57 protein-coding genes (2 of these 57 cut by a window edge) are annotated in these 54,544 nt (G+C 66.6%); 27 read left to right on the forward strand and 30 right to left on the reverse strand.

Going from position 1 to position 54,544, the window contains the following annotated elements; all coding sequences use genetic code 11:
• Both ACFK0J_RS06330 and ACFK0J_RS06335 read left to right on the forward strand, forming a co-directional pair.
• Positions 1–33, forward strand: partial view of an MFS transporter gene (locus tag ACFK0J_RS06330; protein WP_378742666.1) — the final stretch only. 1,134 nt of this gene lie to the left of the window's left edge; 33 of the gene's 1,167 nt are visible here — the last part of the coding sequence; its start codon lies off the left edge, out of view; its stop codon occupies positions 31–33.
• A 52-nt stretch (positions 34–85) separates the two neighbouring features.
• Complete coding sequence (locus ACFK0J_RS06335; RefSeq protein WP_378737405.1) at positions 86–730, forward strand: TetR/AcrR family transcriptional regulator; 645 nt, start codon at positions 86–88, stop codon at positions 728–730.
• Between the two features lie 8 nt (positions 731–738).
• Here the strand turns inward: ACFK0J_RS06335 and ACFK0J_RS06340 are convergent, their stop codons facing one another.
• The gene (locus tag ACFK0J_RS06340) at positions 739–1,914 is read right to left on the reverse strand and encodes a serine hydrolase domain-containing protein (RefSeq protein WP_378737407.1); all 1,176 of its coding nucleotides are present in this window, start codon (positions 1,912–1,914) and stop codon (positions 739–741) included.
• Positions 1,915–2,038: 124 nt separating this feature from the next.
• Positions 2,039–3,691, reverse strand: coding sequence for a purine-cytosine permease family protein (locus ACFK0J_RS06345; RefSeq protein ID WP_378737409.1), 1,653 nt, complete (start codon positions 3,689–3,691; stop codon positions 2,039–2,041).
• Between the two features lie 396 nt (positions 3,692–4,087).
• On the opposite strand from ACFK0J_RS06345, the gene ACFK0J_RS06350 reads away from it, so the two are divergent.
• The 6 genes from ACFK0J_RS06350 to ACFK0J_RS06375 all read left to right on the forward strand — a co-directional run bounded on the left by ACFK0J_RS06350 (position 4,088) and on the right by ACFK0J_RS06375 (position 10,006).
• Positions 4,088–5,293, forward strand: a complete 1,206-nt coding sequence (locus ACFK0J_RS06350) for a lipid-transfer protein (RefSeq protein ID WP_378737411.1) — start codon at positions 4,088–4,090, stop codon at positions 5,291–5,293.
• Positions 5,294–5,389: 96 nt separating this feature from the next.
• Positions 5,390–5,827 (forward strand): SRPBCC family protein, encoded by a 438-nt coding sequence (locus ACFK0J_RS06355; RefSeq protein ID WP_107654289.1) that lies wholly within the window; start codon positions 5,390–5,392, stop codon positions 5,825–5,827.
• Positions 5,828–5,897: 70 nt separating this feature from the next.
• Positions 5,898–6,776: a MaoC/PaaZ C-terminal domain-containing protein gene (locus ACFK0J_RS06360; protein ID WP_378737413.1), complete on the forward strand. Its 879-nt coding sequence runs from the start codon at positions 5,898–5,900 to the stop codon at positions 6,774–6,776.
• A gap of 79 nt (positions 6,777–6,855) precedes the next feature.
• Positions 6,856–7,734 carry an SDR family oxidoreductase gene (locus ACFK0J_RS06365; RefSeq protein WP_378737415.1) on the forward strand — a complete coding sequence of 293 codons (879 nt, stop codon included), beginning with the start codon at positions 6,856–6,858 and terminating at the stop codon, positions 7,732–7,734.
• Between the two features lie 26 nt (positions 7,735–7,760).
• On the forward strand, positions 7,761–9,023 hold the full coding sequence (locus ACFK0J_RS06370; RefSeq protein WP_378737417.1) for an acyl-CoA dehydrogenase family protein: 1,263 nt from the start codon (positions 7,761–7,763) through the stop codon (positions 9,021–9,023).
• Positions 9,024–9,145: 122 nt separating this feature from the next.
• Positions 9,146–10,006, forward strand: a complete 861-nt coding sequence (locus ACFK0J_RS06375; RefSeq protein ID WP_378737419.1) for an alpha/beta fold hydrolase — start codon at positions 9,146–9,148, stop codon at positions 10,004–10,006.
• Between the two features lie 7 nt (positions 10,007–10,013).
• On the opposite strand, the gene ACFK0J_RS06380 is transcribed toward ACFK0J_RS06375, so the two are convergent.
• Positions 10,014–10,697: a hypothetical protein gene (locus tag ACFK0J_RS06380; protein WP_378737421.1), complete on the reverse strand. Its 684-nt coding sequence runs from the start codon at positions 10,695–10,697 to the stop codon at positions 10,014–10,016.
• Between the two features lie 88 nt (positions 10,698–10,785).
• Complete coding sequence (locus ACFK0J_RS06385) at positions 10,786–11,694, reverse strand: alpha/beta fold hydrolase (RefSeq protein ID WP_378737423.1); 909 nt, start codon at positions 11,692–11,694, stop codon at positions 10,786–10,788.
• Positions 11,695–11,816: 122 nt separating this feature from the next.
• On the opposite strand from ACFK0J_RS06385, the gene ACFK0J_RS06390 reads away from it, so the two are divergent.
• The 3 genes from ACFK0J_RS06390 to ACFK0J_RS06400 are packed head-to-tail and all read left to right on the forward strand — an operon-like array spanning position 11,817 to position 13,503.
• Complete coding sequence (locus tag ACFK0J_RS06390) at positions 11,817–12,536, forward strand: exodeoxyribonuclease III (protein ID WP_378742668.1); 720 nt, start codon at positions 11,817–11,819, stop codon at positions 12,534–12,536.
• Positions 12,533–13,015, forward strand: a complete 483-nt coding sequence (locus tag ACFK0J_RS06395) for a ribonuclease domain-containing protein (protein ID WP_378737425.1) — start codon at positions 12,533–12,535, stop codon at positions 13,013–13,015. Before ACFK0J_RS06390 ends, ACFK0J_RS06395 begins: the two co-directional genes overlap by 4 nt.
• Positions 13,015–13,503 carry a barstar family protein gene (locus ACFK0J_RS06400; RefSeq protein WP_378737426.1) on the forward strand — a complete coding sequence of 163 codons (489 nt, stop codon included), beginning with the start codon at positions 13,015–13,017 and terminating at the stop codon, positions 13,501–13,503. Before ACFK0J_RS06395 ends, ACFK0J_RS06400 begins: the two co-directional genes overlap by 1 nt.
• A gap of 10 nt (positions 13,504–13,513) precedes the next feature.
• Here the strand turns inward: ACFK0J_RS06400 and ACFK0J_RS06405 are convergent, their stop codons facing one another.
• The gene (locus tag ACFK0J_RS06405; protein ID WP_378737428.1) at positions 13,514–14,080 is read right to left on the reverse strand and encodes a TetR/AcrR family transcriptional regulator; all 567 of its coding nucleotides are present in this window, start codon (positions 14,078–14,080) and stop codon (positions 13,514–13,516) included.
• A gap of 305 nt (positions 14,081–14,385) precedes the next feature.
• Here ACFK0J_RS06405 and ACFK0J_RS06410 point away from each other — a divergent pair, with 305 nt between their 5' ends.
• The 3 genes from ACFK0J_RS06410 to yhjD all read left to right on the forward strand — a co-directional run bounded on the left by ACFK0J_RS06410 (position 14,386) and on the right by yhjD (position 17,490).
• Positions 14,386–15,318, forward strand: a complete 933-nt coding sequence (locus ACFK0J_RS06410) for an oxygenase MpaB family protein (RefSeq protein WP_378737430.1) — start codon at positions 14,386–14,388, stop codon at positions 15,316–15,318.
• 73 nt (positions 15,319–15,391) lie between these two features.
• Positions 15,392–16,423, forward strand: a complete 1,032-nt coding sequence (gene trpS / locus ACFK0J_RS06415; protein WP_378737432.1) for a tryptophan--tRNA ligase — start codon at positions 15,392–15,394, stop codon at positions 16,421–16,423.
• A gap of 41 nt (positions 16,424–16,464) precedes the next feature.
• Positions 16,465–17,490 (forward strand): inner membrane protein YhjD, encoded by a 1,026-nt coding sequence (gene yhjD, locus ACFK0J_RS06420; RefSeq protein WP_378737434.1) that lies wholly within the window; start codon positions 16,465–16,467, stop codon positions 17,488–17,490.
• Here the strand turns inward: yhjD and ACFK0J_RS06425 are convergent.
• From ACFK0J_RS06425 to ACFK0J_RS06445, 5 genes are all read right to left on the reverse strand, one after another.
• Positions 17,446–18,660: an RDD family protein gene (locus tag ACFK0J_RS06425; RefSeq protein ID WP_378737436.1), complete on the reverse strand. Its 1,215-nt coding sequence runs from the start codon at positions 18,658–18,660 to the stop codon at positions 17,446–17,448. The two genes, yhjD and ACFK0J_RS06425, sit on opposite strands and share 45 nt — an antisense overlap.
• Before the next feature lie 4 nt (positions 18,661–18,664).
• Positions 18,665–19,321 carry a hypothetical protein gene (locus ACFK0J_RS06430; RefSeq protein WP_378737438.1) on the reverse strand — a complete coding sequence of 219 codons (657 nt, stop codon included), beginning with the start codon at positions 19,319–19,321 and terminating at the stop codon, positions 18,665–18,667.
• 1 nt (position 19,322) lies between these two features.
• Complete coding sequence (locus ACFK0J_RS06435; protein ID WP_378737440.1) at positions 19,323–20,609, reverse strand: hypothetical protein; 1,287 nt, start codon at positions 20,607–20,609, stop codon at positions 19,323–19,325.
• Positions 20,606–20,902, reverse strand: a complete 297-nt coding sequence (locus tag ACFK0J_RS06440) for a hypothetical protein (protein ID WP_378737442.1) — start codon at positions 20,900–20,902, stop codon at positions 20,606–20,608. The genes ACFK0J_RS06435 and ACFK0J_RS06440 overlap by 4 nt, the downstream gene beginning before the upstream one ends.
• A gap of 111 nt (positions 20,903–21,013) precedes the next feature.
• Entirely contained in the window at positions 21,014–22,303 is a 1,290-nt protein-coding gene (locus ACFK0J_RS06445) for a D-alanyl-D-alanine carboxypeptidase family protein (RefSeq protein WP_378737444.1), read from the reverse strand.
• A 161-nt stretch (positions 22,304–22,464) separates the two neighbouring features.
• Between ACFK0J_RS06445 and ACFK0J_RS06450 the strand changes: the two genes are divergently transcribed.
• Both ACFK0J_RS06450 and ACFK0J_RS06455 read left to right on the forward strand, forming a co-directional pair.
• Positions 22,465–24,015: an MFS transporter gene (locus ACFK0J_RS06450; protein ID WP_378737446.1), complete on the forward strand. Its 1,551-nt coding sequence runs from the start codon at positions 22,465–22,467 to the stop codon at positions 24,013–24,015.
• Complete coding sequence (locus tag ACFK0J_RS06455) at positions 24,005–24,628, forward strand: TetR family transcriptional regulator (RefSeq protein WP_378737448.1); 624 nt, start codon at positions 24,005–24,007, stop codon at positions 24,626–24,628. Before ACFK0J_RS06450 ends, ACFK0J_RS06455 begins: the two co-directional genes overlap by 11 nt.
• Positions 24,629–24,675: 47 nt before the next feature.
• Here ACFK0J_RS06455 and ACFK0J_RS06460 read toward each other — a convergent pair whose 3' ends face one another.
• The gene (locus ACFK0J_RS06460) at positions 24,676–25,575 is read right to left on the reverse strand and encodes a phenylalanine 4-monooxygenase (RefSeq protein ID WP_378737450.1); all 900 of its coding nucleotides are present in this window, start codon (positions 25,573–25,575) and stop codon (positions 24,676–24,678) included.
• Between the two features lie 380 nt (positions 25,576–25,955).
• Here ACFK0J_RS06460 and ACFK0J_RS06465 point away from each other — a divergent pair, with 380 nt between their 5' ends.
• The gene (locus tag ACFK0J_RS06465) at positions 25,956–26,159 is read left to right on the forward strand and encodes a type II toxin-antitoxin system VapB family antitoxin (RefSeq protein WP_218474155.1); all 204 of its coding nucleotides are present in this window, start codon (positions 25,956–25,958) and stop codon (positions 26,157–26,159) included.
• Between the two features lie 8 nt (positions 26,160–26,167).
• Here ACFK0J_RS06465 and ACFK0J_RS06470 read toward each other — a convergent pair whose 3' ends face one another.
• Positions 26,168–27,694, reverse strand: coding sequence for an alpha/beta hydrolase (locus ACFK0J_RS06470; protein WP_378737452.1), 1,527 nt, complete (start codon positions 27,692–27,694; stop codon positions 26,168–26,170).
• Positions 27,695–27,856: 162 nt separating this feature from the next.
• Between ACFK0J_RS06470 and ACFK0J_RS06475 the strand changes: the two genes are divergently transcribed.
• A complete protein-coding gene (locus ACFK0J_RS06475; protein WP_378737454.1) occupies positions 27,857–28,537 on the forward strand; it encodes a RadC family protein in 681 nt (226 codons plus the stop codon).
• Between the two features lie 195 nt (positions 28,538–28,732).
• On the forward strand, positions 28,733–29,491 hold the full coding sequence (locus ACFK0J_RS06480; protein WP_378737456.1) for a DUF6008 family protein: 759 nt from the start codon (positions 28,733–28,735) through the stop codon (positions 29,489–29,491).
• 8 nt (positions 29,492–29,499) lie between these two features.
• Here the strand turns inward: ACFK0J_RS06480 and ACFK0J_RS06485 are convergent, their stop codons facing one another.
• Complete coding sequence (locus tag ACFK0J_RS06485; protein WP_378737458.1) at positions 29,500–30,195, reverse strand: TetR/AcrR family transcriptional regulator; 696 nt, start codon at positions 30,193–30,195, stop codon at positions 29,500–29,502.
• Between the two features lie 108 nt (positions 30,196–30,303).
• Here ACFK0J_RS06485 and ACFK0J_RS06490 point away from each other — a divergent pair, with 108 nt between their 5' ends.
• Complete coding sequence (locus ACFK0J_RS06490) at positions 30,304–30,987, forward strand: DUF4386 domain-containing protein (protein WP_378737460.1); 684 nt, start codon at positions 30,304–30,306, stop codon at positions 30,985–30,987.
• An 82-nt stretch (positions 30,988–31,069) separates the two neighbouring features.
• Here ACFK0J_RS06490 and ACFK0J_RS06495 read toward each other — a convergent pair whose 3' ends face one another.
• Positions 31,070–32,725: an alkaline phosphatase D family protein gene (locus ACFK0J_RS06495; protein ID WP_378737462.1), complete on the reverse strand. Its 1,656-nt coding sequence runs from the start codon at positions 32,723–32,725 to the stop codon at positions 31,070–31,072.
• Between the two features lie 34 nt (positions 32,726–32,759).
• On the reverse strand, positions 32,760–33,542 hold the full coding sequence (locus ACFK0J_RS06500) for a hypothetical protein (RefSeq protein ID WP_378737464.1): 783 nt from the start codon (positions 33,540–33,542) through the stop codon (positions 32,760–32,762).
• Between the two features lie 178 nt (positions 33,543–33,720).
• On the opposite strand from ACFK0J_RS06500, the gene ACFK0J_RS06505 reads away from it, so the two are divergent.
• On the forward strand, positions 33,721–34,116 hold the full coding sequence (locus ACFK0J_RS06505) for a PPOX class F420-dependent oxidoreductase (protein ID WP_378737466.1): 396 nt from the start codon (positions 33,721–33,723) through the stop codon (positions 34,114–34,116).
• A 98-nt stretch (positions 34,117–34,214) separates the two neighbouring features.
• Complete coding sequence (locus ACFK0J_RS06510; protein WP_378737468.1) at positions 34,215–36,098, forward strand: hypothetical protein; 1,884 nt, start codon at positions 34,215–34,217, stop codon at positions 36,096–36,098.
• Between the two features lie 17 nt (positions 36,099–36,115).
• Here ACFK0J_RS06510 and ACFK0J_RS06515 read toward each other — a convergent pair whose 3' ends face one another.
• The 7 genes from ACFK0J_RS06515 to sdhC form a co-directional block, all read right to left on the reverse strand.
• Positions 36,116–37,618 (reverse strand): alpha/beta hydrolase, encoded by a 1,503-nt coding sequence (locus ACFK0J_RS06515; protein WP_378737470.1) that lies wholly within the window; start codon positions 37,616–37,618, stop codon positions 36,116–36,118.
• Between the two features lie 217 nt (positions 37,619–37,835).
• The gene (locus ACFK0J_RS06520) at positions 37,836–38,939 is read right to left on the reverse strand and encodes an alkaline phosphatase PhoX (protein ID WP_378737472.1); all 1,104 of its coding nucleotides are present in this window, start codon (positions 38,937–38,939) and stop codon (positions 37,836–37,838) included.
• A 218-nt stretch (positions 38,940–39,157) separates the two neighbouring features.
• On the reverse strand, positions 39,158–40,027 hold the full coding sequence (locus ACFK0J_RS06525) for a hypothetical protein (protein ID WP_378737474.1): 870 nt from the start codon (positions 40,025–40,027) through the stop codon (positions 39,158–39,160).
• A 348-nt stretch (positions 40,028–40,375) separates the two neighbouring features.
• Positions 40,376–41,086, reverse strand: a complete 711-nt coding sequence (locus tag ACFK0J_RS06530) for a succinate dehydrogenase iron-sulfur subunit (RefSeq protein WP_246634694.1) — start codon at positions 41,084–41,086, stop codon at positions 40,376–40,378.
• A gap of 104 nt (positions 41,087–41,190) precedes the next feature.
• Positions 41,191–42,942, reverse strand: a complete 1,752-nt coding sequence (gene sdhA, locus ACFK0J_RS06535) for a succinate dehydrogenase flavoprotein subunit (RefSeq protein ID WP_218478205.1) — start codon at positions 42,940–42,942, stop codon at positions 41,191–41,193.
• Positions 42,943–42,972: 30 nt separating this feature from the next.
• On the reverse strand, positions 42,973–43,404 hold the full coding sequence (locus ACFK0J_RS06540; protein ID WP_378737476.1) for a succinate dehydrogenase hydrophobic membrane anchor subunit: 432 nt from the start codon (positions 43,402–43,404) through the stop codon (positions 42,973–42,975).
• Between the two features lies 1 nt (position 43,405).
• Complete coding sequence (gene sdhC / locus ACFK0J_RS06545) at positions 43,406–43,804, reverse strand: succinate dehydrogenase, cytochrome b556 subunit (RefSeq protein ID WP_378737478.1); 399 nt, start codon at positions 43,802–43,804, stop codon at positions 43,406–43,408.
• A gap of 278 nt (positions 43,805–44,082) precedes the next feature.
• On the opposite strand from sdhC, the gene ACFK0J_RS06550 reads away from it, so the two are divergent.
• Complete coding sequence (locus ACFK0J_RS06550) at positions 44,083–44,484, forward strand: cytidine deaminase (protein ID WP_378737480.1); 402 nt, start codon at positions 44,083–44,085, stop codon at positions 44,482–44,484.
• Here the strand turns inward: ACFK0J_RS06550 and ACFK0J_RS06555 are convergent.
• A complete protein-coding gene (locus ACFK0J_RS06555; RefSeq protein WP_378743415.1) occupies positions 44,403–44,762 on the reverse strand; it encodes a hypothetical protein in 360 nt (119 codons plus the stop codon). The genes ACFK0J_RS06550 and ACFK0J_RS06555 overlap by 82 nt on opposite strands.
• Before the next feature lie 99 nt (positions 44,763–44,861).
• Here ACFK0J_RS06555 and ACFK0J_RS06560 point away from each other — a divergent pair, with 99 nt between their 5' ends.
• From ACFK0J_RS06560 to ACFK0J_RS06570, 3 genes are all read left to right on the forward strand, one after another.
• Positions 44,862–46,151 (forward strand): thymidine phosphorylase, encoded by a 1,290-nt coding sequence (locus ACFK0J_RS06560; RefSeq protein WP_378737482.1) that lies wholly within the window; start codon positions 44,862–44,864, stop codon positions 46,149–46,151.
• 328 nt (positions 46,152–46,479) lie between these two features.
• A complete protein-coding gene (locus ACFK0J_RS06565; RefSeq protein WP_378737484.1) occupies positions 46,480–47,577 on the forward strand; it encodes an adenosine deaminase in 1,098 nt (365 codons plus the stop codon).
• A 354-nt stretch (positions 47,578–47,931) separates the two neighbouring features.
• The gene (locus tag ACFK0J_RS06570) at positions 47,932–48,588 is read left to right on the forward strand and encodes a hypothetical protein (RefSeq protein ID WP_378737486.1); all 657 of its coding nucleotides are present in this window, start codon (positions 47,932–47,934) and stop codon (positions 48,586–48,588) included.
• A gap of 118 nt (positions 48,589–48,706) precedes the next feature.
• Here ACFK0J_RS06570 and ACFK0J_RS06575 read toward each other — a convergent pair whose 3' ends face one another.
• Genes ACFK0J_RS06575 through ACFK0J_RS06595 form a run of 5 tightly spaced genes read right to left on the reverse strand, consistent with a single transcriptional unit; the run spans position 48,707 to position 52,158 of the window.
• Positions 48,707–49,957 (reverse strand): primosomal protein, encoded by a 1,251-nt coding sequence (locus ACFK0J_RS06575; protein WP_378737488.1) that lies wholly within the window; start codon positions 49,955–49,957, stop codon positions 48,707–48,709.
• 26 nt (positions 49,958–49,983) lie between these two features.
• Positions 49,984–50,331: a YbaB/EbfC family nucleoid-associated protein gene (locus tag ACFK0J_RS06580; protein ID WP_378737490.1), complete on the reverse strand. Its 348-nt coding sequence runs from the start codon at positions 50,329–50,331 to the stop codon at positions 49,984–49,986.
• 22 nt (positions 50,332–50,353) lie between these two features.
• Positions 50,354–50,707 (reverse strand): hypothetical protein, encoded by a 354-nt coding sequence (locus ACFK0J_RS06585; protein WP_218474187.1) that lies wholly within the window; start codon positions 50,705–50,707, stop codon positions 50,354–50,356.
• On the reverse strand, positions 50,704–51,831 hold the full coding sequence (locus ACFK0J_RS06590) for a C40 family peptidase (protein ID WP_378737492.1): 1,128 nt from the start codon (positions 51,829–51,831) through the stop codon (positions 50,704–50,706). The genes ACFK0J_RS06585 and ACFK0J_RS06590 overlap by 4 nt, the downstream gene beginning before the upstream one ends.
• 3 nt (positions 51,832–51,834) lie before the next feature.
• Positions 51,835–52,158 carry a DUF2563 family protein gene (locus ACFK0J_RS06595; protein WP_218474189.1) on the reverse strand — a complete coding sequence of 108 codons (324 nt, stop codon included), beginning with the start codon at positions 52,156–52,158 and terminating at the stop codon, positions 51,835–51,837.
• Positions 52,159–52,303: 145 nt separating this feature from the next.
• Here ACFK0J_RS06595 and upp point away from each other — a divergent pair, with 145 nt between their 5' ends.
• Positions 52,304–52,927 (forward strand): uracil phosphoribosyltransferase, encoded by a 624-nt coding sequence (upp, locus tag ACFK0J_RS06600; protein WP_378737494.1) that lies wholly within the window; start codon positions 52,304–52,306, stop codon positions 52,925–52,927.
• 7 nt (positions 52,928–52,934) lie between these two features.
• Here upp and ACFK0J_RS06605 read toward each other — a convergent pair whose 3' ends face one another.
• Positions 52,935–53,159 carry a hypothetical protein gene (locus tag ACFK0J_RS06605; RefSeq protein WP_378737496.1) on the reverse strand — a complete coding sequence of 75 codons (225 nt, stop codon included), beginning with the start codon at positions 53,157–53,159 and terminating at the stop codon, positions 52,935–52,937.
• Between the two features lie 21 nt (positions 53,160–53,180).
• Positions 53,181–54,544: the 3' portion of a phospho-sugar mutase gene (locus tag ACFK0J_RS06610; protein ID WP_378737498.1), read on the reverse strand. The gene runs 133 nt beyond the window's last position; 1,364 of the gene's 1,497 nt are visible here — the last part of the coding sequence; its start codon lies off the right edge, out of view; the stop codon is at positions 53,181–53,183.

The following is a 54,544-nucleotide window of genomic DNA, read 5'->3' on the forward strand; positions in this document are numbered from 1 at the left end:
CGCCTCGTCGCGGCCGCGGCGCTCATCGCCTGATGCCACGGTTCGCCTGAACATACAGAACTGTATGTAAGTGTAGAATCGCCGGATGGCCAGGATCGAAGTCGCGAAACCGCAGCGCCGCACCCAGGAACAGCGCAGCACCGAGATGCGCACCCGACTGCTCGACGCGACCATCGATTGTCTGGTCGAGTACGGGTACGCGGGGACGACGACGCCGCGGGTCGCCGAACGAGCCGGGGTCACCCGTGGCGCGCAGGTGCACCACTTCGGATCCAAGACCGACCTGGTGGTTGCCGCAATCAGTCACCTGGCGCAACTGCGCGCCGAGACCGCCATGCGGGAAATGGCCAAGGTCGAACGTGGCAACGATCCGGTCGCCGCGGCGCTGGATTTCCTGTGGGAGCTGCACCAGGGTCCGCTGTTCATCGCGACCGTCGAGCTGTGGGTGGCCGGGCGGACCGATCCGGTGCTGGCCGCGGCGATGGAGAAGGTCGAGCCGTTCGTGAACAACGCCGTCCTGATGGCCGTCGCCCGGTTCGTGCCGGACGAGATCCGCCGCAAGGAAGCCCGCGACTTCATCTACACCGCGATGGACGCGCTGCGCGGCATCTTGGTCTCCAACTTCATCGACCCGGACAACGAACGGGCGCAACGTCGTTGGCGTCGGGCGACCGCGCACTTGCGCAACATCGCCGAGGCCGCGCTCGCCGACGTGCGCGCGGCGGAGTGAGCGGGCGGCTATTCGCCGCACAGGCCTTGGGTGACGACGGCGTTCGCTTTCGCGAAAAGCTCGGCGAAGCCCTCGAAATCGTCCCAGCGTAGGACGGTTCCCGTGGTCACCGACATCTCGAAGCGTCTGGTGCCATCGGTCGTGCTGTACGCCTCCGAGTAATAGCCCGGGACGTTTCCGTTGTGACCGATACCGACGCAGTCCGGGCCGAACTCCTGTTGCAGCAATCCGAGACCGTAGTCCATACCGGGTGCCATCGGCCGGGTCGTCCGCATCTCGGCGAGCAGTGGCGGCGCGAGGAGTCGGCCGCCGAACAGGGCGCTGACGAAGGTGTCGAGATCTCGCGTGGAGGAGATCATTTCGCCCGCGGCCCCTGCCCACGAGGGATTTTGGCGGGTCAGGTCGGCAGTGAGCTGCGCGCCGTTCTCCTCGTACACCAGGTAGCCGTGTGCGTGCGGTCCGATGATCTCCGGCCAAGTCCCTGGCACGAGGGTCTCCCACAGGCCGAGCGGCGCCACGATGCGGCTGTAGATCTGCAAGGCGTACGGCAATCCGGTGAGCCTTTCGATCAGCATCCCGGCAAGTTGATAGTTCGTGTTGGAGTACGACCAGTCGGTGCCCGGCTCGAACCGCGCCGGCTTGGTCAGTGCGAACCGAATCAGTTCGTCTGGGCGGTAGTCACGATAGAAGGCGTCCACGGATGCCCTGCCCGACTCCGGCAGAATCCCGGTTTCGATGGTCCCGTCGGGCCTAAATTCGCCGGTGTACGAGAACAGGCCGCTGGTGTGTTGCAACACCATTCGCACGGTGATGCGCGGGTCCAGGCCGAATTGAGGCAAGTGCCGGGCCACCGGATCTTCCAGCCCGAGCCGACCCTCGCCGACCAACTGCAAAAGCACCGTAGCCACAAAGGTTTTGGTGATGCTGCCGATCCGGAACCGCCCGTCCACCGGCACCGGCTCCGGACGGCCCAACTCCGCCACCCCGGCGCTACCCGTCCACTCACCGTGCTGGTCGTGCACCCGTACTTGGACCCCGGCCGCACCGGCCGCGATCAGCTCGTCCATGGCCCGCTGCAACCCGACACGCTCCGCAACCGCCGGAGCCGCCACGGCACTCGCCCCTGCCGACCCGACCAGCACGACGGCCGAAACGAACGCAATCCCCAACCGCCGCAACAACATCAAACCCCCCGCGTGAGATCCGTCCCCCGACTTTAACCGATCCCCCCCACCAAGGTCGACGAAAGGGACATGACCGAGGCAAACGTCGAGTGACGCCTCGGTCATGTCCCTTTCGCCCGCGAGATCAGTGCTGTCGGGGGAGGAGGTGATGGCCGGGTTTGTCGGTGGAGAGGGCGAGGGAGCTGATGTATTGGATTTCGCCCGCTGGGCCGGGGACGGCCGAGGCGATCATGTCCGGGCGTTCGAATTCCAGGCCGGTGACGTGGCAGGTCAGCGTCTCGCCGGAGGGGTTGCCGTGCTCGTCGAACATCGGCAGGTCGATGCCGTCGTCGCTGCGGCGCAGGTAGTACTTGCCCTTGGTGGCGATGGCGGTGAGCGGGGTGGCGACGAACGCGACCACCAGCGCGACGATCGGGGAGTACGGCTTCAGCAGATCACCGAAGATGCCGAAGAAGGTCATGATCGACAGCACCGCCGAGAGACCGAAGCCGACCAGGCCGACGGGATTGAAGTCGTAGAGCATGCCGCGGCGGAACTCCGGCTGCTTCGGCGAGATCTTCAGCAGGTACTTGTTGACCGCGATATCCGTTGCCACGGTGACGATCCAGGCGATGCCGCAGTTGGCGTAGAAGCCCAGGATGTTGTTGAGGAAGTCGAACATGTTGGCTTCCATCAGGATCAGCGCGATCACCAGGTTCACGGCCAGGAAGATCAGCCGACCGGGGTACGACTTGGTAACCCGGGTGTAGGAATTCGTCCAGGCGAGCGACCCCGAGTACGCATTGGTGACATTGATCTTGATCTGGCTGATCACGACGAGCACCACGGCCAGCGTCATGGCCAGCCAGCCCGGCACCATATCGCGGTAGATCTCCAGGAACTGGTGCACCGGCTGGTTGGCGATGCCCTGCGCGGCAGGCAGATTCGCGATCAGATACACCGCGAGGAACAGGCCGACCACCTGCTTGAGCGCGCCGAAGACCACCCAGCCGGGACCGGCGAGCAGCATCCAGGTCCACCACTTGCGCGCGTTCTCCGGCGTGCGCGGCGGCATGAAGCGCAGGTAGTCGATCTGCTCGGCGATCTGCGCGATCAACGACAGGCACACGCCAGCGGCCAGTAGCGTACCGGAAACGCTTACGCCGGAACCATTTTCGCCGCCGTAGGCGAAGAACGAGGACACCGAATCCGGGTGGCGCACCAGCAGGAACCCGAACGGCAGCACCATCAGCAGCAGCCACAGCGGCGTCGTCCATACCTGCAACTTGGCCAGCGTGTTCATGCCGTAGATGACCAGCGGGAAGATGATCAGCGTCGAAGCGAGATAGCCGAGCCACAGGGGTATGTTCAGCCCCAATTCCAGCCCCTGGGCCATGATCGACCCTTCCAGCGCGAAGAAGATGAACGTGAACGACGCGAACACCACATTGGTGAGCACCGAGCCGTAGTAACCGAAACCGCTACCGCGCGTGATCAAGTCGAGGTCGAGGTTGTAGCGCGCCGCGTAGTAGGCGAGCGGAAATCCGGTCAGCATGACGACGATCGCGAAGAACCCGATGCCCAGCAAGGCGTTTCCGGTGCCGTGCGCGATGCCGATATTCGCGCCGATGGCGAAGTCGGCCAGGTACGCGATGCCGCCGAGGGCGGAGATCCCGACGACCGCCGGGCTCCACTTCCGGTAACTCCGTGGCGCGAACCGCAGCGTGTAGTCCTCGAGTGTTTCTTTGGCTGCGGCGATCCCGTCGGAATTCGACGATCGGGTCTCTAGCTCGACCACGTTTTACTCCTCATCCCCGCCTGAACAACAACAACTGTTCGACGGTCGTACACGGTTGTGGACGGGCAATTTCCGGACGATTACGCGGCTGTTACGTCCTTACCGGGGGTGAGTCACGTCACAGCAAAGGATTCCGTTGCGCTCGGGCGTCTCGGCAACCCGCTGCCTACCAGCGTGAACTGGCGATACATACCCCCTCGTCGGTATGTCTTCGGCAGCGGGCGACGAGCTGGCTATTCGATAGGCGCAACCCCGGGTAACGGTGACAACCTTGCGTACTTACATACATCTCTGTATGTTTGTTTTCAGGTCGATCCGGACGGATCAGCCACCGCTGCCCGCGCTGCGGACAGCACCGGCGCGGCGCGCCGGAGCAGGCACTATCTGAGGAGTTCGATGGCGAACAAGGTCTACGTCGTCGGCGTCGGCATGACGAAGTTCGAGAAGCCGGGCCGCCGCAAGAACGAAGACGGCACCGATTGGGACTACCCGGACATGGCTCGGGAGTCGGGGACCAAGGCGCTCGCCGACGCGGGCATCGCCTACGACCTGGTGGAGCAGGCCTATGTCGGTTACGTCTACGGCGAATCCACCTCCGGCCAGCGCGCGGTCTACGAGCTCGGCATGACCGGCATCCCGGTGGTCAACGTCAACAACAACTGTTCGACCGGGTCCACCGCGCTGTACCTTGCGGCACAGTCGATTCGGGGCGGATTGGCCGACTGCACACTGGCGCTCGGCTTCGAGAAGATGCAGCCGGGCTCGCTCGGTTCCACCTGGGACGACCGTGAGCAGCCGATGGCCAAGCACATCATGGCGCTCGCCGAGATCTCCGAGGTGCTGTTCCCGGTGGCACCGTGGATGTTCGGCGCCGCCGGCCGCGAGCACATGAAGCTGTACGGCACCACCGCGGAGCACTTTGCCAAGATCGGCTACAAGAACCACAAGCACTCGGTGAACAACCCGTATTCGCAGTTCCAGGACGAGTATTCGATGGACGACATCCTCGGCTCGCGGATGATCTACGACCCGCTCACCAAGCTGCAGTGCTCGCCGACCTCCGATGGCTCCGGCGCGGTCATCCTGGCCAGCGAGGCGTTCGTGGACAAGCACGATTTGGCCGCGCAGGCGGTGGAGATCGTCGGACAGGCAATGACCACCGACTTCCAGTCCACCTTCGACAACACCGCCAAGAACCTCGTCGGCTACGACATGACAGTTCAAGCGGCGCAGCAGGTTTACCGGCAGTCCGGCCTCGGCCCGGAGGACTTCCAGGCCATCGAACTGCACGACTGCTTCTCGGCCAACGAACTGCTGACCTACGAGGCGCTCGGCCTCTGCGGCGAGGGTGAAGCCGGAAAGCTGGTGGACGACAACCTGACCACCTACGGCGGCAAGTGGGTGGTGAATCCCTCCGGCGGCCTGATCTCCAAGGGTCATCCGCTGGGCGCGACGGGTCTGGCGCAGTGCTCCGAACTCACCTGGCAGCTGCGTGGCGCCGCCGACAAGCGGCAGGTCGACAACGTCACCGCCTGCCTGCAGCACAACATCGGGCTCGGCGGCGCCGCCGTCGTGACCGCCTACCAGCGCGCGGAACGCTGAGCTTGCGCAGCGTCATCCCACCCAGCGCTGAGCTCGCGAAGCGTCATCCAGCGCAGCGCTGAACTTGCACAACGAAACTCGACGAGGAGTCATCTCATGGGACACATCGAAGCCACCAAGGACGTCAACGCCACCCCCGAGGCGCTGTGGACGGTCGTCTCCGACCCCAACACCTGGGACAAGTGGTTCACCATCCACGAGCGCTTCATGGAGGAGCCGCCCGCCGTGCTGACCGAGGGCTCGAAGCTGGTCGCCAAGATCGTCATGCTCGGCATGGCGAACAAGCTGGAGTGGACCGTCGTTTCGGTGCAGCAGCCGACCAAGCTCACCCTCGGCGGCACCGGCATGGCCGGAGTGAAGACCGAATTCACCTTCGACATCCAGCCCAAGGGCGACGGTGGCAGCACCATCCTGGTGTCCGGTGACTTCGAGGGCGCGCTGATCAAGGGTGCGCTCGGCAAAGCGGTCGAGAAGGACGGTCTCAAGCAGCTGGACAAGTCCCTCGAGCAGCTCGACGCGCTGGCCTCGGCATGAGAGCCGGGCCCGGAGGCGGCAGCCCGCGTAACCACGGCGGGCTCGGTGCGCAGGCCGGAGAGGACACCGCATGACGTCGGAGACAACTACGGCACGGCTGGTCGAATTCGACGACGCCGGTCTCGAAATCTGGTGTGACGACGAGCGTTTCGAGGTCACCGGCGAGCGGATCGCCGAATACGCCGCGGCGACCAATGATCCGATCGAGGCGCACCTCGCGGGCAAGGTGGCCTCGCCGGTCTTCGCCATCGTCCCGGTCTTCGAGGCCATGATGATGCCGGTGATCGATGTCGCGCCGATGGACATCTTCGGCCGAGTCGTGCACGGCGAGCAGGACTTCCACTTCCACCGGGCGATCCGACCCGGCGACAAGCTGGTCTCGCGGGCCAAGGCGATCGGCTACACCAGCCGGTCCAACGGCACGACCATCACCATCCTCATCGAATGCAAGACCGAGGAAGGGGAGCTGGTCAACGAGCAGTACCTGACCGCGTTCTTCCGCAATATCGATGCGGGCAAGTCGGTCGGCAGCGCAGCGCCCGCGCACAAGTTCGACGAGAGCCTGCGGACGCAGGACCCGGTCGCCGTCGTGCCGCAGCACGTCGACGACGACCAAACCTTCCGTTACGCACCGGCTTCCGGTGACCCGGTGCCGCTGCACCTGGACGACCAGGTCGCCAAGGATGCCGGGCTGCCCGGCATCATCGCGCACGGGCTGTGCACCATGGCGTTCGCGTCCTGGGCCGTGCTCACCGAGGTCGCCGGGTCGGATGTCAACCGGCTCAGGCGATTCGCGGTGCGCTTCGCCAAGATGGTCTTCCCCGGTGACGATCTGGAGACGCGCATCTGGCGGGTCGGCTCGGCCGACGGTGTCACGACCTATGCCTTCGAAACCGTGCGCGGCGAGGACGTGGTCCTCAGCGACGGACTCGCCGAGATCGCCGATTGAGCTCGGCCGGGACGACGTAGCGCGTCGTCCCGGCCCCGCTCGCAATATTCAGCACAAACGTCAGGAAGAGGAGACATCGATGGGTGCACTCGAAGGCCGGGTAGCCGTCATCACCGGCGCCGGTCGCGGCATCGGCCGCGAGCACGCCTTGCTGTTCGCGCGGGAGGGCGCGGCCGTGGTCGTCAATGACCTCGGCGGCAGCAACGAGGGCGAGGGTACCGACACCACCCCCGCGCAAGAAGTTGTCAACGAGATCATCGCGGCGGGCGGTAAGGCGGTCGCCAACACCGCGAACATCGCCACCTGGGACGGCGCGAAGAACGTGATCGACCAGGCGATCGCCGAGCTCGGCGGGCTCGACATCGTGGTCAACAACGCGGGCATCCTGCGCGATGCCTTCATCGCGGGCATGGACGAGGCGCAGTGGGACGCGGTGATCGCCGTGCACCTCAAGGGCCACGCCGCCGTGCTGCACCACGCCGCCGCCTACTGGAAAGACCAGAGCAAGGCGGGCAACCAGCCGAACGCCGCGGTGATCAACACCGCGTCCGCCTCGGGAACCACGGTGCCGAACGCCGGCCAGGCCAACTACGGCGCGGCCAAGGCGGGGATTGCCGCGCTCACCCTGGTCGCCGCCGACGAGCTGGCCCGCTACGGCGTGCGGGTCAACGCCATCGCGCCGATCGCGCGCACCCGGCTCACCCTGGCCACGCCGGGCATGGGCGCCATGATGGCGGCCGAAGCCGACGAGGTCGCCGAGGGCGAATTCGACGCGTTCAGCCCGGCCAATATCTCGCCGCTGGTGGCCTACCTCGCCTCGGACAAGTGCCCGATCACCGGCAAGGTGTTCGCGGTGCAGGGCGGGGCCATCTCCGAACTGGCCGGTTGGCACGATGTGAAGACGATCGAGACCGAGGGACCGTGGTTGATCGACGACATCTCCGCACGGTTGCCCTGAGCTCGCGGAACTGAAGGAGAACAACGATGTTCGAATGGTCCGAGACCGATGTGCTGATCCGCGATGCCGTGCGGACCTTCATCGACAAGGAAATCCGGCCCAACCTGGACGCACTGGACAGCGGTGAACTGTCGCCGTACCCGATCATCCGGAAGCTGTTCAGCGAGTTCGGGATCGACGCCATGGGCGGCGAAGCGGTGCAGAAACTGCTCGCCAAGGAGCGGGCGAAGGCTGAGTCCATCGCCGCAGGCGAGCCGCTGCCGGAGAAGAAGAAGGAAAAGTCTTCCGGCGGTAGCCCGTTCGCCGGGCAGGAATCGCTGATGGCGGTGCTGATCGGCGAATTGTCCGGCGTCTGCATGGGTTTGGTCACCGCGATGGGTGTCAGCATCGGACTCGGCGCCACGACCATCATGTCGCGCGGCACGTTGGCGCAGAAGGAGCGTTGGCTCGCCGACATCGTGACGATGCAGAAGGTCGCGGCGTGGGCGATCACCGAGCCCGACTCGGGATCCGACGCGTTCGGCGGCATGAAGACCTATGTTCGGCGGGATGGCGACGACTACCTGTTGAACGGTCAGAAGACCTTCATCACCAACGGGCCGTTCGCCGATGTGATGATCGTCTACGCCAAGCTGGACGAGGGTGACGGCGGCGACAAGCGCGAGCGCAAGGTGCTCACCTTCGTCCTCGACAAGGGCATGGAGGGGCTCACCCAGGGCAAGCCGTTCAAGAAGATGGGGCTGCACGCCTCGCCCACCGGTGAACTGTTCTTCGACAATGTCCGCCTCGGCAAGGACCGGCTGCTCGGCGAGACCGAGGAGCACAAGGGCGGCGACGGCAGGGAGAGCGCCCGCTCCAGCTTCACCGCCGAACGCGTCGGCGTGGCCTTCATGGCGCTGGGCATCATCAATGAATGTCACCGGCTCTGCCTGGATTACGCCAAGAATCGCAAGCTGTGGGGCCAGGAGATCGGCCGCTTCCAACTCGTCCAGCTCAAGCTGGCCAAGATGGAGATCGCGCGGATCAACGTGCAGAACATGGTGTTCAACACGCTGGAACGCGGGCGCGCGGGCAAGCCGCCGACGCTCGCCGAGGCGTCGGCGATGAAGTTGTACGCGTCCGAGGCGGCCACCGAGGTCGCCATGGAGGCGGTGCAGCTGTTCGGCGGTAACGGGTACATGACCGAGTACCGGGTGGAACAGCTTGCGCGCGATGCCAAGTCGTTGATGATCTACGCGGGCAGCAACGAGATCCAGGTGACTCACATCGCCAAGGGGCTGCTGGCTTAACCGCATACGGAGCCCGGGTGCGCTACAACGGCGTGCGCATCCGGGATCTCCTGTCCCGCACTCGGAAACGCCGATAGTCCTGCGCACCTGTCACGGTGCCGCTCGCGAAGGGCCACCGGCCGATGATCACCGAAACCACCGCGCGCTACCACGACTTCAATACCCGGGTGCTCTCCGTCTCGGGGTCCGGCGTCCCGATTCTGCTACTGCACGGCTACGCCGACAGTGCCGATACCTGGCGCGGGGTCCTCACCGCGCTCGCGGCCGCGGGCCGCACCGCCTTCGCCGTCGACCTCCCCGGCTTCGGCTTGGCCGACCGGCGCGGGTCCGGCCCGATGACGCCGCAGTTCGACGCGTTCGTCGATGCGATCATCGCCGAGCACGGCCCGCTGATCCTCGTCGGCAACTCCCTCGGCGCGGCCACCGCACTGCATGCCGCAGCCAGGCATTCGGCAGGTGAGGTCACCGCAGTGGTCGCCCTCGACGAGCCGCTGTTGGCGCGGCATTGGCTGGCCCGCATCGGACGCCTGCGGGAATACCGATTCTTCTTCCGCCTGGTCGGCCTCCTACCCATTCCGACTTCGCTGGTGCGCTGGGGTGTACGGCGCGCGGCCGCCCGGCTCGTCTACGGTCCCGGCATCGTCGCCGACCCTGAATTCCTCAGCACCGCAGTCCGTTCCATTCCAGACATGCGTGCCGTCGCGGCACGCGGCCGCGACGCCGTCCGCTACGCCCGCGAACACCCTTCCGGCCACATCGATCTCACCATCACCTGCCCCGTTCTCATCGTGCACGGCACCAACGACCGCATCATCCCTGTCTCCGCCGCCCGAACCCTGCACGCTCTGCTCCCGGACAGCGAATTGGTCATACTCCCCGGCGTCGGCCACTGCCCTCAACTAGATGTTCCAGACAAGGTCTGCGAACTACTCCTGCAATTTCCCAACCGAACCGCCGACAAGCATTCCGACGTCGCCTCCTGAACACCGGCTAGCCCGCATCCCCTTGGGAAACAGACTGCTGCTTCCGCAGCAGTTCGACCACCACATCGAGGGTCCTCGTGTTCTGGTGCACGGCAGCTTCCAGCAGAGTCATGCGGCCTTCGAGCTGACCGACCCGCGCTTCGAGCTGGTCGAATCGTCCTTCGAGATGGTCGAACCGTGTTTCGAGCCGATCGAACCGTGTTTCGAGCTGATTCATCCGTGTTTCGAGCTGGTTGAACTGTGCTGGCAGTGACGCGAGTTCGTTCACCTTGGCTTCGAGTTGGTTGAACTGTGCTGGCAGTGACGCGAGTTCGTTCACCTTGGCTTCGAGTTGGTTGAACTGTGCTGGCAGCGAGGTGAGTTCGTTCACCTTGGCTTCGAGTTGGTTGAACTGTGCCGGTAGCGGTGCCAGATCGTTCATCTGGGCGCTCAGCCGATTCACCTGTACCGCAACGGTTTCCAGGATGGATTCCACGCGGTCCAAGCGGTGGCCGTGTTGTCGCTGGGTGGCGAGCAGTAGACCGAACTGCCGTCCGGACGTCTTTTCCAACCGGCGGAGCCGTAGGTCGATGTCGCGAACTACGCTGTCCGTTTTCTTGGCCTCCCGGTTCATTCTGCTGGTCAGTTCGTAGAGCCCGTCGACATCGCTGCGAAGTTGGTGCACTGCGCGGTCTACTTGTGTACTCCCCATGCCTCGAAACAGTAGGCGTCCGCGAGACCGCGTTGGAGGCCTCGCGCGGATCTGGGGATAACTTTCTGACCTGTGGATATCCGGTGCCTCACACTGCCCGGAGGCGGTTGCGGCTGGCGTAGACGTGTTCGGCGATGAGGGTGGCTATCCGGTCGGGTGCCTCGAGCATCGGGACGTGTCCGACGCCGTGGACGACGATGCGGTCGGCCGAGTCGGGGAGCTCCTTCAGGTAGCGGCGGGCGTAGACACGGTTGGGAATGACGCGGTCGTATTCGGACAGCAGCAAGCGGACCGGCGTCTGCAAGGTGGACAGGTCTTCTTGTTCGGGGCCGCGGATGCTGCCGACGATGAACGGGAGCATGGACGGGCAGTGCAGCGCGGCCATGATGGCGGCGGCGGTGTCACGGCGGGACACCGCGGACGCGTTCTTGCTCAGCGCGAGCAGCGCGAACCGCTGGGCGATCGGATTGTGGACCGCGAAACCGCCCAGCCGCTTGCCGATTTCGAGGACCGGAATCAGGGACAGGAACTTCAGACTGACGCGCAGCTGGGTGAGCGAGGGAATGTGCCAGCCGCCCGCCGGGGCGATCAGCGTGAGCGTGCGGGCCCGGCCACGCCGGGCGAGTTCGACACCGACCCATCCGCCGAGCGAGTTGCCCGCGATGTGGCAGGTGCGCCAGCCGAGATCGTCGAGCTGATCCTCGATGCGGTCGGCCAGCGAGTGCACGTCGACCGACCAGCCGTCGGCGAGTTCACCGCCCCAGTGGCCGGCGAAGGCGGGCGCGTACACCTCGCACTGACTCGCCAGCCGCGTCGCGGTCTGCTCCCAGCAGTGCGGCGACATCATGAAGCCGTGCAACAGCAGCAGCGGGTCGCCCGAGCCCATGTGCAGTGCCTTGACGGCCTTGGGCATGGCGGGCTTGGGCTTGGCGGTGACTGGCGGGCGGGCGGCGCTCGCGGCGGCCGGGGACTTGGAGGTGTCAGACGACATCGTCATCACCCCTTCCTGGACGGCAGTGTCCGAAGGAATTCATCTGACCAGCATTGTACGGTCGTCCGGTGGCCTACATCATTTCGACTGTGAACGTAAACGGCGTCCGCGCGGCTACGGGCAAAGGCATGCTGGCCTGGCTCGCCGCCACCGAGGCCGACATCGTCTGCGTCCAGGAGACGCGGGCCACCGACGAGCAGACCAGAGCGGCGCTGGCACCGGCCCTGGCCGACGGGTGGTGGCTGGCGCACGCCGAGCCGGAATCCAAGGGCCGGGCCGGTGTCGCGATCCTGTCCAGGCGGGAGCCGAGCGCGGTGCGAATCGGCTTCGGCAGCAGCGAGTTCGGCGCGTCCGGCCGCTATCTCGAGGCCGACTTCGACGAGGTCACCGTGGCCAGCGTCTACGTGCACTCCGGCGACGCGGGCACCCCGCGCCAGGACGAAAAGTACCGCTACCTGGCCGAACTCGGCGCTTATCTCACCGCCCACACCGGTGATTTCGTGGTGAGCGGTGACTGGAACATCGCGCACACCGAGCGTGACCTGAAGAACTGGAAGGGCAACCTGAAGTCGGCCGGATTCCTGCCGGACGAGCGAGCCTGGATCGATCAACTGCTCGCCGCGGGTTATGTAGACGTGGTGCGCAAGCTGCACCCGGGCGTCGACGGCCCGTACAGCTGGTGGTCCTACCGCGGCCGCGCCTTCGACAACGACACCGGCTGGCGCATCGACTACCAGCTGGCCCGCGGCGATCTCGCGGCGCGCGCCAAGCAGGCCGTCGTGGAACGGGCCGCCGCCTACGACCAGCGCTGGTCCGACCACGCCCCGGTCACGGTCCAGTACCGATGAACCTGCCGCCGAAGGCAATTCGCACGCTCGCCGTGGTCGGTGCGGCGGCGCTGGCGCTGGTCGCGGCCGTTGTCCTCGGATTGCGTAGCGAGGGCAACGACACCGGTACGGCCCCGGCCACCCGCACCACCAACAGCGCGCCCGCCGCAACCCAGCTACCGCCGCCGGACGCCGCCGCGCCGACCGGTCGCGCGCCGGGCGTTCCGGACCGCGCCTACACCACTTTGCGCGAAATAGATGCGGGGCGCTGGCCCGATTCGGCGAACGCCCCCGGCACCAAGGGCGGCGATCGCTGGATGAATCGCGAAGCCACGCTGCCCGCCAAAGATGCCGCGGGCAAGCCGATCACCTACCAGGAGTGGGACGTGAATCCCAAGCTACGCGGCCGATCTCGCGATGCCGAGCGCATCGTCACCGGCAGCGACGGAACCGCCTGGTACACCGGGGACCACTACGAGACCTTCACGAGGATGCGCTGATGACCGAGTCCGTCACGTTGTCACAGTTTCTTGCTCGCCCTGCCGAATCCGATTCCAGCGCACAGCGGCTCGCCGCCGCCCCGACAGTTGGTGCGGCCACCGTCGATGCGGCCGAGTTGAGCGGCTTGCGTTACCGCGCGCCGTCCGGCTACCTGGTGCGCGAATTGCGCGGCGCGAAGATGCGGACGGTCAAGCGGGTGTTCGATGAAGTCGCCGCCGCGCTGCAGTTTCCGTACTACTTCGGCGAGAACAAGGACGCCTTCGACGAATGCCTGCGTGATCTGGACGATTTCGTCGGCGACGGCACCGGATACGTCCTCGTGGTCCGCGATTCGGCCCGCCTGCTGGTTGACGAGCCGACCGAACGGGAGTGGTTCGCCGCGGCAATGCGCGACTGCGCCGAGTACTGGTCACGCAAGGGCATCCCGTTCCGTGTTGTCCTGCAAGGCGAATCGACCGGCTTGCAGGATGTTTCACTGGAACTCTGAGTGAACCGGCTTACGCCAACCGGCGCGCCAAATCCTCACCGAGCAAGACGAATACGTCGGTGGTGTGCTCGATCAACTCGTCGCGGGTGAGCGGAAGCTCGCCCTGTAGCCAGGCCGTCAGCGTCTGCACCAGCCCGCCGACCAGATAGTTGGCCCGGAAGTCGATCGCCGGATCCGATTGCGGGTCATCGATCCCGTAGAAGTCGATGCCCTCGGCCGCGACCATCCGCGCGAACACCCGGACCGTTTCGGTGGTGCGGGCCCGCAACTCCGGCGTGGCCATGCCCGCGACCAATGCGACCTTGGCCTTGCGCGGGTCATCGGTGAGCAGATGGATGCCCGCGGCGATCGCGGCCCGCGCCGTGCCTCGCGAGTCCTTCGGGGCGGTGCCGACCGCCGCGACGATCGCGATCGCGAGTTCCTCGGCGATCGTGTCGATGAGCGCCGTCAGCACGGCATCGCGACTGTCGAAGCTCTCGTAGTAGTACCGCTCGTTGAGTCCGGCCTGGGCGCACAAACCGGAGACGGTCAGTTTGGCGAGCCCCTGGGTGCCGATGATCTCCAGCGCGGCCTCCAACAGCGCCGCGCGCCGCTGCGCCCGGCGCTCGTCCGCGGAAATGCCGCCATAGGTCCGCGACGCAGCCCCACTACGCGATGCAGGCCCACTACGCGATGCAGGCCCACCCGTCGCCCGGCCGCCACCCCCCACGGAATCGCTACGCGATGCAGGCCCACCCGTCACCCGGCCGCCACCCCCCACAGAATCGCTACGCGATGCAGTCACAGTTTGATTCTGGCACGGCTCAATTCAGGCAGAGAGTGTTGCCAGAATTGCGAATCTGGCGGATGCTGTTGCCAGATGCTCTCGATGAGGAGGCAGAAATGTCGCAGCCCGGTTACTTCAGCGACCACTCGATGGCCCGGCGGGTAATGAGCAAGCGTGCGGTCGGCCTGACCTACGGCCAGCGGGCCCTGGTCGTCGGGGCGGTGCACCCGCTGCTCTACGTCGGCACCGCGGAGAACACCGAACATCGGATGACGCCCTACACGCGGCTCGCGCTCACCGGCCACCTGTTCGAGGCCGTCTTCCTCGGCAGCAAGGACGAGGCGGACCGCGCGCTCGCGTTCACCACGAAGAAGCACGCGAAGGTGCGCGGCGCACTGCCCGAAGATGCGGGCGCACACCATCCGGCGGGCACCGGCTATTCCGCGCTCGACCCGCAGCTGATGTACATGACGATGGCGTTCACCTTCGACTCCGCCGAGGTGATGTACGACCTGCTGGTCCGCACCATGACCGACGGCGAACGCGAGGGCCTCTACCAGGATTACGTGCGTTGGGCCGAGCTCTTCGGCATGCCCAGAGCGGCGGCGCCGGACAGCTACTCGGATTTCCGCGCGTCCTTCGCCGCCTACCTGGCCTCCGATGAGCTGTTCCTCACCGACGAGGCGCGGCTGGTCGGCTCGTACCTGGCGGGGCAGCGGGTGCCGTATCCGCAGCGGATGCCGTTGCAGCAGGTCACCTCCGCGTTCTTCCTGCTGGTGCAGGGCAGCCTGCCGCCGCGGATCCGGCAGATGTACGGGATGCGCTGGGGGAGGGCCGAACAGGTGGCCTACCGGGCGCTGGCTCAGGCGGTGCGGACCGCGCATGTCGCGCCGCCGCTGGTGCCGCCGGTGTTGCGCGGCACCCTGGCCGGACCTAGCGCCCCGGTCTACAAGCTCGTTTCCCAGCGGGAACGCCAACTCGTCGGTACCGGGCGGCCGAGCATGCCGGGGGTCGACCCGCGGAACTGGGTGCAGCGAAATTCAATTTGAGCAGCGTCGCGTGGCGACTCGTTGAGGGGTGGTGGCCGGGCGACGGGTGGGCGAGCATGGAAAGATCGGGGGTATGTCCGTTCCTGCAGAAACCCCGGCCGCTGAACGCAAGCAGCGGGTCCTGTCCGGGATCCAGCCCACCGGTACCTCGTTCCACCTCGGTAACTACCTTGGGGCGCTGCAGTACTGGGTGACCATGCAGGACGACTACGACTCGCTGTATTTCATCCCGAACCTGCACGCGATCACCGTGCCGCAGGACCCGAAAGAGCTGCGGGCCAAGACCAAGGCCGCCGCCGCCCAGCTGCTCGCGCTCGGCATCGACCCGAAGAAGTCGACGCTGTTCGTGCAGAGCCAGGTACCCGAGCATGCCGAGTTGGCCTGGGTGCTCAGCAGCATCACCGGGTTCGGCGAGGCCAGCCGGATGACCCAGTTCAAGGACAAGTCGGTCAAGCAGGGCGCGGAGAACGCCTCCGTCGGCCTGTTCACCTACCCCGTCCTGATGGCGGCCGACATCCTGCTCTACCGCGCCCACCAGGTGCCGGTCGGCGAGGACCAGCGTCAGCATCTGGAGCTGACCCGAAACCTGGCGCAGCGCTTCAACACCCGGTTCAAGAAGACGTTCGTGGTGCCGGAGGCGCACATCGTCAAGGGCACCGCCAAGATCTACGACCTGCAGGATCCGACCTCGAAGATGAGCAAGTCGGCGTCCACCGACGCGGGCCTGATCAACCTGCTCGACGATCCGAAGGTGACCGCCAAGAAGATCCGCTCGGCAGTTACCGATACCGAGCGGGAGATCCGCTACGACCCGGAGCAGAAGCCGGGGGTGAGCAATCTGCTGGTGATCCTGAGCTCGCTGTCCGGCAACCCGATCGTGACGCTCGAACAGGATTACGCGGGCAAGGGCTACGGCGACCTGAAATCCGATGTGGCCGACGCGCTGGTCGAATTTGTCACGCCACTGCAGGCGAAGGTGCAAGAGTATTTGTCGGATCAGGGCGAACTCGACCGTATCCTCGCCGCCGGTGCCGAGCGCGCGCGAGAGATCGCCGGCAACACCCTCGCACAGGTATACGACCGAATGGGCCTGCTGGCCCGCTAACGGGCGGAACCTGCGAGATCTCTCCTGAAGGGGGCGAACTGGTGCAGGTGATCGACAACATCAAGGCCGGGATCGAACGACGGATCCAGGCGCTGCCGTGGCTGGACCACCTGGTGCGCGCGGGCGGGCGGTATCAACGTCAGCGCGGCGACTACTACGCGGCGGGCATCACGTATTTCACGGTGCTTTCGCTGTTTCCGCTGCTGATGGTCGCCTTCGCGGTCGCGGGTTTCGTGCTGTCGAGCAACCCGGAGCTGCTCGGCGAGGTGCAGACCAAGATCGTCGAAAACATTCCTGGCTCGCTGGGTGAGCAACTGAACGAGCTGGTGGACAAGGCCGTCGAGTCGCGCGGCACGGTCGGCGTGCTCGGTCTGCTGACCGGGTTCTATACCGGGCTCGGCTGGATGGCCAACCTGCGCGCGGCATTGACCGAGCAGTGGGAGCAGAAGACGCAGGAACAGAACTGGTTTCTGGCCAAGCTGTCCGATCTCGGCGCGCTGCTCGGCCTCGGCCTGGCCTTCGTTGTCTCGCTCGGGCTTTCCGCGTTGGCATCGAGCACGCTCGGCGCGCGGCTGCTGATCAGCCTCGGCCTTTCGGACCTGCCCGGTGCCCGGTTCTTGCTGGCGCTGGTATCGATCTTTCTCGGCTTCCTCGCCTCCTGGGCGGTGTTCGCCTGGATCATCGCGCGGCTGCCGCGTGAACCGGTCACCCTGGCCAGTGCGGCCAAGGCCGCGGCACTGGCCGCCGTGGTCTTCGAGGTGTTCAAGTTCGTCGCATCGATCTACCTGCAGACCGTGCTGTCCAGCCCCGCCGGCGCCGCGTTCGGCTCGATCATCGGTCTGATGGTTTTCAGCTACATCACCTATCGCATCATCCTGTTCGCCACCGCATGGGCCGCCACCGCCTCGGACAACGAGCGCGAAGCAGATGTTCCGCCGCCCCCGGCCGCGGTCATCGCGCCGCGCGTTTCCGCCCGCGAACTCTCCGTCGGCGCGGGCGCCACCTTCTTCGGTGCGGGCGCTTTAGCCGCCCTTGCCCTTTCGGGTCTGCGCCGCCCCCGCCGCTGACCCGCGACCACCGGCAAGCCCCGACAACGATGTCTCGCCTGTCCGCCTGTGCGCCACGTCTCGCCGCCGTACGGCGGGCAGGAAGTAGTCGCCGAGCTCGTCCGGACCGGTTCCACCTCCGACGACGCCGATCGGCAGGTACAGATCGCAGAGCCATACCGCCAGCAGGCGACCGAATGAGGGGTATGTGCCGTCTTGCGGACGAATGACCACCAAACCGAACAGCGCTTTGCCCACGGTGGTGTGGAAGATGGCCTGAAAGACAACCCGGTCGAACGCGGACGCGGCCAGGAAGAAACCGATCACGGCAACCGGATTCACGCCGAGGTGTTGCCAATCGTGTCGGGCGATGGCAGCTGGCGAGAACCCGGGGCCTACGGCGAGCGCCGCACCGACTCCACATCCCACATGGAGGACCCAATCGACGATGAAGGCGAGGGCGCGGCGAAGCATGCGTGGTGACGGGTATCGGTCGTCGTCTTTCGCGCCATGTCGTTTCGGCTTGCCCCGCGGTTCGCCTACCGGCTGCACCGAGGTGTGTCCGCGCTCCCGTATCAGTTGGTACTGCGGCCGCGAGGACGCATTCGAATCCGGCTCGGCGCTCGAATCTGTTGCCCGGAAGGTGAATCGGGGAGGAGTTCTGGACCTGGAGCGGTAGGCGTAACGCAGATCGCCGCCCCCGGGTCGGGAGACAACGCCGTACTTCATCGGGTCACCGGCGAACCAGATTTCGGAAGTCTTGTGGTTCACCAGCTTTCCGATATGTCTGGGCCAGGTGCTCAAGGTGAGCGTAGACACCGGTCGGCGATGCTGATCGAGGAGTTGTACCCATTCATAGCGGCCGGTGGCGAGGTAATTCACCGGCCAGGGCGACCAGGGGTACCGCTGCAGCGCTTTCCGTCTCCGCCGGTTGATCCATAGGAGCACGCCACCCAGGATCAGTCCTACCGTCATGGCGGCGGCGGCAAGATTGATACCGAGCGAAACGAGCGTTGCCAGGTTCGAATCGACCCGATCTTCGATATCGATCAACACCACGGTGAGCGGGAAGCACGCCAGGCCGATCAGGAAGAGCAGCCAGCGGACGAAAATGCCTTTCCGCATAGCGAGCCTCGTTGCCGGGCAGGATTGGGCGGGCAACGGCGCGACGACATCATCGGCCATGGTCATCGGCTCACAGATCCAGCGAGGACCGCGGATCGGACCGGCGGGCCGAGGTCGTGATGTCCACCGATGCCGCCATCGCGATGATCATCGGCAGAAAGTCCTCCCCGTACTCGACGAACGGTGTAGAGAATTCGATGACAGCGATCGCGGAACCATCCGATGCGGGAACAACGGCCTCGAGCTGATAGACCTGCTGATCGAGCTCGGGCGTTCGACCGGGAAGTTCGGGCGTCGGGAGAGTTCGCACTCTGTCCAGCATCAGCACAGGTTTGCCTGCTACTTCGATCAGCTCGACATTGTTGAAAGTCTCGCCGCCGCCGCATCTTCCGGTCAGCACCTCCGCCAGGGTCAAGCGGGGATTCCCGCGTCCGCCGTACTCGTTCAACGAGACGATCAGATTCGATGAAATCAACCGACCATCCGAAGCCGAATGTCGGCCGAGACCGCAATACGCCGCGTTCAGCCGCGCGATCCGGGTGAGAAGCACCCGCAACGCCTGGAGCACCGTGGGCGCCGCCGAACTCACGGTGCCAGGCCCGATCTGGGCGAAGATGGATTCCGTTCGTGCTATCGCACGATCGATATCGTCGAGCGGGAGCCCGACGTATCCATCCGGAATATCGATCGCGAGCGACAAGGATGCCGGTACTCCAGCTGTCGTCATGTCAGTGGTCCGATACCTGCGACGCAACGGGATTCAGCATCGAAAGAATCACTTTGCCGGAACGGGCGAAAAGGTCGACAGCCTCGGCGGTGGCGACCTCGGCGTTCCGCCCGGCCAGCCCGGTCAACTGAAATACGTTGCGAGTGGCATTGTCCAAGCTCAGCGCATCGACAACGTTCGAAACTCCGGGGATTTTTTCGGCTATCTTGGAAGTCAGCAAGGGCTCATGGGTGACCGCGTTGTAGGCGGACGCCCCGATTCGTTCGACCGCACCCACCGATCGGGCGGCATGAGCGCCATCCGCCAAAGCCTCACCACCGCGCAGCAGACCTCCGCCGACTTTCCCCGCCGCGACTCCGGCGCCGCCGACGGGAGCGAATCCTAATGAGTCCAGCCCCACCGTCTTCCAAGCATCCAGCTCCCCATTCCGTAGACCCGCGCGTATCGCCGGATCGGACAGGTCGAGTGCCAAGAGTCCGGCGGTAGCGGCCGCCGCGAAGGTGAAGCCGATGATGTCGAAGGGCGGCGGCGTCACGAGAGCGACGAGGCTGCCGACCGCGGCAATGATCGAGAGCGCCTGGTGGACCCCTTCGCGGTGCTCATCGATCCACTTACCCACGGCCTCGACCGCGTCCGCAATACGATCCCAAATGCTCTTGTCCGGCGGACTGGGCGCGAAATCTTTTGCGGCGGCGTCTAATTCGGCCGCGATCCGGCGCGCTGTGCTGTTGTGCTGGCTCGCCAGGTCGCGGGCGCGCTGAAGGACGGAATCGATCTTCGCTTGCCAGTCGTCGACCGCGGTGCTTGCTGATCGGACCTGGGCGGTCGCTGCGTCGAGGCGGGATTGCGCGGCCTGTAGTTCACCGTGGTCGGTGAACATCGCGTTCGCCAGGCCGAGGTCCGGGTTGGCCTGGGCCCGTTGTAAAGCCGCGACGGCCTGGCTGTGTCGTCCTTTCGCGTCCGCGGCCTCGGCTTCGAGTCCGCTGGCGATGTCCTGGTAGCCGACGAGGTCGGTGTGCCACTCATCGAGCAGGGCGACAGCGCGTTCGAGCGATCGCTGCGCGTAGCCGAGATCTTGGGCCAGCGTGGCGTCGAAGTCGGCGCGGAAGGCATCGCCCGCGTCGCCCATCCACCCGGTGTCGTTGCTGTTGCGCAGCCGGGACAGCAGTTCGTTGGTCTCCCGGACCGCGTCCGCCGCGGTGTCGATCCGCGCGCGCAGCCCGCTCACATCGGTGGGCGCGCCGGGGACCGGGTTGAAACCCAAGTTGGGGTAGGGGTTCTCGCTCATGTCTCGGCCTGCTTCAGCGCTGTGGCAAGCGCGTTGTCGACGTTTTGGTAGGCGTCATGGCACCTGGCCACACCGTCCGCGGTGACCTTGGCCGCTTCGCCGATCCGCTCGATCCCGGAACGCCACCGGCGTTGGAAGCTGTCGGCCGCGTCGTTGAGTGCCTGCGTACCGATATCGCCGTGGCCTGCTCTGGTCATCGCCCGCATCGCGTCGTTCAGCACCTGCTCGGCGCTTCGCAATGACCGGACCGTCTTGCCCAACATCTCGATGTCCACGCCAAGAATCCCGGCCACGCCAATGCACCCCTTCGCACGCAATCGAGCCCGGTCGACAGAACCTCCTGATACCTCCATAGACGCAGTGGCGCAGGCATCGGTTCCATCCCCGCGGATATTCCGCGAGAGCTACCGTCGCCGGTTGATCCGGCGGGCGCCGAGGAGGAGAGCGAGGATCAGGATCGCGCCGCCGACGATCCAGACGGTCCGGTTGTCGTCGTGGTTGTCGTCGGCGAGTGGCTGGGATTGCTGGTCGGCGTCCCTGGGCGGTGGGGCGGCAAGGGCGGCACCGTTTTTGGGTTGCTTCCGGTCGGTGTCGGGGAGTCGGCCGACCGAGGTGCCGCGGGGGAGGGCGAAGCCGTAGTCGAGTAGGCGCGCCGCCTGGTCGGTGGGGCGCAGTGGGCGCACGTCGGCTTTGAGGAGGGTGACGACGAGACGGCGGCCGTCGCGTTCGGCGGCGGCGACGAAGGTCTGCCTGGCGTCGTCGGTGAACCCGGTCTTGCCGCCGATGGCGCCCTCGTAGTCGTAGAGCAGATGGTTGTCGTTGCCGATGGGGAAGCCGGGATGGTCCTTGTCGCCCGGAATCTCCGGGTTCGCGGGATAACCGGGGAAGTCCACCTGCTCGGTGTGGATGAGCTCGGCGAACAGCGGAATCGTCATGGCCTCCCGGAACAGGACCGACAGGTCATAAGCCGAGCTGCTCATGCCGGGACCATCCAGCCCGGACGGGGTAGCCGTGCGAGTGTCCAAGGCGCCCAACGACTTCGCGAGCTCGTTCATCTTCGCGACGGTGGCCGCTTCACCACCGAGTTGGGTGGCGATGGCGTGCGCCGCATCGTTGCCGGACGCCATGATCAGGCCCCGCATCAGTTGACGGTTGGTGTAGCGGCCGCCGGGACCGATACCGACCCGGGTGCCGTCGGCATTCGCGTCGTCCTGCGTGCCGACGATCACCTTGTTCAGATCCAGGGTGCGCAGCGCGATCGTGGCGAGCAGCACCTTGATGGTGCTGGCGGGCCGGTAGCGGCCGTGCGGATCCTTGGCCGCGAGCACCTCTCCGGTGTCCAGGTCCGAGACTTGCCACGAGGTCGCCGAAATGTCCTGCGGCACGGCAGGTGCCCCCTTGGGCAGCACCAAGCCGCATTCGCCGAGCCGACTGCCGCCGACGGGTGGCGTGGGAATGGGCAGCGCGTTGGGTGTCGGCTGGCCCGGTGCGGGCACCTCGGACAGGTCGATCGGCGCGGGCGGGCGCGTCTTCTGCGGGCAGGTGTCGGTGTTCGGCGTGGTGAACGGCGTCGGTGTCGTGCTGGGCGGCGCGGCGAACGACGGAACGGCGGTCGAGCCCGCGAGCACGGCCAGGGTGGCCAGCGCGGAACCGAGGCGAAGCGTGGCGCGGCGGCGCGAGTCCCGGATCTTCATCGTTCGCGAGCTTAAAGGGTTCCGGCGGATGAGGTCCGGCGCCAGACCGCGCAGGGCTCGTAAGCGCGTCGTGACTCGACCCACCTGCTATCGAGTATTGACAGGGCCTACTAAATGAGAGCTACTATCAAAAAGGAGTATCTATCATTTCTGGAGGGACCATGAAGGCGGACTCGACTCGTCGCTGGCTTGCGCTCGGCGCGCTGTCGGTCGCGATGCTGACCATCGGGCTCGACGTCACGGTGCTCACCGTGGCGCTGCCCACGCTGGCCGTCGATCTGAATGCGAATACCGCTGCGCTGCAATGGTTCAGTAGCGCGTACACGCTGGCCCTGGCCGCCGTGATGCTGCCCGCCGGTGCGCTCGGCGACCGATACGGCCGCAAGAAGTTCCTGCTCGCCGCGCTACTCGTGTTCGGTGGCGCGTCCGTTGCCTGCGCCTTTGCCGCCTCGGCGGGTCAGCTGATCGCCGCGCGGGTGGTGCTCGGCGTCGCGGCCGCGGCGATGATGCCGCTGTCCATGTCGGTGCTGCCGTCACTGTTTCCGGAGCCGGATGCGCGGCAGCGCGCGCTCACCATTTGGATCACCTCGACGGCGATCGGTCTGCCGCTCGGGCCCATCGTCGGCGGCTGGCTGCTGCGGAACTTCTGGTGGGGGTCGGTGTTCCTGATCAATGTGCCGATGGTGATCATCGGTGCGCTGGCCGTGCTCGCCCTGGTCCCGGAATCGCGCAGTGAGAACCGATTTCGCGTGGACGTGCCGGGTGTGCTGTTGTCGGTCGTCGGCATGCTCGGTCTCACCTACGGATTCATCCGGATCGGCGAGCATGGTTGGGGCAACGGGCCGGCTTGGTCGGCGGTCGCGGCCGGGGTGCTGCTGCTCGGCGTGTTCGTGCTCTGGCAGCGCAGGACGGCGCATCCGCTCGTCGACCTCGCGCTGTTCGAGACCACCGGATTCCGCTGGGGCACCGCCCTTTCCATTGTCGTCAACTTCGCGATGTTCGGCATGTTCTTCACCGTGCCGCAGTATTTCCAGGCCGTTCTCGGCGTGGACGCGCTCGGCAGCGGGCTGCGGCTGCTGCCGCTGATCGGCGGGCTGATCGTCGGCAGCAGGCTGGTCGACCTGGCACTGCCGAATCTCGGCACCCGGGCAATGCTCGGTGTGGGATTCGCGCTGCTGGCGGGTGCGCTCGCGCTCGGCGCGATGACCACGGTGGACAGCGGCTACGGTTTCACCGCGCTGTGGACGACCCTGCTCGGCGCCGGCATGGGGCTGGCCATGCCAACGGCCATGGGACTGGCAATGGGCGAGCTCACCGCGGAACGTTCCGGTTCCGGCTCCGCGTTGATCCAAGCGTTGCGGCAGGCGGGCGGCACCATCGGTGTCGCGATCCTGGGCACGGTGTTGTCCACCCGCTACCGCTCGGAGCTCGGCTCGTTGAACCGCGAACCGGTCTCCGACGGGGTGAACGCCGGGGTGGCGGTGGCGCACGAACTCGGCGACTCGACGGTCCTGCACCAGGTGCAGAACGCGTTCGTCGGCGGCATGGCCGCGATGCTCTTGGTCTGCGCGATCCTGTGCGCGTTGTCGGCCGCGGTCGCCGTCGCCTTCGTCCGATCGAAGCAACCGGTCGAGGTCGTTGCGGTTGAAGCTCGGGAGCGGCTGGATGTCGGACCTGGCACCGATACGTCAGAATCGACACATGTCAGTTGAATTGTCCGGCGAAGAGCCAGCGGTGCGTGGCCTGCGGGAGCGGAAGAAGGAGCGGACTCGCCGGACGATTCGACTGGAAGCGTTCCGGCTGTTCCGCGAGCAGGGCTACAGCGAGACCACCGTCGAGCAGATCGCGGCGGCCGCCGACGTATCGCCGAGCACCTTCTTTCGCTACTTCCCGACCAAGGAACAGCTGGTGCTCGCCGATGACCTCGACCCGGTACTGATCGAGGCCGTCCGAGCGCAGCCGCCCGAGGTTCAGCCGCTGGCCGCTTTCCGCAATGCGATGGCGGAGGTTTTCGCGAAGCTGCCCGCGTCGGCGCTGGCCTTCGAGCAGGAACGGCAGGCGCTGATCTATCACGTGCCCGAATTACGGTCGGCCATCGGACTGGAAATGGAACGCAACATCGACATGGTGTCCGCCATGATGGCCGAACGAGTCCAGGGCACCGCCGACGATTTCGATATCCGGGTACTGGCCGGCGCGTTGACGGGCGCGGCGCTCGCTATCGCGAGAATCACGCCGTTGAATGTCGAAAACGTCGGCCGGATGCTGGAACTGCTGGAATCGGGGCTGCCGATCGGGCAGGACAAGCCCGGCGAGGGAGCCTGAAGCGTTCAGGCGGCGTCCCTCGCCGGGCGTTCCGGATCGACGGAAACCTACTGGGCCCCAGCCGCACTCGAATGGCGGAGCCGTTCCGGAGTGTCGTCGTCCATGGTCGAGAAGAATCCGCCGATCACGTCCTCGATCTCGGCGACCGACTCGGCGCAGTACAAAATCGGCTGATAGTGGGTGATGTCGTAGACCGCCGTGCCCATCGCGGCGACGTCGAGCGGTCGTAGGTCGGCCTGCCGGAATTCCTCGATCTCACCGTAGGACGACAGTAATCCGGCACCGTAACAGCGCACTTCGCCGTCTTCCCGGACCACCCCGAACTCCATCGAGAACCAGAAGACATTCGCGAGGAATTTCAACGCGGATTCGGTCTCCAGACGCCCGACGGCCGCACCGACCGCCTCGTAGATGGCGGCGAAGCGCGGGCTCGCGATCTGGTTGGCGTGGCCGATGATCTCGTGGATGGCGTCGGGCTCCGGGGTGTACAGCGGCGCGGAATGATGCCGAATGTACTGGGTGGAGTGGAAGGTGCGCTCCGCGAACGAGCCGAAGAACTCTCGCAACGGCACCAGCCCGGCGGCGGGGACGTAGCGGAATCCGCTGAGCGGCACCAGTGCGGCCGAGACCTCGTCCAACTGGGGGATGTGGTCCTTGGGCAGCGCGAGCCGTTCCGAGGCCGCCAGCACTTCGGCGCAGGCGTAGGTGCGGTGTTTGCGGGCGAGTTCGGCCGACGCGATCCGCCACACCTCCTGTTCCTCGTCGGTGTAGGCGATCTGCGGAACGGGTTTGCCTGGGGCGTAATCGAGCGCCAGCGCGGCGATGGCATTGCGGCGGGCCCGGTAATCCGAGTCGTGCACGCCGGGGTGCTCGTCGCTCAGGTGGACGGTGACATCGCCATCGCCGGACCGGGTCACCGGCGAGTACAGCTGAGCTTCGGTGAACATACCTCGATGCAAGCACCGCTCGGGCCGTCCGACAACAAAAGCCCGCACAGCTTGGCAAACTGTCTAGCTGGTCGCGCTTCGGTGCGTAATTACCGGCATCGTACGGCGTATTCCGGCGACGAGCTGACCAGTGGCTGTTAAGGGCCGGTGCGGTCTGCGCGCGAGCCGCCCTTTCGTCCGAGACGACACGATGCCGAGTGTGTGCGGAGAGTCCAGACGGCGCCCGGTATGCGCTGCAGCGTGGCGCGCGTCCGGCGGCCGAACCTGGTGCAGCCGTGAAATTCTCGGGGCTCGCACCACGAGTTTCGGCGACTGTGCTTGATTTGCCAGACATGAGCGGGCCGGACAGCGCAAAATGGCGAATGTACGAAGGAGGACGCATGAAATCCGTGCGGATCGATCTCGACCAGAAGTTGCTCGCCGCCGCGGCCGCCATCATGGGCACCTCGACGAGCAATGCCACCATCAACGAGGCACTGCGCCGGATCGTCGTGCATGAACGCCAGCTGCATCATCTCGAAAAGCTGGCCGCCACCGCATTGTTCAGTCTCCCGGCCGCCGAGGTCGTGGTCGTCGACGGGTAGTCAGCGGCTCACGGTTTCGAACACCGCAGGCCGTCGGCCGGTGGCGTCAGATCGATCAGGTACTTCAGTACGGGCTCATCGACGCAGGCGATGCCCTCCAGCGCGGCGCCGTGCTGCGTGCCCTCGTAGGTGATCAACGCGGCGCCAAGGGCTTTGGCGAGGTTGACACCACCGGCGTAGGGCGTCGCCGGATCGCCGGTCACCGCGACGACCACCAGTTCGGGCAGGCCCACCGGCGTGGGCACATGCGGTTGCGCGGTCGGCGGGACCGGCCAGAACGCGCAGGTGCCGAGGGGCGCCTCGGCATTGCTCAGGCCATCGTCGAAAGCTGGTGCGGCGGCGCGGGATCGGTGATCGATATCGGCCGCCACGGCGCGGTCGGTCACCCGGACCTCCTCCAGACACAGCACCGCGCGGTGTACGTCGTCGGAGGAGACCGACTGATAAGCGCCCGCCTCGCCGAGCAGCGCTTCGCCGTTTCCCTTGGCGAGTTCGGTCAAACCCTTGGTGAGCGCGGGCCAGGAATCAGGATGGTAGAGCGCGGAAATGGTCGCGGTGATCGCGGCGTTGTAGTCCAGCCCGCGGCCATCGGGCGTGCTGATCGGATGTTCGATGAGGGGGAGCACCAGCGCGCGGTAGACCTCGTTCGCCTTCTTCGGGTCGGTGCCCAGCGGGCAGTCCGGTGCCTTGGCACAGTCGGCGGCGTAGGCGTCGAACGCCTGCTGGAAACCGGCCGCGGTGATCACCTCGTCGCCCATATTCGTCGCCGGATCGACGGGAGCGTCCAGGACCATCGCGCGCACTCGATCCGGAAACAGCTCGGCATAGGTCGAACCGAGGCGCGTGCCGTAGGACCCACCGAAGTACGTCAGCTTCTGCTCACCCAGCGCGGCCCGGATGACGTCCATGTCGCGGGCGACGTCACCGGTGCCCACGTGCCCGAGCAGTGTGAGTCCGGTCCGCTGCGCGCATGAATTGGCGTAATCCTCATTGTCCTGCTCGATCTGGTCGATCTCCGCGAGCGGATCGGTCCGGCCGAGTACGAAGCGATCCGTCTCGAATTCGGTGGCGGTGCGGCAGGTGACGCGTGGAGTCGAGGCGCCGAGCCCGCGCACGTCCATCCCGATCACGTCGAAACGTTCGGCCACCGGCGTTTTCGCTAGCCCGAGCGGCATGGTCAACCCCGGCACACCCGGTCCGCCCGGGTTCGTCAGCAGCGCCGCCACCCGCGCGCCCTGCGCGCGCAGCCGAGAGATCGCGATCCGAGCGGTGTCGCCGTCGGGGTTGCCGTAGTCGATCGGCACCGTCACCCGCGCACATTCGATTCCGGCCGCGGTGAGCTCACCACCACCCTGGTAGCCCTCGCACGAACCCCAGCTCAGCTTTTGCTGGTAGTACCGATCGAGGTTCGGGACCGGTGGCGGGAGAGGCTCCTCGGCCTTGTCGCATGCCGTCACCAGCAGGCCCGCGGCGATCACCGCGGCCAACAGAACGGCATGCCCGATTGCCGCGGTTCCCTTGCGCGGTTTGACCATTCATGTGCCCCTGTACTCGATCGACGCACTCAGTGTGCCCGACGGCCGCCGATCCGCGATCGGCAGGATCGGACAACTCGGGCGGCCCCGCGTTCGCGGGCAACATGTCGGTAGGGCCTGGCACACTCCGTGACACTGTCGCCGTGACCAAGGGGTGGAACGATGCCGGTCTCTCTTATCGATGTACCCGTCGAGCAACGGCCGCGCGAGCGCCTGCTCGCCCTCGGTGCACACGCGCTCAGCGATGTCGAACTGCTGGCCTTGCTGCTACGCCACGGCAGGCGCGGCGCGAGCGCGCTGGACCTGGCGGTGGAACTGCTCGTCGAACACGGCGGGCTGGCTGGGCTGGCGGCGGCGCGCCCCGAGGAACTGTCCCGCCGGGCCGGCGTCGGGGTGGCGAAGGCCGCTGCCCTCATCGCCGCGTTCCACCTCGGCGCGCGGGCCCGCGGCGACACCGCCACCCCGATCCGCCTCGGCGGTGCGGCCGATGTCGCCGCCGCCGCTCGCCCACTGTTCACCGGCGACCGCGTCGAGCGACTGCTCGTCCTGGTTTGCGACGCGCAGAACCAGTTGCGGCAGAAGGTATTCGTCGCCGAGGGCGCGGTGGACCAGGTGGCGGTACCGGTCCGGGAAATCCTGAACACCGTCCTGCGCCACGACGGCCGCGCCTTCGCCGTCGTGCACAATCACCCCTCCGGCGACCCGACCCCCAGCTTCGACGACCGTCGCGCCACCACCCTGCTCGCCGCAGCCGCCCGCACGGTCGGGCTCCGCTTCCTCGACCACGTGGTGATCGCGGGCGAGGCCTGGTCCAGCGCCCCGGCCACCGCCGTCAACCACTGACCGAACGCTCGGGGCGGTGCCGTCGGCCGGGCCCGCCCTGTGGCGTGGACGAAGTCGGCACCGTGCCGATTGTGATACGTCACAACGACTTGCGCCGTACGGTCGGCGAATAACCGGATAGCGCAACATGATTCGTGACGTTGAATTATCATTCATCGAACCCCAGTTGAATGGGTGACGTGACGGGCGGTTCACATGGAAAATATGCATCACGGCGCGGGCGCCGCCGGCTGGGAGATCGCGGGCGCGGTCCTGATGGTGGCCTGGATGGTGGTGATGTGGGCCGCGGTAGCGGTTTTGGCCTTCGCCATCCGGGGGCAGGTGCGGCCATGGATGTACCGGACCAGTCTCGGTGTCATCGCCTTGGGGGTGGTCGCGCAGATCGGCCATTTCCAAGAGCACATCGCGCAAGCCGGTTACTGGATAGCGCATTCGAACGCGCCGGCCTGGATGACCCCGTGGGGCACCGGTCTGGCCAACGGGTTCGGCCAGGTCGATACCTCGAAGCCGACACTGGGCATGGAGATCCTGCACCTGGTCGGCAATTTTCACTTCCTCGCCGGTTTGGTCGGTGTCGCGCTGATCACCCATCGCGCTCTGGAGAGCAAGGCGCGCAAGTGGGGGCGGATGGGTGTGTTGATGCAGGGCATCCACGGCATCGAACACATCGCCCTGACCGTCTCGGTGGTGTTGGGCGCGAAGGCATTCGGGTTGTCCACTTGGTTCGGACTGCTCGACCCCGGCCCGGGCCTATGGACCTATCGGGTTTGGTGGCACTTCTTCGCCAACGTGATCGGCACAACGATCTTCGCCATGGCGCTGTTTCATTTGTGGCGTGAGCGGGCCACCATCGAAGCGACCTTCGGAACTCCGGCGACCGGCTCGGCCGGACAACCGGAATCGGTGCCGGCAGCGGAGGCGGGGCCCGCTGGGACGCCGGTGCCCGTCGGCTGATTCGCCGTTCAGTGGTGGCCGGGATCAGTGGAACTCCAGCCCTGCCGCCACCGGCGTTCGATCCCGTCCAAGAGGAGATCGAGGGCGAATTCGAACTCGAACTGATCGTCGCAGCCCGCGCCGACGACCGACTGTTCGTCGTGATCGGCTCGGACGGCGATCTCCGCGATGTGCGGGTATTCGACTGAAAGGTATTGCAGCGCCGCCGCTTGCGCCTGCGGGTCCGGGTTGGGGGAGTTGTCGAACAGCTCCTGGGTGAAGCCGAATATGCGGCTGCCCAGCGCGTGCATCACATGATGCGTGAGGTCGACCGAGAAGCCGCCTGCTCGGAACATCCCGATCATCGAATTCAGGTATGCCAGTACCGCGGGCGTCGGCGCGGGGCGTGTTTCGATCACGCGGGCGGCCCACGGGTGTTGCTGAAGGGTTCGTCGCGCAGCGAGGATGCGTTGCCGCACCGCCGGTTTCCAGTCGAGGTCTGACTCCGGCGGGCCGATCTCCGCGACGAGGACGTCCACGATGCCGTCGAGTAGTTCGTCCTTGTTCGCCACGTGCTTATACAGAGCCATCGGAACGACGCCGAGTTGCTGGGCGAGGTTGCGCATGCTGAGCGAGTCGATACCGGCCTCGTCGGCGAGGGTGATGGCCGCGCGCAGTACCCGGTCTCTGTTCAGCGGGGTGCGGGTTCTGTCCCGGTCGGCCATCGATCCCCTTCTGCTCTGCTTCCCCTTGACTGGTGTACAGCGTACACCCTAGTATTCCGGCCGGTGGGGTGTACGACGTACACCTCGGTGCGATGAGGAGGACTCACCATGAGCTCAACGAGGACGACGGCAGTGGTCGCAGGTGTGCTCTTCCTGCTCACGGAGGTCACCGCGGTGGCGGGGTTGGCGCTGTACCGGCCCGCCCTGGTCGACTCGAGCTACATCGTCGGCACCGGGTCCGACGGACGCGTGCTGACGGGCGGTGTCTTCGAGCTCATCCTGGTTGTTGCCGTCGTCGGTACAGCGACCACGCTGTATCCCGTTCTCGAACGGCACGGCAAGAATTTGGCGCTCGGCTACCTGTGCGGTCGGTTGCTGGAAGCGGCCGTCATTGCTGTCGGCATTGTCAGTGTGCTGTCGATAGTGACATTGCGACAGGACCTGGCGGGTACCGACAACCCGGCATTGCTCACCGTGGGCAGATCCCTTGTCGCCATGCACGACTGGACGTTCCTGCTAGGACCCAATTTCATCCTGGGTGCCAACAGTCTGTTGCTCGCCATCTTGATGTACCGCTCCCAGCTGGTGCCGCGGCTCATTGCCGTCCTCGGCCTCATCGGCGGTCCGCTGATCTGCGTGTCGGCGACCGCGGTCCTTTTCGGGCGTTACGAGCAGCTTTCGACGTGGGGCTCGATTGCTGCGCTACCGGTGTTCGCATGGGAGGTCAGCCTCGCGCTGTACCTGATCATCAAAGGTTTCAAGCAGTCGCCCGCCCAGGCCATCGCGCAATGACGGGGAAGCCATGATCAACGACACATGACGGTGCCGCTACCCGCGAGATGCCGCCATAGCGGGCCGTTGCCCATGGAACCCGTTACCGGGGGCCATTGTTCGGCGAGTCCGCGGTGGTGGCGGGGGCGGGGAGTTGGCTTGTCGGAGGGTCCGGGGGTGAGGCCTCTGCGACGCCGGGAACTCGGTCCTGGACGACGAAGCTGGCGCGGGTGTGGATGGGGGCGCCGGGCGTCCGGATATAGGGCACGACGCGGAAGTCGTTGCGCCACAGGTTGTGATCGAGTTCGACGCGGACGTAGCCGCGTTGGGCATTGAAGAATTTGAGGTCGGGGTTGGCGGCGAGGAGGTTGCGGCCGGAGTCGTGCATGTCGACTCCGTCGCCGCCGCTGGAGATCGATGTGCCGATGAATTCCGATGCCACGATGGGCGATTCGGGATCGGCGTAGTCGCGGCGCAGGTCGGCGGCCTGGTTCTGGTGCCGGTCGCCGGTGATCACGACGAGGTTGCGCACGCCGCGGTCGGCGGCCGCGCCGAGCACCGCGTTGCGGTCCGCCACGTATCCGTCCCAGGAATCCGTGCCCACCGCGGTGACCGGACCGGCGTCCTGGTCGGCCTGCGCCATCGAGACCTGGTTACCGATGATCTGCCAACGGGCGGGGGAGTCGGCGAACCCGTCGATCAGCCAATCACGTTGCTGCGCACCGAGTATCGTGCGATCAGTCGCGAATCGGTCGGTGCAGTCGATGACCGTGTTGCCGTCGCCGCACGCCTGCTTGCTGCGGTACTGGCGGGTGTCGATCATCGTGATCTCCGCGAGGTCGCCGTACCCATAGCGGCGGTGCAAGTGCATTGCCGACCCGGTCGGCATCTGAGCTATGCGCAGCGGTTGGTGTTCGTACATCGCCTGAAAGGCGGCGGCCCTGCGGCGGCGAAACACCGCCGGAATGCGATAGATATCGAACCCGAGCCCCGGTGAGTCGCCTGCCCAGTTGTTGTCGATCTCGTGATCGTCCATGGTGACCAGCCAGGGAAATGCGGCATGCGCGGCCCGCAGCGGCTGCTCGGCTTTGGCCTGCGCATAACGCAGCCGATACCCGGCCAGATCCATCGCCTCGGCCTGGAACTGCGGCTCCGGCGCCATCCCCACGCGCCCCCGATTCCAGCCGCGCTCATAGATGTAGTCACCCAAATGCACAACCAGATCGAGGTCTTCGGCACTCATGTGCGCATAGGCGGTGTAGTAACCGGAATTCCACGACTGGCACGAAGCGAAAGCGAACCGCATCCGTGCGGTCGGCTGCCCCGGCAGCGGAGCCGTCCGCGTCCGCCCCACCGGTGAAATCACCGACCCCGCCCGAAACCGATAGAAATACCACCGATCCGGCGCCAACCCACCGACCTCCGGATGCACGCTATGCGCCAATTCCCTTGTCGCGACCGCGCTCCCGCGCGCCACGACCTGTCGAAAGCCCTCGTCATGCGCGACTTCGTACTCCACGCTCGCCGGCCGCAACGGCATCCCACCGAGCCCATCCGGCGCGAACGGATCCGGCGCCAACCGCGTCCACAACACCACCCCGTCCGCAGTCGGATCCCCGGAAGCCACCCCCAAGCTGAACGGATCCTCGGACCACCGCGGCACCCGGAACAGCCCACTACTCGCCGCCGAAGCCCCCACCAGCACCGCAGCCGACCCGGCGCCCGCGAATCTCAACAGCTGTCGACGAGACAGATCCATACGTCAGGGTATATCGACAACAGGGTCCGGCTGGTCAGCTCGCGGGGCCCAGGTTCAGGGGTTGGTATTCCGGCCTGGTCGGATCGGCGGCGGTGTCGCCCGCGACCGGGGACGCGGCGCTGAGGGAAGCGGCCGCGGCGCTGCCGGTGGCGATGCCTGCCGCGACTCCGGCGCCTAGGGCGACGCCGAAGGGGGCGGCGGCGACGCTGCCGGAGCCGAGCATGGCGCTGCCGGTGCCCGCCATTGCGGCGAAGGGTGCGGCCGCGGCGCCTGCGCCTGCGAGGCTCGCGCTGCCGGAGCCGAGTGCGGCGCTACCCGCGCCGAGCGCGGCGAGTGGGGTGCCGAGTCCGCCGGTGGCGACGCTGCCCGAAGCGCCGGCGGCGGCACTGCCCGCACCGAGTAATGAGGCGGCGGTGCCGAGGGCGACCCCGAGGGGTGCGAGGGTGGCGCTGCCGGTGCCCGCGGCCGCACTGCCGGTGCCGAGCAGCGCTGCCCAGGGGGCGGCCGCGGTGCTGCCGGTGCCGAGCGCCGCGCTGCCGGTGACGATAAGGCCGGCCAGGCCGAGGCCGAGTGCCGCGCCGCCGGTGCCGAGCGGTCCCGCGACGTTGACGGCGGCCGGGTACAGCAGGGTGCCGAGGACGGCGCGACTGGAGTTGGTAGCTGCGCCATAAGTATTCGCGGCGGCCGAGGCCGCATGCTGTGCGGTAGGGCCGGTGTGCGGCGTGGTGCCTGTCGGGGCACTCGACATCGCGGCCGCGGCGACCAAGGTGGGGCAGGTCAGCATGGTCGCGGCGATCGCCGTTCGGAGCACGTACATGAGAGCGCCTTCCTCACGGGCCACGCCCGACGGATTGTCGTGGCGTGGCTGACGATATGTCCGGCAACCTGGCGAGCACGTTCAAGATCAACTTACCGGCTACTTCTCGCTGTTGATGGCAAATCGCTATCGAGACGGTGCCGAGCTGGGTGTCTGTCGCGTCGCTACTGTCCAAGACATGGGAATTACGCTCAGCGAAGGCAGCATTGCCCTGCTCGACGGCAAGAACTATGCGGTGCTGGCCACGATCAATGCCGACGGCAGCCCGCAGACCTCGGCGATGTGGGTCCTCCGGGACGGTGACGACCTGCTGTTCTCCACCCTGGAGGGCAGGCTGAAGCATCGCAATATGCTGCGCGACGCCCGAGTGAGCGTCACCGTCATCGACGCCGCCGACGGCGAGAACTACGTCGAGCTTCGTGGCAGGGCAACGATTACTCGTGACATCGACCTTCGTGTCGCCCACCGGCTGTCGTGGAAGTACAACGGCAAGGACCACCCGGAACCCGAGCCGGGGCAGATCCGGGTCGCGGTTCGGGTCACGGTCGACAAGGCGACCGGATACGCGGCCTGACACCGGCGACGCGCGGTATCGGCGTCGCACCTAGCCCGGACGGCCCGTCACTAGGGTGGGTCGGCATGGACACCGCTTCGGTTGCACGGTCGACGTGTGTGCCCATTCCTCGGCTCGGCGGGGGAGTTCGGCGCCGCTTCGGGAGTGCGTCGCCCGTCGTCGTCGCGGCGGTGTGTTTGATCCTGCTGCAATGGGCGCTCCGAGGCTGGGTAGCGGGCAGCGGTTACTTCTACTGGGACGACCTCATCCTGGTCGGCCGGGCGGGCAGGTATCCGCTGTTCTCCGCGGACCTGCTGTTGCACGACCACGACGGGCATTTCATGCCGCTCGCCTTTGTCACCGCATGGGTGGTGACCGAGCTGGCTCCGCTCGCGTGGGCGGGCCCGGTGCTCACGCTGCTGGTTGGGCAACTCGCGGTGTCGTTGTCGGTGCTGCGCGTGTTGTTCGTGCTGCTCGGCGCCCGGTGGACGCTGCTCGTCCCGCTCACCTTCTTTCTGTTCTCGCCGGTGACGCTTCCGGCGTTCGCGTGGTGGTCGGCGGCGTTGAACACGCTGCCACTGCAATTCGCGCTTGCCTGGGTCATCGGGGACGCCCTGCTCTTGGTTCGCGGCGGGCGGCGTCGGTATGCCGTGTCCGGGATCGTCGTGCTCGTGGTCGCGCTGTTGTTCTTCGAGAAGTCGGTGATCATCCCGTTCGTCGCGTTCGCCGTCGCGGTGCTTGTGCATCATGTCGACGGGCGACAGCATCATGTCGACGGGCGACAGCATCATGTCGACGGGCGACAGCATCACGTCGACGGGCGACAGCATCACGTCGACGGTCGGCAATCCGCCATTCGTGTGGTGGCGCGGCGCGGGGCGCGGCTGTGGGTGGGCTCGGGGCTGGTGCTGCTGTGCTGGTTCGCGGCGTATCTCGCGGTGGTCGGCGTCTCCGGAGTGCACAACAACCCGCTGGGTATGCGCGACTGGCTGCCCAACGCGACATCGCTCGGCGTGGTGCCCGCGCTGGTCGGCGGGCCGTGGCGGTGGGAGCGGTGGCTGCCTGCCGCGCCGTGGGCCGATCCGCCCGGTGCGGCGGTGGCTGCGGCGTGGATCATCCTGATTTCGGTTGTGGCACTGTCGGTTTACGCGCGGCGCAGAGTCTGGCCGGTTTGGGTGTTCGCCGCTGTCTATGCGCTGCTGACGCAGGTGCCCGTGGCGTTGGTGCGTGGTGGGCCGAACACCGCGGCCGAACTCATGCAGTCGCTGCGTTACTTCGCCGATTTCGGAGTGACGTTGTCCGTCGTGGGTGCGTTGATACTGCGGGCGAGCCCGCGCGATCGGACGCATCGCCTGCTGCTCGGTCCGCGCGCCGCAGTACCGCTGATGGTGCTGTTCGTCGTGAGCAGCCTGTGCTCCACCTACACGTTCGTCCGTTCCTGGAGTCCGAGTCCGACCAAAACCTACGTCGCGAACGTGCGGTCGGCGCTCGCACACTGGGACGGTGTGCCATTGCTGGAACAGGAGGTTCCGTGGGACGTCTTGAATCCGCTGGCTTACCCGCAAAACCTCGCCAGCCGAGTCCTTTCACCCATTGCCGCGCCGGGCACGTTCGCCGACTCGACCCCGCACCTGCGCATGATCACCGACACCGGTGCCATCGTCGAGGCGCAAGTCTGGTGGAACCGCCGCATCATTCCCGCCCCGGATCCGCACTGCGGCTACCGAATCCACGGCGGCGACCCGGTTCCCATCGATCTCGACGGGCCCATGTTCGAGCATGAATGGACCGCCCAGCTGAACTACCTCGCCAACCGAGACGGCCAGCTGGCAGTCGCTTTCGAGCATGGCAAAACGGTGACCGCTCCGGTCCGGCAAGGACTCAACACGGTCTTCGTTCGGTTGGTAGGTAGTGGCTCGACGCTCCGAATCGCCTCGCGCACCGAAGGACTCGTCGTCTGCGTCGGCTCCGGCCCGGTCGGCGTGGCCTCCTATGACAACTAGTTGAGCACCGGTGTGCGCTACCCGCAGGTGATGTCCGCGGGCGGCTCCAGATCGATCAGATACTTCAGTATCGGACCGTCGATACACGACACACCTTGCAACGCCGCACCATGCTGGAACCCTTTGTAGGTGATCAGCGTGGCGTCCAGGAATCGGGCCAGGTTGCGCCCGCCCGTATACGGGGTGGCCGGATCGCCGGTCGTCGCAACGACCACGGTCTTCGGCAGGCCGGGTACGACGGGCACATGTGGCTGCGAGGTCGGCGGTACCGGCCAGAAGGCGCAGACCCCCAGCGGTGCCAGGCCGGTGGCGCGGCCGTCGTCGAAAGCCGGTGCCGCCTCGCGGACTCGGCGGTCGGTCTCGGCGGCGGCGGCACGATCGGTGGACCGCACCCCGTCGAGGCAGAGCACTGCCTGGTGCAGATCCCGATCGACGGCTCCGTTCACCTTGTCCGCGACGGTCAGGAAGGTGTCGCCCCGTCCCCGCGCCAGCTCGACCAACCCCTGGGTGAGCACGGGCCAAAGTTCCGCGCTGTACAGCAAAGTGGTCACCGCGCTGAGTGCGTCGGGATATCCGAGTCCGCGTGGATCATTCGTCGCGGCCGGATGGTCCATCAACGGATTGATCAGCTTCCGCAGTCCCGCATTGGCGTCCGCGCCGAGCGGGCAGCTGCTGTCCTTGGCACAGTCCACGGCGTAGGCGTCGAATGCCTGCTGGAAACCCACCGCGGCGCGCATCGGATCGAGGACATCCGCCGTAGGATCCAAGGCCGCGTCGAGGACCATCGCGCGCACTCGGTCCGGGAACGTTTCCGCAATGGCCGCACCAAGTTTGCTGCCATAGGAACCGCCGAAATAGGTCAGCTTCTCGTCACCGAGCACGGCCCGGATCACATCGAAATCGCGTACGACCTCTCTGGTTCCGACATGGCCGAGCAGTTCGAGGCCGGTGCGTTGCACACACTTCGCTGCGTAGTTCGCGAACTCCAGCTCGGTTTGTGCGATGCCAGCGGGTGACATGTCGACATCGAGGTCCTGCCGTTCTGCCTGAAATTCCTCCTCGGTCAGGCACTCGACCTTCGGGGTCGACGCGCCGAGCCCGCGCACGTCGATGCCGATGACATCGAATCGTTCGGCCAAGGCGGACTTTTCGGCCAGCTGGCGAGGTAGGCCCAGCCCGGGTCCGCCCGGCCCGCCCGGGTTGGTGAGCACCGAGGCGACCCGATCACCGGTTGCCCGCAGCCGCGAGATCGCGATCCGGGCGGTAGCTCCGTCGGGCCTGTCGTAGTCGATGGGCACCGTGACCCGCGCGCACTCGATCCCCGCGGCACCCAAACCCGCGCCGCCCGCGTACCCGTCACAGGATTCCCACGCGACTGACTGTTTGTAGTACCGGTCCAGCGTCGGGCTCGGTGCGGCGTGGGCCTGACCGGCACCGGCCCCCAAAAGCACTGCGGCGACGACCCCGAGCCGAACCGAAGCACGCGGTGATCGGCTGTTTCCGCTGAGCCGGCTGAACATTCGGTTACCCCCGTTGATTCGGTGAATTACTGATCCTCCTGGACGACGCAAAAACCCGTTGTGCCAGACAATATTCGTCGCCGCGCGGCCGCTGGATGAGTGTGCGCCGCGATCGACCTCGTGGATCGTCACCGAATTCGAACCGGGCTCAGCGGGGTTCGTCCTGCCTAGTGGACCAGCCGAGCACGCCACTACAGATCCCGGGGACCCGGAGTGGTCAGTGTCGGAAGGGGCCGGTCACCTCGTAAGTGATGCCGTCGCTGCTCGAGCCCGTGGTGCCGCGCTGGGAGGAGAAGTAGAGCCGATCGCCCGCCGGGTTGAACGCGGGCCCCGCGACCTCGGACCTACCCGATCTGGCCACTTGCAGGAACGGCGCGACTACGTCGCCCGCGATGATGCAGATCTGCATATCGCCGCCGTCCTCGGCGACGAAGAGGTCACCATTGGACGCGCCGGTCACGTTGTCGACGCCCGACAGCGGCGCTCCGTTGCCGGGTTCGTAGGTGAGCGAAAGCTGGTTGCTCGCGGCGTCATACGCCCAGACCTTGTTGTCGCCCTTGGTGGTGAACCAGCACGTGCCGTCGGCGTAGTAGCATCCCTCGCCGCCATTGAAGACCTTGGCGCCGGGCACCTGTAGCCGAGTCGGCGTGGACGATGCCGACGGATCCGGGATTGCCTGCCAGCTGAGGTTGCCGTTGGTCTCGACGAGAACTTCGAGTCGACCTGCGGCCAGATCGGGCCAGGACGACGGCACGAATCGATAGAACCGGCCGTCGCGCCGGTCCTCGGTCATGTACACGACCCTGCGGTCCGGATCGACCGCACACGCCTCATGGGTGAACAAGCCCATCGCAGGCCGACGGACGGCAGGTTCGACGCCCCACGGGTCGGTTTCGAATACCGCCCCCTTGTCCACCTCTTCGCAGGACAGCCAAGTGTTCCACGGAGTGGCGCCACCAGCGCAGTTCCGGTTGGTGCCGGACAGCGTGCGATGCGCACCGGTGATGGATCCATCCGCGGCGAACTTGATCGCACCGACCCCGCCGGTGCGATCGATCTCGCTGTTGGACACATAGATCCACCCAGACCCGTCGGCAAAACAGGCGCCACCGTCCGGCGCGGGATGCCAGGTGTACCCCGCCACCTGCTGTCCCGACCGAGCGACGATCCGACTGGTGAAGCCCTTCGGCAGGAACACCCCGTTAGCGTCCGGCCGTGTCGCCAGCGGCCCATACGGCGACTCACCCGGCACGGCACCGGAACTGAACGCCGCCAACCATGACGCACCACCGAACGCGGCAACCCCACCAACCACGCTCACCCGCAAGAAGTTACGACGATCCACAACACCCTCCAACCCGTGTTGATACGGCTCCGGCACAGAGCCGGTGGTGCGATCACGCCACGATGCGTCGGTAAAATTTTAGCCGTTTGCGGCCAGCCAGAACGCGGAAAGAGCCACGCACGGTTTATCTGTTCACTCGAAATTTCGTTGGTGTGCAGGCACTTCCGCGTCCGCTCATGCCCCTGCCGTGGCGTTCAGCCCGATCCCGTTGCCGCGCCCCAGTTTGCGAGGTCGACCGCCTTGGTCAGCAACGTGATGCGCTGGGCCGAGACGTCCCAAGGTGTTCCCGTCGGTTCGAGTGTCAGCACAACGATGATCCTGTTGTCGTCTGCGCCGACGGATCCGGTTGTGTGCATGGCTCGTTTCGTGAGGTCGATAGGGGGTCCCCCGGGCGATGGGGTGCCTTGCCTGGAAGACGTGGTCTCGCGGATTCCGTCTGGGCCCAGGGTGATTGGGCCTGCGGCAGCGGAGTCGATCACTTCGCGGGGAATTCTCGGTTTCGGGTTCCCGGGTATGCACACCTGGCCCGGTTCGGGAGCAGCGCCGAACCCGGACCACCCCTGTTTGACGGCCCACGGCCGGTCGACTGCGCGCGGAATACCGAAGGACTGATCGAACCCGTCCTGGGCGCACTTCGTCGAGGCGCGCAGATTACTCACCATGAACTGGCGCACCGCCGGACTCGCCGTATCGAGGATATACCGGTAGATAGTCACCACATCGGCGGCGCTGATCGCGGTATAGCCCCACATTCCGCGCGATGCGGGCGGTGCGGTGTCGGTCAGGCCGAGCTTCGCTACCATCCGCTCGACAATCTTGTCCCACCCCCCGACGACCCACAGGTAGCTCGCGGCGTCGTCGTCACTGGAACGCAACATCGCCTGCAGTCGAGCCACATCGTCGGCGGGCAAGTTCTGCGGGTCGTGTGACTCCAGATAATCGAGGGCAATCAGCAATTTGACCACCGACGCGGACCGGTACTGCTTGTGCGCATCGAATTGCACACGCGAGTCGCCGGTCTCGCGATCGAAGACCACGAAACTCGCCTCCATATCGGTCGGCATAGCATCCGAGACCGGATCGGCAACAGCCGGTTGCGCTCCGATTCCCGTCAGTACAGCGACCGCGAACAGCGCAGTGAACAGCCTGGACGGTGTCAGCGGCGCTGTCTGTCGCTGGGGCCGAAGAGATTCCGCGTAGAGCACCATATTTCCCCCGTTGGGTCGAATCGGCGGCCTGAAGTGCGCACTTGATGATGCAGAACCCTAGCGGCGTGTGACAGGATGTGCCAGATCCGTTGCGTCACTGGGGATCACGGAGAAAACGGCCCACTGACGAACGACGAAGGCCGCCTTCATCTTTCGACGGAGGCGGCCTTCGCGTCGTGCTTGTTCAGATCGAGACCGGGGACTTCAGCGGGCGAAGAGCAGTGCGCGCTTGACTTCCTGGATGGCTTTGGTTACTTCGATGCCGCGGGGGCAGGCGTCGGTGCAGTTGAAGGTGGTGCGGCAGCGCCAGACTCCTTCGACGTCGTTGAGGATGTCGAGGCGTTCGCGGGCGCCTTCGTCGCGGCTGTCGAAGATGAAGCGGTGCGCGTTGACGATGGCGGCGGGGCCGAAGTAGCTGCCGTCGCTCCAGTACACGGGGCAGGAGGTGGTGCAGCAGGCGCAGAGGATGCACTTGGTGGTGTCATCGAAGCGCGCGCGGTCGGCCTGGCTCTGGATGCGCTCACGGGTCGGCTCGTTACCCGAGGTCATCAGGTAGGGCTTCACCGCGCGGAACGCGTCGAAGAACGGCTCCATGTTCACCACGAGGTCCTTCTCCACGGGCAGGCCGCGGATCGGCTCGACGGTGATCGTGATGGACTTGCCGCCCTTGGGCAGCATGTCCTTCATCAGCACCTTGCAGGCCAGCCGGTTCACCCCGTTGATCCGCATGGCGTCCGACCCGCACACGCCGTGCGCGCAGGAGCGGCGGAAGGTGAGCGTGCCGTCCAGGTAGGACTTGATGTAGATGAGCACGTTGAGGAAGCGGTCGGTCGGCAGGACCGGCACCTGGAACGACTCCCAGTGCGCGCCCTTCTCGTCCTCCGGATTGAACCGGGCGACCTTGACGGTGATCATCACCGAGCCCTCGGGGACCGGGGCGGGCTTGGCCGGAGGTGTCTTCTCGAGTACGCCGGGGGACGGTGAGGCGGCGGAGCCGCCGGGGTGGGTATGCACAGTCATCAGTACTTACGCTCCATCGGCTCGTAACGGGTCTGCACCACCGGCTTGAAGTCGAGGCGGATATCCGAGATGAGATCCGGGCTCTCCTTGTAGGCCATCGTGTGCCGCATGAAGTTCACGTCGTCGCGGTCCGGGTAGTCCTCGCGAGCGTGGCCGCCGCGCGATTCCTTGCGGTTGAGCGCACCGACAACGGTGACTTCGGCCAGTTCCAGCAGGAAGCCGAGTTCGACGGCCTCGAGCAGATCGCTGTTGTAGCGTTTGCCCTTGTCCTGCACCGTGATCCGGCTGTAGCGCTCCTTGAGCACGTGGATGTCGGTGAGTGCCTGCTTGAGGGTGTCCTCGGTGCGGAACACGGCGGCGTTCATGTCCATCGTGTACTGCAGTTCGGTGCGGATGTCGGCGACCCGCTCGTTGCCGTGATCGGACAGGATCAGCGCGAGCCAGTCCTGCACCATCCGGGCAGGCTGCTCCGGCATCTCCACGAACTCGGTGCGGTGCGCGTACTCGGCCGCGGCGATGCCCGCCCGACGGCCGAACACGTTGATGTCCAGCAGCGAGTTGGTGCCGAGGCGGTTGGAGCCGTGCACCGAGACGCACGCGCACTCGCCGGCCGCGTACAGGCCGGGCACCACGTCGGTGTTGTTGCGCAGCACCTCGCCGCGGATCTTGGTGGGGATACCACCCATCACGTAGTGACACGTCGGCATGACCGGCACCAGTTCGGTCACCGGGTCCACGCCCAGGTAGGTGCGGGCGAACTCGGTGATGTCGGGCAGCTTCTCCTCGAGCACGTCCGCGCCGAGGTGGGTCACGTCGATGTAGACGTAATCCTTGTTCGGACCGGCGCCACGGCCCTCCAGCACTTCGAGCACCATCGAGCGGGCGACGATGTCGCGCGGCGCGAGGTCCTTGATGGTGGGCGCGTAGCGCTCCATGAACCGCTCGCCGCTGGCATTGCGCAGGATGCCGCCCTCGCCGCGCACGGCCTCCGAGATGAGGATGCCGAGCCCGGCCAGACCTGTCGGATGGAACTGGTGGAACTCCATGTCCTCCAGCGGCAGACCCTTGCGGAACACGATCGCCATGCCGTCACCGGTCAGCGTGTGCGCGTTCGAGGTGGTCTTGTACATCCGGCCCGAGCCGCCGGTGGCGAACACGATCGACTTGGCGTGGAAGACGTGCAGGTCACCGGTGGCCAACTCGTAGGCGACCACGCCGGTCGCGACCTGACCGCGGTCGGTGTCGCTCATCACCAGGTCGAGCACGTAGAACTCGTTGAAGAACTCCACGTCGTGCTTGACGCAGTTCTGGTACAGCGTCTGCAGGATCATGTGGCCGGTGCGGTCGGCGGCGTAACAGGCGCGGCGCACCGGGGCCTTGCCGTGGTCGCGGGTGTGCCCGCCGAAACGGCGCTGGTCGATCTTGCCTTCGGGGGTCCGGTTGAACGGCAGACCCATCTTCTCCAGGTCCATCACCGCGTCGATGGCCTCCTTGGCCATGATCTCCGCGGCATCCTGGTCGACCAGGTAGTCGCCACCCTTGACGGTGTCGAAGGTGTGCCATTCCCAGTTGTCTTCTTCGACATTCGCCAGCGCGGCGCACATGCCGCCCTGCGCCGCGCCGGTGTGGCTGCGGGTCGGGTAGAGCTTGGTCAGGACGGCGGTGCGCGCCCGGGGCCCTGCCTCGATCGCCGCGCGCATGCCGGCGCCACCGGCACCGACGATCACGACATCGTAGCGATGCTCCTGAATCCGCGATTCACTCATCGGAGTGGCCTGTTCCTAACTGATGTTGGGGTCGAAGGTGAAGATGACGTAGGTGCCGACGGCCAAGATCAGGATCATCGAGATGGCCAGCAGCGTGTTCAGCCAGAATCGTGTCGAGTCCTTGCGCGAATAGTCCGCGATCACCGTGCGCAGGCCGTTGCCGCCGTGCAGCTGGGCGAGCCAGAGCATGGTCAGGTCCCACAGCTGCCAGAACGGGCTGGCCCAGCGGCCAGCGACGAAGCCGAAGTTGAGCCGCTTCACGCCGCCGTCGAGCAGCAGCATGATCGACATGTGGCCGAGCACGAGGACGATCAGCAGCAGGCCGGAGAAGCGCATGAACAGCCAGGCGTACTTCTCGAAGTTGTTGCTGGCCCGGGCCCGCGGCGAGCGCGGTGAGTCCAGGCTGGCGGGCCGGTCGTACGACTTACCGAGAACGGGTGCAGTCATATCAGTGCTCCGTGAACAGGTAGAAGAACATGCGACCGATCGCGGGCGCCGCCAGCAGGATCACGACCGCGAGGACGACCCAGAGCATCACGCGCTGGTACTTCGGGCCCTTGGCCCAGAAGTCGACCAGGATCACCCGGACGCCGTTGAGCGCGTGGAAAAGCACGCAGACAACGAGGCCCATTTCCATCAACGCGACGATGGGGGACTTGTAGGTCTCGATGGCACGGTTGTAGGTGTCCGGACTGACCCGGACCAATGCGGTATCCAAGACGTGCACGAAGAGGAAGAAGAAGATGGTGACACCGGTGATCCGGTGCAGCGCCCAGGACCACATTCCGGGGTCGCCTCGGTACAGCGTCTTCCGCTTCGGCTGGGCCGGAGCTTCTATCGTGGTCATAGAGTGCGGTGCCTCCAACGTCGTTGATGGACCCGGTTCATTGATCCTGCGCCGGCTGCGTTTGGGGGCAAATGCCCAGGTGGCTGCGCCGCGGCCCGCTGCCGGGAACCTGAACCGATCTGTTCTGGACTCTAATCCTCTAGGTTTGCCGGAACTAATTCGGCGTGCCGTGCGTTGCGCTACAGTCGGGCCGGTTAGGTTTGCCTTTCTTGATGCGTGAAGGGTTCTTTCGCGGCCCTCGCACGGCCGAGTTCGGCCCGCTTCCGAAGAGGTTCCCGATGTCGCAAATCGACTGGAAATCCCTGCGTGACAACGCAATTCAAGTCATGCGTAATGCCTATGTGCCGTACTCCCGGTTTCCGGTCGGCGCGGCGGCTCTCAGTGCCGATGGTCGCATTGTGAGCGGGTGCAATGTGGAAAATGTCTCATATGGTTTGACCCTCTGCGCCGAATGCGTACTCGTCGGTAACTTGCATTCCGGTGGCGGCGGGCGCTTGCTGGCCATCGCGGTGACCGATTCCCGCGGCGAAATCCTGATGCCCTGCGGTCGCTGCCGACAGTTGCTGTACGAACACGGTGGGCCCGACCTCTTGGTCGATCACCAGGACGGGCCCGTTCCGCTACGCGTCTTGCTGCCGGACGCCTTCGGCCCGGACAACTTGACCGCCGGGCAGGTGTGAGCGCGCGCTCGAGACTCCGCTTCGAGCACCGCGTCGATCTCGGCCGCGGTGGCGCGGGAGACCGTTGGGAACTGGATCGGGGGAATCTCCAGGCGCTCCATGATCAGAGCCATGCCTCGCCCTAGCTGGTTCACGCCATCTATCAGGCGGCCGGTTTCGATCCGGCAGCCGGCACCGGCCCTGGTGAGCCGGTAAAGCGTCTCGCTGTGGCTTTCCTCGATGTCGGTCACGCGTGTCTCGAGCTTCGCCACGCGGCGGTCGATGTGTGCGGATGTCATCGCTTCCCCCTAGCCCCTCGAACGATTGATGCGGCGAGGCTATCGAAGACCACCGACAAGAACCAGACCTTGACGGTGTCTCGTGCCAGACTGGCGAATGTGACGGCATTGGACGCGGTTTCGATCATCACGACCAAGCGGGACGGCGGCGAGCTGTCGGACGCGCAGATCGACTGGGTGGTCGATGGATTCACCCGCGGGGCGGTGGCCGACGAGCAGATGTCGGCGCTGGCGATGGCGATCGTGTGGCGCGGGATGACCCGGCGGGAGACCGCGCGCTGGACCAACGCCATGATCGCGTCGGGCAGCCGGATGGACTTCACCGATCTGCCGCGCCCGACCGTCGACAAGCATTCGACCGGCGGGGTCGGCGACAAGATCACGTTGCCGCTGGCGCCGCTGGTCGCCGCGTGCGGCGCGGCGGTCCCGCAACTGTCCGGGCGCGGGCTCGGGCACACGGGCGGCACGCTCGACAAGCTCGAGGCCATCCCGGGGTGGCAGGCCGACGTTTCGGTACCGCGCATGCGCGAGATACTCACCGATCCCGCGATCGGCGCGGTGATCTGCGCGGCGGGTGCCGATCTCGCACCCGCGGACAAGCGGCTCTACGCGCTGCGCGATGTCACCGGAACGGTCGAATCCATCCCGCTGATCGCCAGCTCGATCATGAGCAAGAAGATCGCCGAGGGCACCGCGGCACTGGTGCTCGATGTGAAGGTCGGCGCGGGCGCGTTCCTGAAAACCCTCGACGGCGCCCGCGAATTGGCCACGGCCATGGTCGAATTGGGCACCGACGCCGGGGTCGAGACGGTGGCGCTGCTGACCGCGATGGACACCCCACTCGGCCGCACCGCGGGCAACGCCCTGGAAGTCGCCGAGTCGGTCGAGGTGCTGGCGGGTGGTGGACCCGCCGACATCGTGGAGTTGACCGTCACTCTCGCTCGCGAGATGGTCGCCCTCGCCGGGCTCGATATCGACCCCGCCGATGTGCTCGCCGACGGCCGTGCGATGGACCAGTGGCGGTCGATGGTGCACGCCCAAGGCGGCGACCCGGACGCGCCGCTGCCCACGGCGAAACACACCGAAATCGTGCGCGCCGAGCGGTCCGGCGTGCTGACCCGTCTCGACGCGATGGGTGTCGGCATCGCCGCCTGGCGTCTGGGTGCGGGCCGGGCCCGCCAGGGCGATCCGGTCCAAGCTGGTGCGGGCATCGAAATGCACGCCAAGCCAGGTGATTCCGTCACCACCGGTCAGCCGTTGCTCACCTTGCACACCGACACCCCGGTCGCTTTCTCAGGGGCCTACGCCGCTTTGCAAGATGCCTTCGCCATCGGCGAGTCCACCGAAAAGCCTGCCACGCCACTGATACTCGGCCGCATCGACGCCTGACCTGCTTATTCGGCCAGTGAAGTGGCTTGCCGCGCAAGACGCTCGATCCGGAACAGTCCTCGTCATCGATCCGTGCATCCCGATTTCCGAGGCGGCTGATGCGGTGGCGCGTGCGAGTTGGTGTGTTGTGCGCGGCATGCCGACTGCTCGGTATGTGGGCGTGCATGTGTGCGGTATCGCACAAACGGAAGTAACTGCAGGTGAGCCAGGGTATGTGGGGAAGCGGTAGGTGTCCGGTTGTGGGCCGGGCCGGGTTGGCTGGGCAACGAGATGGTTGCCACTTGGGCAGTCGGGTGCCGTTCCGCTGCCGTGCGGCTACCGTCGTTACATGACTGGACCGACCGCATTGACCCTTGCCTCGATCCGACAAGCGCCAAAAGCGCTGCTGCACGACCATCTCGACGGTGGTCTACGGCCTGCGACGGTGCTGGAGCTGGCCGCCGAATGCGGCTATGCGGACCTACCCGCCAACGACGAGGCGACGCTGGCCGCCTGGTTCCGGGACGCGGCCGACAGCGGATCGCTGGAACTGTATCTGGAAACCTTCGCGCACACCGTCGCTGTCATGCAGACGCCCGAGGGCTTGCGCCGGGTTGCCCGCGAATGCGCGGAAGACCTGTCCGCCGACGGTGTGGTGTACGCCGAGGTGCGGTTCGCCCCCGAACAGCACCTGGAACGCGGACTGACGCTCGACGAGGTTGTCGAGCACACCCTCGAGGGTTTCCGCGAGGGCGAGGCGGCGGCCGCGGCGGCGGGGCGGCCCATCGTGGTGACCTGCCTGCTCACCGCCATGCGGCACGCGGCACGCTCACGTGAGATCGCCGAACTCACCGTGCGCTTCCGTGATCGCGGCGTCGGCGGCTTCGACATCGCGGGTGCGGAGGCCGGATACCCGCCCAGCAGGCACCTGGACGCCTTCGAATACATGCGAGCCAACAGCGCGCACTTCACGATTCACGCGGGCGAGGCATTCGGGCTGCCGTCTATCCACGAGGCGCTCGCCTTCTGCGGCTGCGATCGGCTCGGCCACGGTGTGCGCATCACCGACGACATCAGCGTGCCCGGTGCGATCGAGGACGCCCGCCTCGGACTTGTCGCGAACTACGTGCGCGACATGCGCATTCCGCTCGAGCTCTGTCCGTCGTCGAATGTGCAGACCGGCGCGGTGCCCTCGCTGGACAAGCACCCGTTCGACCTGCTGGCCCGGCTGCGCTTCCGCGTCACGGTCAACACCGACAACCGTTTGATGAGCGACACCAGCATGAGCCAGGAAATGCTCAAACTGGTAGATACCTTCGGCTACGGCTGGAGCGATCTGGAGCGCTTCACCATCAACGCGATGAAGTCGGCGTTCATCCCGTTCCCGGAACGGCTGCGCATCATCGACAACATCATCAAGCCCGGCTACGCGGTGCTGCTCGGTTAACCAACGGCCGCAACAGATTCAGCGGGCCGGGCGTCCCGTCCGAGGTGACGAGAGCCCGGTTCGTCTGTAGGCCAGATGGGCACAACCCGCCGTGCACTTTCCATCGGGCAGCGCACGAAATCGCTGGAAATTTCGTGCGCAGCAGGCTGTCTCGCACGCGGCACGGCACTACACCCGCGGGATGCGACCTCGCATGCGGGATGGCCCTCTCTTTGCCGATCTCACAGAGCTTTCGTACGCCTCACAGGGTCTACATGCTCTGTGAGACGTGTGGATGCTCTGTGAGGTGGCGGGAAACGAGGGGCGGCGACCACACGGGGGCGTCCGGTTGCCGGTTCGCTAGCGTGGCTGAGCATGGTGACGTTGCGGATTCCCAGTCGGTTCAATGGGCCGCCCAGTTCGGGCAATGGCGGCTATGTGGGCGGGGTGCTTGCGGAGCAGTATGAGGCCGAGGCGGTGACGGTGATTCTGCGCAGCCCGACGCCGCTGGACACGCCGCTCGAGGTGCGGGCGGGGCAGCTGTACGACGGCGATACCTTGATTGCCGAATCCCGTGCGGGCGAATTCGACCGGGACGCACCACGATCCGTGCCGTTCGCGGCCGCAGCGGCTGCGGCGAGCTCGTATCAGAGCAACGAGATGTTCGCGTCCTGCTTCGTCTGCGGCAGTGCCCGCACGGATGGCCTGCGCATCGAGGCGGGGTCGGTCGGCGACGGTCGCGTCGCCGCACCGTGGACTCCCGACGACTCACTCCCGCTCGGCGCAGCAGTTCTGTGGGCCGCGATGGACTGCCCCGGTGGCTGGTCGCTCCCCGAGATGTTCGACCGCCCCGCCCTCCTCGGCTCGATGACCGCCGCGGTGCACGACCTCCCCGAGGTCGGCGAACAGTGCGTGGTCATCGGCGAGAACCACGGCGAACAAGGCCGCAAATCCTTCTCGTCCACCGCCATCTACGGTTCCGACGATCGCCTGCTCGGCCGCGCGGAACAGATTTGGATCCGCTTACGCTGAGCGCGCCCCGTCTCCAGGCGGAGTGCCGCCACCACAAACGGAACCGGCCACCCATCCATCGGCGTCGGCCAAGTCCGTCCGGACCGAGCACCGCAATCGCGTAGCCGCTGACTCCGACCTACTGCGGGTTGAGCCTGGACTCGAAGTTGCGCTCCAGTTCCCGCCAGGACTGGGCCTCGGCGGTGAACGGCGGGTTGGGGGCCAAACGGGTCGGGTCAGGGTTGAGCAGGTACGAGACGTACCAGCCGAGCGGGTTCGACGGAGCCAATGCCTGCTCCACGGCGTCGTCGCCGGCGTAGTCGGCGGCGTCGGTGAACAGTTCGACAGCCAGGTCCAGCTGTTCGATGTCGACGGCCTCCGGCCCCTCGGCCAGGTCGTCGGCGAGGCCGGGCAGCACGTAGACGTTTTCGTCGGTGACCTCGACCTCGAGCGAACCGTCCACCGCGGCCGTCTGCACGTCGGTGAAGGTGCTCACCCTGGCGAGGTCGTGCTCGTGGTCGTCGGCGAGGTATCTGGCCAGCGCGCGCTCGGAGGGGAACACCGTGATCGCGTTGTCGGAGCCGAGGAAGATCGGCTCGTCGTCGAGGTAGCAGCGCAGCGTGAAGTAGGTGCCGTCGGAGGTGATGATCTTGACGGGGTCGATGCCGACCTCGTGCCAGAACGACTCGTCCTCGTCTTCTTCGTCCTCGTCGTCCGCGTCGAGGTCGACGGGTTCGAATTCGTCTTCCTCGTTGTCCGCGGCATCGTCGGCGTCGACGACGTTCTCCTCGGCGGCCAGCAGTTCGGCCTCGGCGACGGCGACCGCTTCCGCGTCGACCTCGGGGGTCTGCACGACCGAGTCGATCGCGTCGAGGACGCTGTCCCAGCCCTTGGCGATGGCGGCGCCGATCTGATCCCAGAGTTCCTCGCCGTCGCGGCCGACGAACGCGCTCACCCCGCTGGGCAGTGCGCCGAGCACCGGATGCGACCCGAAGAACTTGGTCACCGTCTCGAGCTCGCACACCTCACCGATGTTGCGGACCATGCTGAGCGTGTCTTCCAGCTCGGCGATGGTGTCCACATCGGGCTCGCCCGCGGCCAGCTCGGGCACCGCGACCAGATCGAAGGAGAAGTTCTCCTCGGGCTCCAGTTCGACCGCCGACAGGCCCGCGACGACCTTCCATGCGGGATGCTCGACGAGGTCGTTGTCGGAGTTGGTCCGGATGAAGGCGGCCAGCTCCGCGACGGACTCGAAACCGTAGAGGGAGTCCTCGTGTCCGAGGAACGCCTCCCACTCGTCGTCACCGTCGCGCCAGCGCGGTGCCCACAGGGTGACGAGATCGCCGTCGGTCAGGCCGAGCTCGATCGGGACGATGTCTCCAGAAGCCATGAGCGGAAGCCTATCTACCTTCCGCGTCAGGCACTATCCGGCCCGCCCCCAACGGTTCCTTGGGCGTCGTTCGCGGCGGGAACGAATGACTCGTTCAGTGTCGCAACGACCTTCGAGCGCTGGCTGCCCGCGTCCTCGGCGGCCTGCCTGCACGCCCAGACGATCAGCTGTCCGACCTCGGCCGGTGGCAGTGAAGTGACCGTCTCGGCGAGGCTCAGCGCGACGAGCGCGCCGTCGCTGTCGACCTCGACGGTGACCGTGCCGTCATCGGTGGTGTGCCGCCCCCGCACCTGCTTGAGGCCGTACAACGCGGCCTCGAGCGCCTCCAGCTTCTGTGTCGCGTTGGCGACCAGAGCATCCATCTCCGCGCTCATGACTGCGCCTCGCTGCGCTCACTCATACCGGCCTCATCCAGGTCGTCGGTCCCGTGTCCGCGTCGTCGATCCGGTCCAGCTCGTCCACCGCGGCCTGGCGGGTGGGCAGGCCGAGCCGGTCCAGGATGTCGGCGGGCATGCCTGCCTCGGCCAGCAGTTCGCGACGGCGCGCCTTCGCGGCGACCGTGGAGCGTTTGGTGAGCCGCAGGATCTCGTTCGCGAGAGTCTGTGCGCCGTAACGGTATTCGCTGCGCTCGAACTTGATCTCCACCGGCATGCCCTGATCGGTGGCGCGCACCGAAATGGTGCCCGATCGGTTGGTGCTGGCCGCAACCGTGACGTTGGGAACCGTCGGTGGCTGCTGCGGATTCGTCATGACGTCGGCCTATAGAAGCCGTAGAAGCCCATCCCTGAATTCTCCGTTCGAATCGAGCTGATCTGGACCGGGTCCCCTGCCTCGACGAATTGTCCGTTGCCGATCACCATCGCGACGTGGCCGTCCCAGATGGCCAGATCGCCCGGCATCAGGTCGCCGGGGGAGACCGGGCTGCCGGTGGCCTGCTCGGCGGCGAGCCGGGGGATCTCCACGCCGGCCTCGCCGTAGGCGAACTTGGTCAGGCCGCTGCAGTCCAGTCCGGCACCGGGAGTGTTGCCGCCCCACACGTACGGCGTGCCGACCGCGCTGATCGCCGAGCGGACCGCGGTCGCCGCCTTCTCGTTGGGCGCCTCCACGGTGCTGCCGTCGGGCAGGGTGATCTTCACGCCCTTGCCGTCGCTAGGCATGCCCGACGAACCGGTGTCCGGTTTCGGGGTGCCCATTGTGGACGGGGCGCCGGACGTGACGCTCGGCATCGACGCCGACTGGATCGAGGGCATGGCCGTGCTCATCAGACTGCTCGCCATTTGACCCGCACCGCTGAGCGCACTGGTCGCGGTCGAGACCAACTGCTGGGTACCGGCGGTCGTGGTGGCGGGCGACCCGGCGAGTGACGGTGTCGGTGGCGGCGGGGTCAGTTCGGTCATCGAGGCGGTGTGCGTACTGAGCTCGTTCCGCACCCGGCCGACGACGTTAAGCGCCTGGCCGAGGTGGTCGATCGCGGAGCCGACGATCATCGTCAGGCCCGCGGGCGTGGCCAGTGCCGGGCCCGCGCTCGCCGCGGTGTTCACGAACGACTGGGCGATGCCGGTGAGGTCCTTCTGGCCCGACTCGACCTCGGCGGCGGCCTGGTTCACCACGGTCGCCATGTCGTTGCCGCGGTCGGAGATGGTGGCGGCGGAGGTCTGCACCCGCAGCGCCTTCGCGGTGGCGGCGTCGGCGGCCTGGCCGTCCCACGCCGAGTTCATGCCGTTGATGCTGTCGCGACCCATCTGCTGGATCTGATCGACGACGCTCGACGTGCTGCGCAGTGCGTCGGCGGGGCCGCCGGTCGGCAGTACGCCCGAGCCGAAGCTGGCGAGCAGGTCGAAAATGGGTTTGGCCAACGCGTTGATATCGATCACGGCTCACCCGTCCAGTTCGGCGACCACGCTCTGCAGCGATCCCGCGTTGTTCGCGTCGGTCTCGGTGAGCACGGTTGCCGCGCCGGTTGCCGCGCCGCCCATGCTGGCGAGCACCGCGGACAGCTGGCCGATCGAGGCGACGTGTCCGGCGTGCGCGGCGGCGTACGCGGCCAGGAAATCCCCGCCGATCAGTCCCATGATCGGACCGAGCAGGGCGGGCTCGGCGGCCACCGCGCTCGCGCCGGCCGTAGCCATTTCCCCGGCCATCACGTGGGCGGTCGCGCCGTAGGCTGCGATGCCCTCGGTATCCGCCGACATCTTCCGCATCGAGCTTCCCCCATCTGTTGTTCCCAGGCAGAGTACGTCATTCACTTGGTTCGACGCGCGCTCTTCCCGATCGGTTCCACCGATGCGAAAAAACTTTCGGGTGGAGCTTCGGCGGCGGACCCACTGGTGACTTTATCGTTCCCTCATGCGTACTCACACCGTGGACCATCCACTCGCCGCCGCCCTGCTGACCACGATGCGAGACGCGCGGACCGACAACTCGGCCTTCCGCACCGCATTACGCGATCTCACCAGGATCCTCATCTACGAGGCACTGCGCGGTGCGCCGGTGCGGCATTTCGAGATCGCGACACCGGTCGCCCTCGCCGAGGGCGCGCGCCTGGCGCAGCCGCCGCTGCTGGTTCCGGTCCTCCGGGCGGGCCTCGGCATGGTCGACGTGGCCGCCGAGCTGATCCCCGACGCCAGGATCGGCTTCGTCGGCATCGCCCGCGACGAGGACTCCCACCAGCCGGTCCCGTATATGGAGTCGCTGCCCGACGACTTGGCCGGGCTACCCGTCTACGTGCTGGACCCGATGCTGGCGACCGGCGGCTCGATGCGCCATACCCTCGAACTCCTCGTCGCCCGCGGCGCCACCGACATCACCGCGGTCTGCGTCGTCGCCGCGCCCGAAGGGGTCGCGGCCCTGGCCGATTCGGGCCATCCGGTGCGACTGATCACGGCCGCGATCGACGCGGGCTTGAACGAGAACGCCTACATCGTCCCCGGTCTCGGCGACGCGGGTGACCGCCAGTTCGGCCCGCGCTGAGCCGACCTCACTGATCCTGCGCCCGGGTGAACAGCTCTAGGTGGAAGCAGTCCTGACATCGGAAGGCGTCGACCAGCCAGTGCGCGCGGCCGGCCCGCTTCGCGCCCCAGAAGCCGATTTCCAGCGGACCCTCGACCCAGCGGGCGTGGCCGCGGGAGCTGTCGCCGGAGTCCTCGATGAAGCCGGGCATCATGCCCTCGCTGCCGCAGTGAGTACAGTGCATCGCCGTCATTACATGATGATGCCTGGGCGGTCACAGCCCCTGGCAGTATTCGCGCAATGCGGAAAGACGTTGTCCCGCAGTTGTCCTGGCGGCGGGCAGGTCGGCGGGCCCGGCGACCGGCGTCAGCACCTCGAGATAGCACTTGAGTTTCGGCTCGGTGCCGGACGGGCGGACCACGATGCGCGCCGTGGCGCCCTCGAAAATGAGTGCGTCGGTGCGCATTCGGCCGCGCACCTGGAGCTGGTCGGTGTACTTGACCGGCTCGCCCGCGATCTCGTCCGGCGGATTCGCGCGCAGCCGGGCCACCACGTCCGCGGCGGCCGCCGCGGAGTCCAGCCGCAGCGACACCTGATCGGTGCTGTGCAGCCCGAATTCGACCGCGTACGCATCGAGTTCGTCGGTCAGGGTGCGGCCCGCCGACTTCAGCCGGGCGACCAGGTCGGCGGTGAGCACCGCGGCCGAGATGCCGTCCTTGTCGCGGACCGTGGCCGGGTCGACGCAGTGGCCGATCGCCTCTTCGTAGGCATAGACCAGGCCGTCGCCCGCGCGGGCCAGCCATTTGAAACCGGTGAGGGTTTCCGCGTAACGGGCACCGCGCGCGGCGGCGAGCGCGGACAGCAGCCGCGACGACACGATCGTGGTGGCCACCAGCGCGTCCGGCGGGGCGGTACGCAACACGCAGTCGCCGAGCAGCACGCCGGTCTCGTCTCCGCGCAGCATCCGCCAGGTGTTGTCCGGTAACGGAATTCCCACGGCACAGCGGTCCGCGTCGGGATCGAGCGCGATCGCCACGTCGGCGCCGACCCGGGTGGCCAAGGCCAGCAACAGGTCGGTCGCGCCCGGCTCCTCCGGGTTCGGGAACGCGACGGTGCGGAAGTCGGGGTCTGGCTCGAACTGCTCCTCGACCACGTGGACGTCGGTGAATCCCGCCGCGGCGAGCGCTTTCACGACCAGGTCACCGCCGACGCCGTGCAGCGGCGTCAGCGCGATCCGGATGGCGGCGCGCGCACCGGGACCGCCGATCACCGAGGGCAGCGAGGACACCCGGTTCAGGTAGCGCTGCACCAGGTCGTCGTCCGCCGGGGTGACCGGCGTGCGGGCGACCGGTTCGGTGACGGCCTCGATGCAGCGTTCGATCTCGGTGTCGGCGGGGGCCAGCAGCTGCGAGCCACCGTCGAGGTAGACCTTGTATCCGTTGTCGGTGGCCGGATTGTGAGACGCGGTGATCTGCACACCGGCCACCGCGCCGAGCTCACGGACCGCGTACGCGACCACCGGCGTCGGCAATGGGCGGGGCAGCAGCGTCACCGGAAAACCCGCGGCGGCAAAGATTTCCGCCGTCGCCGTGGCGAATTCGGCGGAGCCGTGCCGCGCGTCGCGGCCGACGACCACCG

Origin of the sequence: Nocardia brasiliensis, assembly GCF_042691675.1 — a bacterium.
Classification (GTDB): Bacteria; Actinomycetota; Actinomycetes; order Mycobacteriales; family Mycobacteriaceae; genus Nocardia; species Nocardia brasiliensis_D.

What these genes read in the sequence shown, in the direction of transcription:
- ACFK0J_RS06435 (WP_378737440.1), bottom strand. Translation starts at nt 20,609, where the DNA reads ATGAGCGAGAACCCCTACCCCAACTTGGGTTTCAACCCGGTCCCCGGC.
- ACFK0J_RS06495 (WP_378737462.1), bottom strand. Translation starts at nt 32,725, where the DNA reads ATGGATCTGTCTCGTCGACAGCTGTTGAGATTCGCGGGCGCCGGGTCG.
- ACFK0J_RS06555 (WP_378743415.1), bottom strand. Translation starts at nt 44,762, where the DNA reads ATGACATCCGCACACATCGACCGCCGCGTGGCGAAGCTCGAGACACGC.
- ACFK0J_RS06335 (WP_378737405.1), top strand. Translation starts at nt 86, where the DNA reads ATGGCCAGGATCGAAGTCGCGAAACCGCAGCGCCGCACCCAGGAACAG.
- ACFK0J_RS06410 (WP_378737430.1), top strand. Translation starts at nt 14,386, where the DNA reads ATGTCGCAGCCCGGTTACTTCAGCGACCACTCGATGGCCCGGCGGGTA.
- ACFK0J_RS06565 (WP_378737484.1), top strand. Translation starts at nt 46,480, where the DNA reads ATGACTGGACCGACCGCATTGACCCTTGCCTCGATCCGACAAGCGCCA.
- ACFK0J_RS06550 (WP_378737480.1), top strand. Translation starts at nt 44,083, where the DNA reads ATGTCGCAAATCGACTGGAAATCCCTGCGTGACAACGCAATTCAAGTC.
- ACFK0J_RS06370 (WP_378737417.1), top strand. Translation starts at nt 7,761, where the DNA reads ATGTTCGAATGGTCCGAGACCGATGTGCTGATCCGCGATGCCGTGCGG.
- ACFK0J_RS06500 (WP_378737464.1), bottom strand. Translation starts at nt 33,542, where the DNA reads ATGTACGTGCTCCGAACGGCGATCGCCGCGACCATGCTGACCTGCCCC.
- ACFK0J_RS06425 (WP_378737436.1), bottom strand. Translation starts at nt 18,660, where the DNA reads ATGACCATGGCCGATGATGTCGTCGCGCCGTTGCCCGCCCAATCCTGC.
- ACFK0J_RS06365 (WP_378737415.1), top strand. Translation starts at nt 6,856, where the DNA reads ATGGGTGCACTCGAAGGCCGGGTAGCCGTCATCACCGGCGCCGGTCGC.
- ACFK0J_RS06430 (WP_378737438.1), bottom strand. Translation starts at nt 19,321, where the DNA reads ATGACGACAGCTGGAGTACCGGCATCCTTGTCGCTCGCGATCGATATT.
- ACFK0J_RS06475 (WP_378737454.1), top strand. Translation starts at nt 27,857, where the DNA reads ATGCCGGTCTCTCTTATCGATGTACCCGTCGAGCAACGGCCGCGCGAG.
- ACFK0J_RS06490 (WP_378737460.1), top strand. Translation starts at nt 30,304, where the DNA reads ATGAGCTCAACGAGGACGACGGCAGTGGTCGCAGGTGTGCTCTTCCTG.
- ACFK0J_RS06395 (WP_378737425.1), top strand. Translation starts at nt 12,533, where the DNA reads ATGAACCTGCCGCCGAAGGCAATTCGCACGCTCGCCGTGGTCGGTGCG.
- ACFK0J_RS06375 (WP_378737419.1), top strand. Translation starts at nt 9,146, where the DNA reads ATGATCACCGAAACCACCGCGCGCTACCACGACTTCAATACCCGGGTG.
- ACFK0J_RS06355 (WP_107654289.1), top strand. Translation starts at nt 5,390, where the DNA reads ATGGGACACATCGAAGCCACCAAGGACGTCAACGCCACCCCCGAGGCG.
- ACFK0J_RS06540 (WP_378737476.1), bottom strand. Translation starts at nt 43,404, where the DNA reads ATGACTGCACCCGTTCTCGGTAAGTCGTACGACCGGCCCGCCAGCCTG.
- ACFK0J_RS06525 (WP_378737474.1), bottom strand. Translation starts at nt 40,027, where the DNA reads ATGCCGACCGATATGGAGGCGAGTTTCGTGGTCTTCGATCGCGAGACC.
- ACFK0J_RS06460 (WP_378737450.1), bottom strand. Translation starts at nt 25,575, where the DNA reads ATGTTCACCGAAGCTCAGCTGTACTCGCCGGTGACCCGGTCCGGCGAT.
- ACFK0J_RS06400 (WP_378737426.1), top strand. Translation starts at nt 13,015, where the DNA reads ATGACCGAGTCCGTCACGTTGTCACAGTTTCTTGCTCGCCCTGCCGAA.
- ACFK0J_RS06360 (WP_378737413.1), top strand. Translation starts at nt 5,898, where the DNA reads ATGACGTCGGAGACAACTACGGCACGGCTGGTCGAATTCGACGACGCC.
- trpS (WP_378737432.1), top strand. Translation starts at nt 15,392, where the DNA reads ATGTCCGTTCCTGCAGAAACCCCGGCCGCTGAACGCAAGCAGCGGGTC.
- ACFK0J_RS06390 (WP_378742668.1), top strand. Translation starts at nt 11,817, where the DNA reads ATGCTGGCCTGGCTCGCCGCCACCGAGGCCGACATCGTCTGCGTCCAG.
- ACFK0J_RS06585 (WP_218474187.1), bottom strand. Translation starts at nt 50,707, where the DNA reads ATGACGAATCCGCAGCAGCCACCGACGGTTCCCAACGTCACGGTTGCG.
- ACFK0J_RS06595 (WP_218474189.1), bottom strand. Translation starts at nt 52,158, where the DNA reads ATGCGGAAGATGTCGGCGGATACCGAGGGCATCGCAGCCTACGGCGCG.
- ACFK0J_RS06455 (WP_378737448.1), top strand. Translation starts at nt 24,005, where the DNA reads ATGTCAGTTGAATTGTCCGGCGAAGAGCCAGCGGTGCGTGGCCTGCGG.
- ACFK0J_RS06385 (WP_378737423.1), bottom strand. Translation starts at nt 11,694, where the DNA reads ATGACGATGTCGTCTGACACCTCCAAGTCCCCGGCCGCCGCGAGCGCC.
- ACFK0J_RS06580 (WP_378737490.1), bottom strand. Translation starts at nt 50,331, where the DNA reads ATGAGCGCGGAGATGGATGCTCTGGTCGCCAACGCGACACAGAAGCTG.
- ACFK0J_RS06465 (WP_218474155.1), top strand. Translation starts at nt 25,956, where the DNA reads ATGAAATCCGTGCGGATCGATCTCGACCAGAAGTTGCTCGCCGCCGCG.
- ACFK0J_RS06480 (WP_378737456.1), top strand. Translation starts at nt 28,733, where the DNA reads ATGGAAAATATGCATCACGGCGCGGGCGCCGCCGGCTGGGAGATCGCG.
- ACFK0J_RS06340 (WP_378737407.1), bottom strand. Translation starts at nt 1,914, where the DNA reads ATGTTGTTGCGGCGGTTGGGGATTGCGTTCGTTTCGGCCGTCGTGCTG.
- ACFK0J_RS06530 (WP_246634694.1), bottom strand. Translation starts at nt 41,086, where the DNA reads ATGATCACCGTCAAGGTCGCCCGGTTCAATCCGGAGGACGAGAAGGGC.
- ACFK0J_RS06350 (WP_378737411.1), top strand. Translation starts at nt 4,088, where the DNA reads ATGGCGAACAAGGTCTACGTCGTCGGCGTCGGCATGACGAAGTTCGAG.
- ACFK0J_RS06575 (WP_378737488.1), bottom strand. Translation starts at nt 49,957, where the DNA reads ATGGCTTCTGGAGACATCGTCCCGATCGAGCTCGGCCTGACCGACGGC.
- ACFK0J_RS06570 (WP_378737486.1), top strand. Translation starts at nt 47,932, where the DNA reads ATGGTGACGTTGCGGATTCCCAGTCGGTTCAATGGGCCGCCCAGTTCG.
- ACFK0J_RS06380 (WP_378737421.1), bottom strand. Translation starts at nt 10,697, where the DNA reads ATGGGGAGTACACAAGTAGACCGCGCAGTGCACCAACTTCGCAGCGAT.
- upp (WP_378737494.1), top strand. Translation starts at nt 52,304, where the DNA reads ATGCGTACTCACACCGTGGACCATCCACTCGCCGCCGCCCTGCTGACC.
- ACFK0J_RS06485 (WP_378737458.1), bottom strand. Translation starts at nt 30,195, where the DNA reads ATGGCCGACCGGGACAGAACCCGCACCCCGCTGAACAGAGACCGGGTA.
- ACFK0J_RS06505 (WP_378737466.1), top strand. Translation starts at nt 33,721, where the DNA reads ATGGGAATTACGCTCAGCGAAGGCAGCATTGCCCTGCTCGACGGCAAG.
- ACFK0J_RS06515 (WP_378737470.1), bottom strand. Translation starts at nt 37,618, where the DNA reads ATGTTCAGCCGGCTCAGCGGAAACAGCCGATCACCGCGTGCTTCGGTT.
- ACFK0J_RS06470 (WP_378737452.1), bottom strand. Translation starts at nt 27,694, where the DNA reads ATGGTCAAACCGCGCAAGGGAACCGCGGCAATCGGGCATGCCGTTCTG.
- ACFK0J_RS06450 (WP_378737446.1), top strand. Translation starts at nt 22,465, where the DNA reads ATGAAGGCGGACTCGACTCGTCGCTGGCTTGCGCTCGGCGCGCTGTCG.
- sdhC (WP_378737478.1), bottom strand. Translation starts at nt 43,804, where the DNA reads ATGACCACGATAGAAGCTCCGGCCCAGCCGAAGCGGAAGACGCTGTAC.
- ACFK0J_RS06445 (WP_378737444.1), bottom strand. Translation starts at nt 22,303, where the DNA reads ATGAAGATCCGGGACTCGCGCCGCCGCGCCACGCTTCGCCTCGGTTCC.
- ACFK0J_RS06605 (WP_378737496.1), bottom strand. Translation starts at nt 53,159, where the DNA reads ATGACGGCGATGCACTGTACTCACTGCGGCAGCGAGGGCATGATGCCC.